This window comes from Streptomyces sp. NPDC054872, assembly GCF_053610705.1.
Map to the genome: position 1 here is coordinate 1 of NZ_JBSGYY010000060.1, position 41,931 is coordinate 41,931.

Annotated in this window: 41 protein-coding genes; 16 read left to right on the forward strand and 25 right to left on the reverse strand. The window is 70.9% G+C overall.

All coding sequences use genetic code 11. From position 1 onward, the window contains the following. Window positions 1–42 precede the first annotated feature (42 nt). The 3 genes from ACWGIH_RS41340 to ACWGIH_RS41350 form a co-directional block, all read right to left on the reverse strand. A complete protein-coding gene (locus ACWGIH_RS41340) occupies window positions 43–282 on the reverse strand; it encodes an HGxxPAAW family protein (RefSeq protein WP_453450374.1) in 240 nt (79 codons plus the stop codon). A 102-nt stretch (window positions 283–384) separates the two neighbouring features. Then, window positions 385–1,080: a TIGR02234 family membrane protein gene (locus ACWGIH_RS41345; RefSeq protein ID WP_453450373.1), complete on the reverse strand. Its 696-nt coding sequence runs from the start codon at window positions 1,078–1,080 to the stop codon at window positions 385–387. Beyond that, a complete protein-coding gene (locus tag ACWGIH_RS41350; RefSeq protein ID WP_453450372.1) occupies window positions 1,064–2,575 on the reverse strand; it encodes an anthranilate synthase component I in 1,512 nt (503 codons plus the stop codon). Before ACWGIH_RS41350 ends, ACWGIH_RS41345 begins: the two co-directional genes overlap by 17 nt. A 79-nt stretch (window positions 2,576–2,654) precedes the next feature. Between ACWGIH_RS41350 and ACWGIH_RS41355 the strand changes: the two genes are divergently transcribed. Beyond that, window positions 2,655–3,122: a hypothetical protein gene (locus ACWGIH_RS41355; protein ID WP_453450371.1), complete on the forward strand. Its 468-nt coding sequence runs from the start codon at window positions 2,655–2,657 to the stop codon at window positions 3,120–3,122. Here the strand turns inward: ACWGIH_RS41355 and hisI are convergent. Beyond that, window positions 3,103–3,483 (reverse strand): phosphoribosyl-AMP cyclohydrolase, encoded by a 381-nt coding sequence (gene hisI / locus ACWGIH_RS41360; RefSeq protein ID WP_453450370.1) that lies wholly within the window; start codon window positions 3,481–3,483, stop codon window positions 3,103–3,105. The two genes, ACWGIH_RS41355 and hisI, sit on opposite strands and share 20 nt — an antisense overlap. 82 nt (window positions 3,484–3,565) lie before the next feature. Here hisI and ACWGIH_RS41365 point away from each other — a divergent pair, with 82 nt between their 5' ends. Both ACWGIH_RS41365 and ACWGIH_RS41370 read left to right on the forward strand, forming a co-directional pair. Beyond that, a complete protein-coding gene (locus tag ACWGIH_RS41365) occupies window positions 3,566–4,201 on the forward strand; it encodes a TIGR03085 family metal-binding protein (protein ID WP_453450369.1) in 636 nt (211 codons plus the stop codon). Then, a complete protein-coding gene (locus ACWGIH_RS41370) occupies window positions 4,201–4,596 on the forward strand; it encodes a VOC family protein (protein WP_453450368.1) in 396 nt (131 codons plus the stop codon). Before ACWGIH_RS41365 ends, ACWGIH_RS41370 begins: the two co-directional genes overlap by 1 nt. A gap of 18 nt (window positions 4,597–4,614) precedes the next feature. Here the strand turns inward: ACWGIH_RS41370 and ACWGIH_RS41375 are convergent, their stop codons facing one another. The 10 genes from ACWGIH_RS41375 to hisD form a co-directional block, all read right to left on the reverse strand. Further along, on the reverse strand, window positions 4,615–5,859 hold the full coding sequence (locus ACWGIH_RS41375) for an MFS transporter (protein WP_453450367.1): 1,245 nt from the start codon (window positions 5,857–5,859) through the stop codon (window positions 4,615–4,617). A gap of 13 nt (window positions 5,860–5,872) precedes the next feature. Continuing rightward, window positions 5,873–6,475, reverse strand: coding sequence for an ArsR/SmtB family transcription factor (locus ACWGIH_RS41380; protein WP_453450366.1), 603 nt, complete (start codon window positions 6,473–6,475; stop codon window positions 5,873–5,875). 127 nt (window positions 6,476–6,602) lie between these two features. Then, window positions 6,603–7,358: an imidazole glycerol phosphate synthase subunit HisF gene (gene hisF / locus ACWGIH_RS41385; protein ID WP_453450365.1), complete on the reverse strand. Its 756-nt coding sequence runs from the start codon at window positions 7,356–7,358 to the stop codon at window positions 6,603–6,605. Next, window positions 7,355–7,762 carry a RidA family protein gene (locus ACWGIH_RS41390; RefSeq protein WP_453450364.1) on the reverse strand — a complete coding sequence of 136 codons (408 nt, stop codon included), beginning with the start codon at window positions 7,760–7,762 and terminating at the stop codon, window positions 7,355–7,357. The genes hisF and ACWGIH_RS41390 overlap by 4 nt, the downstream gene beginning before the upstream one ends. Next, entirely contained in the window at window positions 7,759–8,487 is a 729-nt protein-coding gene (gene priA / locus ACWGIH_RS41395) for a bifunctional 1-(5-phosphoribosyl)-5-((5-phosphoribosylamino)methylideneamino)imidazole-4-carboxamide isomerase/phosphoribosylanthranilate isomerase PriA (RefSeq protein WP_453450377.1), read from the reverse strand. Before priA ends, ACWGIH_RS41390 begins: the two co-directional genes overlap by 4 nt. 17 nt (window positions 8,488–8,504) lie before the next feature. Beyond that, window positions 8,505–9,158 (reverse strand): imidazole glycerol phosphate synthase subunit HisH, encoded by a 654-nt coding sequence (hisH, locus tag ACWGIH_RS41400; protein ID WP_453450363.1) that lies wholly within the window; start codon window positions 9,156–9,158, stop codon window positions 8,505–8,507. Between the two features lie 14 nt (window positions 9,159–9,172). After that, window positions 9,173–9,337, reverse strand: coding sequence for a hypothetical protein (locus ACWGIH_RS41405; RefSeq protein ID WP_453450362.1), 165 nt, complete (start codon window positions 9,335–9,337; stop codon window positions 9,173–9,175). Window positions 9,338–9,341: 4 nt separating this feature from the next. Continuing rightward, on the reverse strand, window positions 9,342–9,935 hold the full coding sequence (gene hisB / locus ACWGIH_RS41410) for an imidazoleglycerol-phosphate dehydratase HisB (RefSeq protein WP_135330188.1): 594 nt from the start codon (window positions 9,933–9,935) through the stop codon (window positions 9,342–9,344). After that, window positions 9,932–11,050, reverse strand: coding sequence for a histidinol-phosphate transaminase (locus tag ACWGIH_RS41415; protein WP_453450361.1), 1,119 nt, complete (start codon window positions 11,048–11,050; stop codon window positions 9,932–9,934). Before ACWGIH_RS41415 ends, hisB begins: the two co-directional genes overlap by 4 nt. After that, window positions 11,047–12,369, reverse strand: coding sequence for a histidinol dehydrogenase (gene hisD, locus ACWGIH_RS41420; protein WP_453450360.1), 1,323 nt, complete (start codon window positions 12,367–12,369; stop codon window positions 11,047–11,049). The genes ACWGIH_RS41415 and hisD overlap by 4 nt, the downstream gene beginning before the upstream one ends. A 307-nt stretch (window positions 12,370–12,676) precedes the next feature. On the opposite strand from hisD, the gene ACWGIH_RS41425 reads away from it, so the two are divergent. From ACWGIH_RS41425 to ybaK, 4 genes are all read left to right on the forward strand, one after another. Beyond that, the gene (locus ACWGIH_RS41425) at window positions 12,677–14,191 is read left to right on the forward strand and encodes an oxidoreductase (RefSeq protein ID WP_453450376.1); all 1,515 of its coding nucleotides are present in this window, start codon (window positions 12,677–12,679) and stop codon (window positions 14,189–14,191) included. A 136-nt stretch (window positions 14,192–14,327) separates the two neighbouring features. Next, window positions 14,328–15,335, forward strand: coding sequence for a hypothetical protein (locus ACWGIH_RS41430; protein ID WP_453450359.1), 1,008 nt, complete (start codon window positions 14,328–14,330; stop codon window positions 15,333–15,335). An 11-nt stretch (window positions 15,336–15,346) separates the two neighbouring features. Continuing rightward, a complete protein-coding gene (locus tag ACWGIH_RS41435) occupies window positions 15,347–16,087 on the forward strand; it encodes an LON peptidase substrate-binding domain-containing protein (protein WP_453450358.1) in 741 nt (246 codons plus the stop codon). 17 nt (window positions 16,088–16,104) lie between these two features. Beyond that, on the forward strand, window positions 16,105–16,611 hold the full coding sequence (gene ybaK, locus ACWGIH_RS41440; RefSeq protein WP_453450357.1) for a Cys-tRNA(Pro) deacylase: 507 nt from the start codon (window positions 16,105–16,107) through the stop codon (window positions 16,609–16,611). Between the two features lie 141 nt (window positions 16,612–16,752). On the opposite strand, the gene ACWGIH_RS41445 is transcribed toward ybaK, so the two are convergent. The 4 genes from ACWGIH_RS41445 to ACWGIH_RS41460 all read right to left on the reverse strand — a co-directional run bounded on the left by ACWGIH_RS41445 (window position 16,753) and on the right by ACWGIH_RS41460 (window position 20,771). Beyond that, complete coding sequence (locus tag ACWGIH_RS41445) at window positions 16,753–17,427, reverse strand: DUF2567 domain-containing protein (protein WP_453450356.1); 675 nt, start codon at window positions 17,425–17,427, stop codon at window positions 16,753–16,755. A 56-nt stretch (window positions 17,428–17,483) separates the two neighbouring features. Next, window positions 17,484–18,302, reverse strand: coding sequence for an ABC transporter permease (locus tag ACWGIH_RS41450; protein ID WP_453450355.1), 819 nt, complete (start codon window positions 18,300–18,302; stop codon window positions 17,484–17,486). A gap of 43 nt (window positions 18,303–18,345) precedes the next feature. Then, window positions 18,346–19,380, reverse strand: coding sequence for an ABC transporter ATP-binding protein (locus ACWGIH_RS41455; RefSeq protein ID WP_453450354.1), 1,035 nt, complete (start codon window positions 19,378–19,380; stop codon window positions 18,346–18,348). Between the two features lie 110 nt (window positions 19,381–19,490). Beyond that, complete coding sequence (locus ACWGIH_RS41460; protein WP_453450353.1) at window positions 19,491–20,771, reverse strand: NYN domain-containing protein; 1,281 nt, start codon at window positions 20,769–20,771, stop codon at window positions 19,491–19,493. A 236-nt stretch (window positions 20,772–21,007) separates the two neighbouring features. On the opposite strand from ACWGIH_RS41460, the gene ACWGIH_RS41465 reads away from it, so the two are divergent. Then, a complete protein-coding gene (locus ACWGIH_RS41465) occupies window positions 21,008–21,193 on the forward strand; it encodes a hypothetical protein (RefSeq protein ID WP_160504509.1) in 186 nt (61 codons plus the stop codon). 74 nt (window positions 21,194–21,267) lie between these two features. Here the strand turns inward: ACWGIH_RS41465 and dnaE are convergent, their stop codons facing one another. Beyond that, window positions 21,268–24,810: a DNA polymerase III subunit alpha gene (dnaE, locus tag ACWGIH_RS41470; protein ID WP_453450352.1), complete on the reverse strand. Its 3,543-nt coding sequence runs from the start codon at window positions 24,808–24,810 to the stop codon at window positions 21,268–21,270. A gap of 190 nt (window positions 24,811–25,000) precedes the next feature. On the opposite strand from dnaE, the gene ACWGIH_RS41475 reads away from it, so the two are divergent. The 5 genes from ACWGIH_RS41475 to ACWGIH_RS41495 all read left to right on the forward strand — a co-directional run bounded on the left by ACWGIH_RS41475 (window position 25,001) and on the right by ACWGIH_RS41495 (window position 31,268). Next, complete coding sequence (locus ACWGIH_RS41475) at window positions 25,001–26,329, forward strand: DUF2252 domain-containing protein (RefSeq protein ID WP_453450351.1); 1,329 nt, start codon at window positions 25,001–25,003, stop codon at window positions 26,327–26,329. Window positions 26,330–26,398: 69 nt separating this feature from the next. After that, on the forward strand, window positions 26,399–27,085 hold the full coding sequence (locus tag ACWGIH_RS41480; RefSeq protein ID WP_453450350.1) for a hypothetical protein: 687 nt from the start codon (window positions 26,399–26,401) through the stop codon (window positions 27,083–27,085). A 44-nt stretch (window positions 27,086–27,129) separates the two neighbouring features. Next, complete coding sequence (locus tag ACWGIH_RS41485) at window positions 27,130–27,948, forward strand: thioredoxin domain-containing protein (protein WP_453450349.1); 819 nt, start codon at window positions 27,130–27,132, stop codon at window positions 27,946–27,948. Between the two features lie 103 nt (window positions 27,949–28,051). Further along, on the forward strand, window positions 28,052–29,773 hold the full coding sequence (locus ACWGIH_RS41490; protein ID WP_453450348.1) for an alkaline phosphatase D family protein: 1,722 nt from the start codon (window positions 28,052–28,054) through the stop codon (window positions 29,771–29,773). A 46-nt stretch (window positions 29,774–29,819) separates the two neighbouring features. Then, window positions 29,820–31,268: a serine/threonine-protein kinase gene (locus tag ACWGIH_RS41495; RefSeq protein WP_453450347.1), complete on the forward strand. Its 1,449-nt coding sequence runs from the start codon at window positions 29,820–29,822 to the stop codon at window positions 31,266–31,268. 37 nt (window positions 31,269–31,305) lie between these two features. Here ACWGIH_RS41495 and ACWGIH_RS41500 read toward each other — a convergent pair whose 3' ends face one another. Next, window positions 31,306–31,875, reverse strand: a complete 570-nt coding sequence (locus ACWGIH_RS41500) for a dienelactone hydrolase family protein (protein ID WP_453450346.1) — start codon at window positions 31,873–31,875, stop codon at window positions 31,306–31,308. Window positions 31,876–31,905: 30 nt separating this feature from the next. On the opposite strand from ACWGIH_RS41500, the gene ACWGIH_RS41505 reads away from it, so the two are divergent. Next, window positions 31,906–32,997 carry a mechanosensitive ion channel family protein gene (locus ACWGIH_RS41505; protein WP_453450345.1) on the forward strand — a complete coding sequence of 364 codons (1,092 nt, stop codon included), beginning with the start codon at window positions 31,906–31,908 and terminating at the stop codon, window positions 32,995–32,997. Window positions 32,998–33,012: 15 nt separating this feature from the next. On the opposite strand, the gene ACWGIH_RS41510 is transcribed toward ACWGIH_RS41505, so the two are convergent. The 5 genes from ACWGIH_RS41510 to ACWGIH_RS41530 all read right to left on the reverse strand — a co-directional run bounded on the left by ACWGIH_RS41510 (window position 33,013) and on the right by ACWGIH_RS41530 (window position 37,795). Next, window positions 33,013–34,602, reverse strand: a complete 1,590-nt coding sequence (locus ACWGIH_RS41510; RefSeq protein WP_453450344.1) for a Na+/H+ antiporter — start codon at window positions 34,600–34,602, stop codon at window positions 33,013–33,015. A gap of 141 nt (window positions 34,603–34,743) precedes the next feature. Next, the gene (locus tag ACWGIH_RS41515; protein ID WP_453450343.1) at window positions 34,744–35,214 is read right to left on the reverse strand and encodes a GNAT family N-acetyltransferase; all 471 of its coding nucleotides are present in this window, start codon (window positions 35,212–35,214) and stop codon (window positions 34,744–34,746) included. After that, window positions 35,211–36,152 (reverse strand): RluA family pseudouridine synthase, encoded by a 942-nt coding sequence (locus ACWGIH_RS41520; RefSeq protein WP_453450342.1) that lies wholly within the window; start codon window positions 36,150–36,152, stop codon window positions 35,211–35,213. The genes ACWGIH_RS41515 and ACWGIH_RS41520 overlap by 4 nt, the downstream gene beginning before the upstream one ends. Before the next feature lie 74 nt (window positions 36,153–36,226). Next, the gene (lspA, locus tag ACWGIH_RS41525; RefSeq protein WP_453450341.1) at window positions 36,227–36,856 is read right to left on the reverse strand and encodes a signal peptidase II; all 630 of its coding nucleotides are present in this window, start codon (window positions 36,854–36,856) and stop codon (window positions 36,227–36,229) included. Window positions 36,857–36,934: 78 nt separating this feature from the next. Further along, window positions 36,935–37,795, reverse strand: a complete 861-nt coding sequence (locus ACWGIH_RS41530; protein ID WP_453450340.1) for a TraR/DksA family transcriptional regulator — start codon at window positions 37,793–37,795, stop codon at window positions 36,935–36,937. A gap of 305 nt (window positions 37,796–38,100) precedes the next feature. Here ACWGIH_RS41530 and ACWGIH_RS41535 point away from each other — a divergent pair, with 305 nt between their 5' ends. Next, window positions 38,101–38,292, forward strand: a complete 192-nt coding sequence (locus ACWGIH_RS41535; protein WP_363208222.1) for a DUF1059 domain-containing protein — start codon at window positions 38,101–38,103, stop codon at window positions 38,290–38,292. Between the two features lie 404 nt (window positions 38,293–38,696). Further along, window positions 38,697–41,846: an isoleucine--tRNA ligase gene (gene ileS / locus ACWGIH_RS41540; RefSeq protein ID WP_453450375.1), complete on the forward strand. Its 3,150-nt coding sequence runs from the start codon at window positions 38,697–38,699 to the stop codon at window positions 41,844–41,846. Window positions 41,847–41,931: the final 85 nt, after the last annotated feature.

Genomic DNA, 41,931 nt, shown 5'->3' on the forward strand with positions numbered 1-41,931 from the left:
CCCGGCGCCTGCCGGGTCCGCCTCCTCGTACGCCGGTGGAACTCAGCCCTCGGAGTGCGCGAGCTGGCCCGTCTGCGGCTGCGGGCTGCGCTTGGCCTGGCCGAGGCCGGCGGCACGCATGGCCATGCCCACGACGCCGCCGACGGCGATGATGACCATGCCGGCCCAGAAGCCCAGCGGGTTGGCCATCACCATGAAGGCACCCGATACGCAGAAACCGATGAAGGCGATGGTGACACCGGTCCAGGCGGCCGGGGTGTGTCCGTGGCTGCTGCCCGCCATGACTTGCTCCTCGTTGCTGTATGCGTGGTGGTGATGCGTGAGGTGAGCCGAACGCTCACCGCTCCATTGTCCCGTACTCGCGCACGTGCCATGAGCGCGGGGTCATGCCTCGCGCGTCGGGTCCTCGCCGCGGTCGAGGGCCTTCCACAGGTCCTCGGGACGGTCCGGGTCCACCTTGGGCGGCGCCTTGCGGGGGCGCGGGGCGCCGTCGCGTTCATAGCGTCCCGACATCGCGGGCCAGTTCCGGCCGTACGTCAGGGCGAGCAGCCCGGCGATCATGATCAGCGCGCCCGCGGCGGCCGCGGCGTACGGCCAGGCCGTGTGGCTGAGATCACCGATCGTGGCGGCGGCGTCTCCGGAGGCCTCGGCGGCCTTCTCGTCCAGCGCACCGCTGTCGTTCGCGGCGAGGAGGGCGGCGGCCACGGTGCCCGCGCCGCTCAGCGTGAGAAGCAGCGAGACGAGCATCCGTCCGGCCCTGCGGACCGCGAAGACGGCGACGAGCGCGGCGAGGCCCACTATCGCGAGGGCCGCGGGCACGCCCGTGACATCGCTGCCCGTGGCGCTCAGCGGCAGTTCGCCGCCCGCCACCGAAGCGGTGCCCTTGGCCCAGGTCTGGCGGGACGCGAGCAACGCGAGGGCCGCGCCGACCGCGCCGAACATCAGGGCTACGGCGATGCTGCGCCGGCCGCTGCGCTGGGCCCGGGTCTCGGGCTCGGCGTCGGCCTCGGCGGCGTCGGCGGCCTGGGTGCGGGGCGGAGGTACGGCAGAAGTCACCCCTCCACTATCCCTCACGTCCATCGGGGCGACGCAGCCGGTTCGCCGTGTGGATGGCCCGCAGGACCGCCGCCGCCTTGTTGCGGCACTCGGTGTCCTCGGCCACCGGGTCGGAGTCGGCGACGACCCCGGCTCCGGCCTGGACGTATGCCGTGCCGTCGCGCAGGAGTGCGGTGCGGATGGCGATGGCGGTGTCGGAGTCGCCCGCGAAGTCGAGATATCCGACACAGCCGCCGTACAGGCCGCGCCGGGAGGGTTCGAGCTCGTCGATGATCTGCATCGCGCGCGGCTTGGGGGCGCCGGAGAGGGTGCCCGCCGGGAAGCAGGCGGTGAGGACGTCGAAGGCGGTGCGGCCGTCGGCGACCTGGCCGGTGACCGTCGACACGATGTGCATGACGTGGGAGTACCGCTCGATCGACATGAAGTCGACGACCTCGACCGATCCGGGCTCGCAGACGCGCCCCAGGTCGTTGCGGCCCAGGTCGACGAGCATCAGGTGCTCGGCCCGCTCCTTGGGGTCGGCGAGCAGTTCCTCGGCGAGGGCCTGGTCCTCCTGCGGCGTCGCGCCGCGCGGCCGGGTGCCGGCGATGGGGTGCACCATGGCGCGTCCGTCCTCGACCTTGACGAGGGCCTCGGGCGAGGAGCCGACGACGTCGAACCCGTCGAAGCGGAAGAGGTACATGTACGGCGACGGGTTGGTGGCCCGCAGCACGCGGTAGACGTCCAACGGGCTTGCTTCACAAGGGGTTTCGAAGCGCTGCGAGGGGACGACCTGGAAGGCCTCGCCCGCGCGGATCCGCTCCTTGATGTCCTCGACGGCTTCCTGGTACTGCTCGCCGCCCCACAGGGCGGTGTACTCGGGGAGCTCGGAGGGCGGCAGGGCCGCCGGGGGCTGGGAGACGGCCCGCGACAGGTCGGACTCCATGGCGTCGAGCCGGGCCACCGCGTCGGCGTACGCCTCGTCGACGCCCGTCTCCAGGTCGTTGTGGTTGATCGCGTTGGCGATCAGGAGCACGGACCCGTCCCAGTGGTCGAGGACGGCGAGGTCGCTGGTGAGCAGCATCGTCAGCTCGGGCAGCTGGAGGTCGTCCCGCTCGCCGGGGCCGATCTTCTCCAGGCGCCGCACGATGTCGTAGCCGAGGTATCCGACCATCCCCCCGGTGAAGGGCGGCATCCCGGACGCCAGGTCGCGCGGGGTGTGCAGGGCCTCGACGGTGGCACGCAGGGCGTCGAGCGGGTCACCGGAGGTGGGGACACCGACGGGAGGGGTGCCCAGCCAGTGGGCCTCGCCGTCACGGCTGGTGAGGGTGGCGGCGCTGCGGACGCCGACGAAGGAGTAGCGGGACCACGAGATGTCGGTCCGGCCGTTCTCCGCGGACTCCAGGAGGAACGTGCCGGTGCGCTCCGCGGCGAGCTTGCGGTAGAGCCCGACGGGAGTGTCGCCGTCCGCGAGGAGCTTGCGGCTGACGGGGATCACTCGGCGGTCGCTCGCGAGCTTGCGGAAGGTCTCGAGATCCATGGGGAGGAGCTTACGGCCGTGCGGGTGGCCGACGGTGTCGCGGGCCGACGGGCAGGGCCTGTGCCACTAGAACGGGACGATGACCAACCGCCGTATGCTGCCCGCCTTCGCCCTCCTCCTCGCCTCGACCGCGTTCGCGGCCGCCGCTCCCGAGCCCGTGGTGTGGCCCGCGCCCGAGAACGTGCCCGAGCGGGTCCGCGCCGCGGGCCTGGAGATGCTCGACTCCGAGGCGATGGACATGCACATCCACACCACCCTGAAGGTGTACTCCGGCACCAGCCCCGTCACGGTCCCCGCGGACATCGGCATCGACCGCTCGGGCCCGAAGCCCCGCTACAGCCCGCTGCACACGCACGACACCAGCGGCACCCTGCACGTGGAGTCGGAGGAGTGGCGCGACTTCACCCTGGGTCAGTTCATGACGGAGTGGGGTGTGCGCGGCGTACGCGAGAAGTGCCGCGCGGACGTCGCCGGGCGCTCCTGGGCCGGCGACCCGTCCCGCATCGTGCTGCGGGACGGCGAGACGATCACCCTTCGGTGCCGGTGAAGGTGACCGGGAGGGAGTCGGCGTCGAAGCACGTGCGGGTGCCCGTGTGACAGGCGGCGCCGATCTGGTCGACCTGGACCAGGACGGTGTCCGCGTCGCAGTCGAGGGCCACGGACTTCACGTACTGGAAGTGGCCGGACGTGTCGCCCTTCACCCAGTACTCCTGGCGGCTGCGCGACCAGTACGTGCAGCGCCCCGTGGTGAGCGTGCGGTGCAGCGCCTCGTCGTCCATCCAGCCCAGCATCAGCACCTCGCCGGTGTCGTACTGCTGGGCGATCGCGGGGACGAGGCCGTCGGCGCCGCGCTTGAGGCGGGCGGCGATCCCGGGGTCGAGGCTGCTGGGCGGGGGCGTGGCGGTCATGAGGACATTGTGCCGCGCTCCGGTGACCCCGCCGGCCCATGTCCACTGGGCGGACCCCGTACCGAGTCGTACGCTGGGGCGTATGTCGACCCATGCCAAGCGTGAACGACTTCTCCTCGCCGATCTGTTGGAGGCGGAGGGCCCCGACGCCCCCACTCTCTGCGACGGCTGGAACACCCGTGACCTCGCGGCCCATGTGGTGGTCCGCGAGCGCCGCGCGGACGCCGCGGGCGGGCTTCTCGTCAAGCAGCTGGCCTCGCGCCTGGAACGTGTGCAGGCCGAGTTCGCCGCGAAGCCGTACGAGGAACTGATCCAGCTGATCAGGACGGGACCGCCGCGCTTCTCCCCCTTCTCCCTCAAGCAGATCGACGAGGCGTCGAACGCCGTCGAGTTCTATGTCCACACCGAGGACGTGCGGCGCGCCCGGCCCGACTGGACGCCGCGCGAGATCGACCCGGTCTTCTCGGACGCCCTGTGGTCACGCCTGGAGCGGATGGCCCGCCTGATGGGCCGCAAGGCGCCGGTGGGCATGGTCCTGCGGCGCCCCGACGGCCAGACGGTGGTGGCGCACCGCGGCACTCCCGTGGTGACGGTGACGGGCGAGCCGTCCGAACTGCTGATGTTCGTGCACGGACGGCAGGACGCGGCGAACGTCGAGCTGGACGGCGAGAAGGACGCGATCGCCAGACTGCACGAGACGAAGCAACTGGGCATCTGATGATCCGGGTCGCGATGACCGGGGTGTACGTGGACGACGTGGCCAGGGCCCACGCGTTCTATACGAACGTCCTGGGCTTCGAGACCCGGAATCACGTGTGGCCGGGCGGTGGCGTGCCCTTCGTCACGGTCGGCGCGGCGGGCGGTCACAACGACGTGGAGCTGCTCCTGGAGCCGGGCGAGGGGCCCATCGCCGAGCCGTACCGCAAGGCGCTGCACGCGGCGGGAATCCCGTGCATCGTCCTCCGGGTCGACGACGTACGGGCCGAGCACGAGCGGCTCGTCGGCCTGGGCGTGCGGTTCGCCCACGGCCCCGAGAAGCAGGGCCCGGTGATCACCGCGGTGCTCGACGACACGGTGGGGAATCTGGTGCAGCTGATGCAGGGAAGGGCGTAGGGACTGGCGGACGCGGGTTCAGCCGGGCAGTTCCGCTTCCCGCAGTCCGCGGGAGCACAGACCGAAGAGGCCGGCGAGCCCGCACGCCGCCGCGCTCACGGTGAACACCGGCGCCGTGCCCCACGCGGCCACGGCCACGCCCGTCAGCGGATACGTGAGCGGTGCGACGCCCAGGCTGACCAGGCCGCCCACCGAGGTCACCCGCCCCACGTAGGCCGGGTCGGCCTCCGTCTGCGCCAGCGCCGCGCTCACCGCCCCCGTGAGGCCGATCAGGAGACCCACCAGCAGCGCCACCCCCGCGGCGGCCCAGACAGCGGGCACGTAAGCCACGGCGCCCACCCCCACCGCTCCGGCGAGGCACGTCGCCGACAGCACGAGACCGGCCCTCGGCACCCTCCCGCGCACCGTCAGGAAGAGCGCGGAGGCCCCGGCGCCCGCGCCGAATCCGGCAAGGACGAGACCGACCCCCGAGGCGCCCCACCCGCGCTCGTCGGCCAGCATGGTGAGCCCGATGTTCAGCGGTCCGACGAACCCCAGGTCGGCAAGGGCGACGAGCACCATCAGGGGTGCGAGGACGCGGTGTCCGCGGATGTACCGCAGGCCGTCGCCCAGTTCGCCCCACGCAGTCCGCCCGTCCGCCCTGTCGTCGTCCGGCAACTCCTTCATCCGCAGGGAGACCAGCAGCGGCAGCGACACCGCGAACAGCGCGCCCGCGATGCCGAAGGCCGCCGCGGAGCCGCCGAGCGCGACCCCGAGGCCGCCGAGCGGAGCGCCCACGACGTTGGCGAGCCGGACCACCAGGCCCCGCATGCCCTGCACCCGGGCCAGCTGGTCCCGCCCCGTGACGCGGGCGGGCAGCGCTCCGACGGCGGGCATGAACAGCGCGTCGACCGTCCCGAAGACCAGCCCGAGCGCGCCGAGCAGCCACACCCCGGGGCTCGCCACGACCAGCAGCCCCGCCACCGCGAGCACCGCCGCGCACCGCACCGCGTCGCTGCCGATGACGACCCTGCGCGGCCCGAAACGGTCGGCGACGACTCCCCCGCCCAGCATCAGGAGGGCACGCGGCACGGCGCTCACGGCCATCACCAGACCTGCCTGCGCGGGGCCCCCGGACCGGACGGCGGCCCAGGACAGGGCCAGGTAGTAGACGTTGTCGCCGACCGCGGAGGCGCTGTACGCACCGAGCCAGCGCAGGACGTTGCCGTCCTTGTGCGCGGGCGTTTCCGTGACGGGGGCCGTGCGTATGCCGGTGGTGGTCATGAGGACAGCCCTCTCAGAGCCGGAAGGGGAAGCTGGCCAGGTGCACGGCGACGTTCTCGCGCCCCTCGGTGTCGCCCGCCGCCTCTGCGGCCTTGCCCTGCTCCTCGTACGTCTTGATCAGGGCGTGGATCTCGGCGTTGAGGCGGGTGAGCTCGGCGGGGTTCAGACGGGCGAGGAAGTCGGACTGGTCGGCCGCCGTGCGCCATTCGGCGCCCCAGGCCCCTTGCTGGTCGAGGTACGTCTCGTACTGCTCGCTGCGCTGCGCGAGCAGGCTGCGGACGACGGCCGTGTGCGTGGCCGCCCCCTCCGGGGTGTCCTTGAAGTCCTCGTGGCGGAAGCTCAGGGTGTCCTGCGCCGCCTGCCACCACCGCTCCCGCGCGTCCCCGCTCTGCACCTCCGCCTCCACGATGAGCCCGTGCTCGGCGAGCTTGCGCAGGTGGTAGCTGACGAGGGAGACGGCCTCGTCGACCTGGGCGGCGATCTGTGAGGCGGTGGCGGGGCCCCCCGCCCGCAGCGTGCCGTAGATCTTCAGCCGCAGGGGATGCCCGAAGGCCTTGAGCGTGCCGACGTCAGTGATGCGGCGGGACTCCGCGGGCTTGGGCTGCTTGTCGTCCATGGCTTCACGCTAGATACAAAAGAAAAGTTGCGCAATATAAGTTGCGCAACTTTTCCTTCCTACTTGGGCGACGTAAAGCCCTGGCCACCCAGTGACCAGGGCTTACGCGCACATCAGGCGGAACCGCTCAGCGGACCGGGTGTCCGGCCCCCCGCAGCGTGTCCTTCACCTCGCCGATCCGCAGATCCCCGAAGTGGAAGACCGAAGCGGCGAGGACCGCGTCCGCGCCCGCCTCGATCGCGGGCGGGAAGTGGTCCAGGCGGCCCGCGCCGCCGGACGCGATGACGGGGACGGTGACGTGCCGCCGTACCGCCGCGATCATCTCGATGTCGTAGCCGTCCTTCGTGCCGTCCGCGTCCATCGAGTTGAGCAGGATCTCCCCCGCGCCGAGCTCGGCGGCCTGGTGCGCCCACTCGACGGCGTCGATCCCGGCGGACTTGCGGCCGCCGTGGGTCGTCACCTCGAAGCTCCCGGAGGCGGTACGCCGCGCGTCCACCGACAGGACGAGGACCTGGCGGCCGAACCGCTCCGCGATCTCGCGGATCAGCTCCGGGCGGGCGATGGCGGCCGTGTTGACGCCCACCTTGTCCGCGCCGGCCCGCAGCAGCTTGTCGACGTCCTCGGCGGTGCGGACACCGCCGCCCACCGTGAGCGGGATGAAGACCTGCTCGGCGGTGCGGCGGACCACGTCGTACGTCGTCTCGCGGTTGCCGGAGGACGCGGTGATGTCCAGGAAGGTGAGCTCGTCGGCGCCCTCGGCGTCGTACACCTTGGCCATCTCGACGGGGTCGCCCGCGTCGCGCAGGTTCTGGAAGTTGACGCCCTTGACGACCCGGCCGTTGTCCACATCGAGGCAGGGGATCACCCGTACGGAGAGCGTCATTCCCTGTCACCCGCCCTCGGGCCGTAGGCCTCCACCTCGACCTCGACGACCAGACTCGGATCGATGAAGCCGGAGACGATGAGCAGCGACGCGGCGGGGCGGACGTCGTCGAACAGCTCCTTGTGGGCCCGGCCGACCTCCTCCACGTCGCGTGCGTGGGTCAGGTACATGCGGGTGCGTACGACGTGCTCCCGGCCGAGGCCCAGCTTCTTCAGGGCGTCGAAGGCGACCTGGAAGGCGTTCTTGGCCTGCTCGTAGGGGGTCCCGGCGTCGATGACGCCATCCACCACCGACGTGCAGCCCGACACCATGACGAGGCCGTTGGGCAGCTCGACGGCGCGGGAGTAGCCGAAGGCCTCCTCCCACGGTCCGCCGGACTTCACCCTGCGCACGAGGTACGTCATGACGAGGCCACCGCGGCCAGGGCCTCTTCGAGGGTGAAGGCCTTCGCGTACAGCGCCTTGCCGACGATGGAGCCCTCGACGCCCTGCGGGACGAGCTCGGCGATCGCGCGCAGGTCGTCGAGCGAGGAGACGCCGCCGGAGGCGACGACCGGGCGGTCGGTGGCCGCGCAGACGTTCTTCAGGAGCTCCAGGTTCGGGCCCTGCAGCGTGCCGTCCTTGGCGATGTCGGTGACGACGTAGCGGGCGCAGCCCTCGGAGTTGAGGCGCTCCAGGGTCTCGTAGAGGTCACCGCCGTCGCGGGTCCAGCCGCGGCCGCGCAGGGTCGTGCCGCGCACGTCGAGACCGACCGCGATCTTGTCGCCGTGCTCGGCGATGACCTTGGCGACCCACTCCGGGGTCTCCAGGGCGGCGGTGCCGAGGTTCACGCGGGTGCAGCCGGTGGCGAGGGCGGCGGCGAGCGTGTCGTCGTCGCGGATGCCGCCGGACAGTTCGACCTTGATGTCCATGGCGCCCGCGACCTCGGCGATCAGCGCGCGGTTGTCGCCGGTGCCGAACGCGGCGTCCAGGTCGACCAGGTGCAGCCACTCGGCGCCCGACCGCTGCCAGGAGAGGGCGGCCTCCAGCGGGGAGCCGTAGGAGGTCTCAGAGCCGGACTCGCCATGGACGAGGCGTACGGCCTGGCCGTCGCGGACGTCGACGGCGGGAAGGAGTTCGAGCTTGCTCACAGAGGTCCCTGACATTCCTAGAGGGTTCCGATCCAGTTGGTGAGGAGCTGGGCGCCGGCGTCGCCGGACTTCTCGGGGTGGAACTGCGTGGCCCACAGCGCGCCGTTCTCGACGGCGGCCACGAAGGGCTCGCCGTGCGTGGTCCAGGCGACCTTGGGCGCGCGGAAGGCGGGGTTGCCGGCCTCGAAGTCCCAGTGGTGCACGGCGTACGAGTGCACGAAGTAGTAGTGGGCGTCGGCGTCGAGGCCCGCGAACAGCTGGGAGTCGTCCGGCGCCTGGACCGTGTTCCAGCCCATGTGCGGGACGATGTCGGCCTTCAGCGGCTCGACGGTGCCGGGCCACTCGTCGAGGCCCTCGGCCTCCACGTCGTGCTCGATGCCGCGCGCGAAGAGGATCTGCATGCCGACGCAGATGCCCATCACAGGGCGGCCGCCCGCGAGCCTGCGGCCCACGATCCAGTCGCCGCGCGCCTCCTTGAGCCCCTGCATGCAGGCGGCGAAGGCGCCGACGCCGGGGACGAGGAGGCCGTCGGCGGCCATGGCCTTGTCGTAGTCGCCGGTGATCTCGACGTCCGCGCCGGCCCGCGCGAGGGCGCGCTCGGCGGAACGGACGTTCCCGAAGCCGTAGTCGAAGACGACGACCTTCTTGCGGGGATTCTGGGGAGTGCTCATGTCGCGTACGCCCCTCAGTTCCAGTAGTCGAGCCGCATGATCCCCGCCGCCAGGCACATGACCGCGGCGATGGAGAGCAGCGCGATCAGGCCCTTGGGCATCCCCTGCTTGACGAAGGAGATGATGCCGCCGATCAGGAAGAGACCGACGACGATCAGGATGGTGTTCAGACCGGTCATGGCTTTACAGCGCGCCCTTCGTGGAGGGAAGGATCCCGGCGGCGCGCGGGTCACGCTCGGACGCGTAACGCAGCGCGCGGGCCAGGGCCTTGAACTGGCACTCCACGATGTGGTGCGCGTTCCGGCCGTACGGCACGTGGACGTGCAGGGCGATCTGGGCCTGCGCGACGAAGGACTCCAGGATGTGCCGGGTCATCGTCGTGTCGTACGTGCCGATCATCGGCGCCATGGTCTCGGGCTCGGTGTGCACGAGGTACGGGCGGCCGCTCAGGTCGACGGTCACCTGGGCGAGCGACTCGTCGAGCGGGACCGTGCAGTTGCCGAAGCGGTAGATGCCCACCTTGTCGCCGAGCGCCTGCTTGAAGGCGGCGCCCAGGGCGAGGGCGGTGTCCTCGATCGTGTGGTGGGTGTCGATGTGCAGGTCGCCCTCGGTCTTGACCGTGAGGTCGAAGAGGCCGTGGCGGCCGAGCTGGTCGAGCATGTGGTCGTAGAAGCCGACACCCGTCGACACCTCGACCTTGCCGGTGCCGTCGAGATCGATCTCGACGAGGACCGACGTCTCCTTGGTGGTTCTTTCGACCCGTCCTACGCGGCTCATGCCCTCTGCTCCTTCTTGAGTTCGCGTACCGCATCGAGGAACGCGTCGTTTTCGGCGGGGGTTCCCGCGGAGACCCGCAGCCACCCCGGTACGCCGTTGTCCCGGACCAGGACGCCCCGGTCGAGGATCTTCTGCCAGACGGCGTGGGCGGCCCCTTCGCCCTCGAACCGCCCGAACTGGACGAAGTTGGCGTCGGAGTCGGTGACTTCGTAGCCGATCGCGCGCAGCTCGCTCACCAGCCGGTCGCGCTCCCGCTTCAGCTGCTCGACGTACTTCAGGAGCGTGTCGGTGTGCTCCAGGGCGGCCAGCGCGGTGGCCTGCGTGACGGCCGACAGGTGGTACGGCAGCCGTACGAGCTGTACGGCGTCGACGACCGCCGGGTCGGCGGCGAGGTAGCCGAGGCGCAGCCCGGCGGCGCCGAAGGCCTTCGACATCGTGCGGGACACGACCAGGTTCGGGCGCCCCGCGAGCAGCGGGAGCAGCGAGCCGCCGTGGCTGAACTCCACGTACGCCTCGTCGATCACCACCATCGAGGGCCCCGCGGCCTGCGCGGCTTCGTAGAGCGCGAGGACCGTGTCGGCCGAGACGGCGTTGCCCGTGGGGTTGTTGGGCGTGGTGATGAAGACGACGTCGGGCTGGTTCTCGGCGATGGCCTTCGTCGCCGCCTCGACGTCGATGGTGAAGTCGTCGCCGCGGGGGCCCGAGATCCAGCCCGTGCCGGTGCCGCGCGCGATGAGGCCGTGCATCGAGTACGAGGGCTCGAAGCCGATGGCGGTGCGGCCGGGCCCGCCGAAGGTCTGCAGGAGCTGCTGGATGACTTCGTTCGAGCCGTTGGCCGCCCAGACGTTGGCGAGGGTGACCTCGTGACCGCCGGTCTTCGTGAGGTAGCGGGCGAGCTCGGTGCGCAGCTCGACCGCGTCACGGTCGGGGTAGCGGTTGAGGTCGCGCGCCGCCTCGCGCACCCGCTCGGCGATGCGCTCGACGAGCGGTTCGGGCAGCGGGTACGGGTTCTCGTTCGTGTTCAGGCGTACGGGTACGTCGAGCTGGGGCGCGCCGTAGGGGGACTTGCCGCGCAGTTCGTCGCGTACGGGGAGATCGTCGATCCGGACGGTCACTGGTTCGGCACCTTCCATCCGAAGCGGGCCTTGATCGCCGCACCGTGCGCGGGCAGGTCCTCGGCCTCGGCGAGCGTCACCACGTGCCGGGCGACATCGGCGAGGGCGTCGCGCGTGTAGTCGACGATGTGGATGCCGCGCAGGAACGACTGGACGCTGAGCCCCGAGGAGTGGCAGGCGCAGCCGCCCGTCGGCAGGACGTGGTTGGAGCCCGCGCAGTAGTCGCCGAGCGAGACGGGGGCCCAGGGGCCCACGAAGATCGCGCCGGCGTTCTTCACGCGTCCGGCGACGGCCGCGGCGTCCGCGGTCTGGATCTCCAGGTGCTCGGCGCCGTACGCGTCGACGACGCGCAGGCCCTCGTCGAGGCCGTCGACCAGGACGATCGCGGACTGCCTGCCCGCCAGGGCGGGGACGATCCGGTCCTCGACGTGCTTGGTCGCCGCGACCTGCGGTTCGAGCTCCTTGGCGACCGCGTCGGCCAGGGCCACGGAGTCGGTGACGAGGACGGCTGCCGCGAGCGGGTCGTGCTCGGCCTGGCTGATCAGGTCGGACGCGACGTGCACGGCGTCCGCCGTGTCGTCGGCGAGGACCGCGATCTCGGTCGGGCCTGCCTCGGTGTCGATGCCGATGCGGCCGGTGAAGTAGCGCTTGGCGGCCGCGACCCAGATGTTGCCGGGCCCGGTGACCATGTTGGCCGGGGCGCACGTCTCGGTGCCGTACGCGAACATCGCGACGGCCTGGGCGCCGCCGACCGCGTACACCTCGTCGATGCCGAGGAGGGCGCAGGCGGCGAGGATCGTCGGGTGCGGAAGGCCGTCGAAGTCGCTCTGCGGCGGGGACGCGAGCGCCATCGACTCGACGCCGGCCTCCTGCGCCGGGACCGCGTTCATGATCACGGAGGACGGGTAGACCGAGCGGCCGCCGGGCGCGTAGAGACCGACGCGCTCGACCGGCACCCACTTCTCGGTGACCGAGCCGCCGGGCACGACCTGGGTGGTGTGCGGGGCGCGGCGCTGCTCGCGGTGGACGATGCGGGCGCGGCGGATCGACTCCTCGAGCGCCTCGCGCACGACCGGGTCGAGTCCGGCCAGGGCGTCGGCGATGGCGGTCGCGGGGACACGGACCTGCGTCAGTGCTACTCCGTCGAACTTCTCCGCGTATTCGATCAGCGCCGCGTCGCCACGATGATGCACGTCCTCGCAGATGGGCCGCACCTTCTCCAGGGCGGCCGCGACGTCGAAGTCGGCACGGGGCAGCAGGGCGCGCAGGGCGGGGCCCTCGGGGAGGGCGTCGCCGCGCAGATCGATTCGGGAGATCACATGGCCAATTCTCTCAGACCCTGATTCCCGCCCGGACGCCGTATCACTGGCTGATATGAACCCACCCGTCGCACGGCACACCGCCCTGCCTGGAACGCTTCGTGCCGCCCCTTGCTTTTCGGAAGACCTCGTTCACCACTAGCGTTCAGCCCGTCACTGAGCGGGCATGAAACAGGTGTACGAGACCAGGGCGCATCGCAGGACCAGAACGCGGCACGGGGATCGCAGTACGGGGAGGACAACAGCAGTGGTCGACGACACCGGCATCGGTGATCCGCCGGACGGACTGACCGCCGCCGAGATCGGCATGTGGCAGGCCTTTCGCAACGGCAGTGTGTACGACCTCCGGTCGGGGGACGCGATGGCGGACGACCCGCACGGCGGCCACCCCTGGGGCCCGGAACGCAGTGTGCGCGCCCGCATCGTGTGCTGGCTGCTCCTCGACGGGCCGCCCGCGCTGTCGGGCCGGGTCTCGTCGCTGAAGCTCTCGGGGCTCCAGATCACGGACGTACTCGATCTGGCGGGCGGCGAGATCCTCCCCTATGCCGAGATGAAACACTGCCGCTTCGAGAAGGAAGTGCTCGTCCCCGAGGCCAAGTTCACCACCCTGCGGCTCGTCAACTGCTCGATCCCGCGCGTGGAGGCGGCCCGCCTGCACACGGAGGGCGACCTGCATCTGCCGCGCTGCCGGATCCACAACGGCATGCGGCTCACGGACGCCCAGATCGGCACCGACCTGCTGATCAACCAGGCCGTGATCTACCGCGACCGGCGCGGCAACTCGATCATGGGCGACGGGCTCTCGGTCGGGCAGGACCTGCAGGCCGAGATGATGGAGTCGCACGGCCAGCTGAGCCTGCGCGGCGCGAAGGTCGGCGTCTCCTTCAGCCTGCGCGGCAGCAAGCTCGCCAATCCGTACGGCCAGCGGGCGCTCAACGCCCCGCAGATGACCGTGGAACGCACCCTCTACATGACGCCGGCCGCCCTCGGCGATCCCCCCATGACCAGCGGCACCACTCCCCCGCGCGGCACCCGCGTCCAGCGCTTCGAGTGCCAGGGCGGCATACGGCTCGACGACGGGCGCTTCGGGGACGCCGTCGACCTGGCCCAGGCCCGCTTCACCCTGGAGAACGACCAGGAGGTGTCGCTGCGCCGCGTCCAGACCCCCGAGCTGCGCTTCCTCGGCGAGGCCCCGCAGCGCGGCAAGATCATTCTGTCCGGCGCCAAGGTCGTCAACCTCATCGACAAGTCGACCAGCTGGCCGGGCCCCGGCGGCCTCCAGATGGGCGGCTTCAGCTACGAGAACCTCGTCCCGCAGGGCAGCTTCCCGCTCACCCGGCGGCTGGCCTGGGTGGCGGCCGCGACCGCCGAGTACAACCCCGAGCCGTACGAGAAGCTGGCCGCCGTCCTGCGCAACGGCGGCGAGGACGCCGACGCCCGCGAGGTCCTGCTCGCCAAGCAGCGCAGACGCCGCGAGACCCTGCCGCTCGCGGCGAAGCTCTGGGGCTTCGCCCAGGACTGGACGGTGGCCTACGGCTACCGGCCCGGCCGTGCCGCCCTGTGGATGGCGGTGCTCTGGGCGGTGAGCGCGGTGGCCTTCACCCGAGCCGACCACCCGGCGATCAAGCCGGGCGAGCACCCGAACTGGAACCCCGCGCTCTTCTCCCTCGACCTGCTGCTCCCGGTCATCAACCTCGGCCAGGACAGCTACTGGCAGCTGCGCGGCGGCTGGCAGTGGTTCGCGGCCATCCTGATCCTGCTCGGCTGGGTGCTCGCGACGACGGTCGCGGCGGGTGCGACCAGGCTGCTGCGGAGGAACTGAGGAGCCTGCCGGGCCGCCCAGGAGCAGAGATTTTGCCAGCCCTTGACCATGTGTCAGGCAACCTCACGACCGATGCCAAAGCTTCACCGGCCACCCTCTGGCACTGCCCCGACCTGCGGATTTCAATACCCACACAATGGCACTTCTGCGCGCCCTGATCCGCACCGCACGCATGGTCAGGAACACACCACTCCTCGCCTCCGGTCTGACCCCCGACGACGAGGTGCTCCTCGACGCGCCCGACGACCGGCTCGGCCCCGCGCTCGTCGCCGCGGGCCGGGGCGACCACGGCCCCGCCGCCAAGCTCCTCGCCATGACGCGCGAGGACAACGAATGGGAGAACCGCGACCGCTACACGACGCGGCTGGCCGCCTTCGCCCGCTCCCGCCCCGAGTGGTTCGACCACTGGCAGGCCTCCTCGCCGCACGACCCGGACGCGCTGCTCGTCAAGGCCGAGCTCGCGGTCGTCCGCGGCTGGGAGTCGCCCGCCCGCGCCGAGCTGCTGCGCGACGTCGCGCCCCTGATCACCGCCGCCGCCGAGGCGGACCCGCGCGACCCCGTGCCGTGGCGGATCGCCCTGGACCACGCGCGCGGCACCCACGCCCCGCAGTCGGTCTTCGACGAGATCCGCGCCGAGGCGGTGCACCGCTCCTCGCACCACTACGGCTGCCACGCCTCGGCGCTCCAGTACCTCTCCGCGTCCTGGTACGGCTCGCACCGCCAGTGCTTCGACTTCGCCGAGCGGGCCGCCCGCGACGCGCTGCCCGGCTCGCTGATCCAGGCGCTGCCCGCGCGGGCCGCCTTCGCGTACCTCACCAGCGCTTCGGGGAGTGTGCCGCGCGAGCGCCTGGACGCCGCGGCCGACCTGGGGATCGCCGTGTCCCGGGAGTACGAGGCCGGGGACCCCTGGCCCGCGGAGGTCCGCAACGTCCTCGCGTTCGTCCTCGTACGCCTTGAGCGGTGGAGCGACGCCCTGGAACAGATGCGGCTCATCGGGCCCTATGCGACGTCCTTCCCCTGGGACCGCGTGTCCGACGATCCCCTCGGCCAGTTCCTGGAACTGCGCGACGGCATACGCATCGAAGTGGCCTCGACGACCCCGCTGCGCACCGGGGGCGGACGTCCGGACTCCGACGACCATTAGGCTTCAGGCTCGTGACCACCGTCCGGCTTCCGCTCTTCCCGCTCAACTCGGTGCTGTTCCCGGGGCTCGTGCTCCCGCTGAACGTGTTCGAGGAGCGTTATCGCGCCATGATGCGCGACCTGCTCAAGACCCCCGAAGAGGAACAGCGCCTCTTCGCGGTCGTCGCCATCCGTGACGGCCTCGAGGTCGCGCCGAGCGCCCCGGGCCTCCCGGACCCCACCTCACAGCCCGAGCAGGGCCCGACCGCCGGCTTCGGCGACGACCCGCTCAAGGCCTTCCACGCGGTGGGCTGCATCGCGGACGCGGCGACGATCAGGGAGCGCGCCGACGGCGGCTTCGAGGTGCTCGCCACCGGCACCACCCGTGTACGCCTGCACTCGGTGGACGCCTCGGGCGCCTTCCTGACCGCGGAGGTCGAGGAGCTGCCCGAGGAGCCCGGCGAGGAGGCCGGTGCGCTCGCCGAGGGCGTCCTGCGGGCGTTCCGCGCCTATCAGAAGCGACTCGCCGGGGCGCGCGAGCGGTCCCTGTCCACGGGCGCCGAACTGCCGGACGACCCGTCCGTGGTGTCGTATCTGGTCGCCGCCGCCGCCGTCCTGGACACCCCCACGAAGCAGCGGCTCCTGGAGGCGCCGGACACGGCGTCACGCCTGCACGACGAGCTGAAAGTCCTTCGCGCCGAGACCGCGATCATCCGTAATCTGCCGTCGTTGCCCGCGACGGACCTCACGCGCGGCACCACAAGCCTCAACTGACGTAAGGCGCGAGCGCTTTGGCGAAGAAGCAGAAGAAACAGCAGTCCGGCACGGGCGGCACCCCGGCGACGGTGGCCCTCACCGCGGCGGGCGCCGACTACACGGTGCACGCCTACGAACACGACCCCGCGCACCCCTCGTACGGCGAAGAGGCGGCCCAGGCCATGGGCGTCTCCCCCGAGCGGGTCTTCAAGACCCTGGTCGCGGAGGTCGACGGCGAACTGACGGTGGCCGTGGTCCCGGTGGCGGGCACCCTGAACCTCAAGGCCCTGGCCACGGCGGTCTCCGGCAAGCGCGCGGTGATGGCGGACCCCGCGGCCGCCGAACGCACCACGGGATACGTACGGGGTGGCATCTCGCCCCTCGGCCAGCGCAAGAAGCTCCGCACGGTCCTCGACGACTCGGCCTCCTCGCACGCCACGATCTGCGTGTCGGCGGGCCGCCGGGGCCTGGAAGTGGAACTGGCCCCCGGTGACCTGGCGCGTCTCACCGGCGCGGTACTGGCCCCGATCGGGCGTGAATAGGCCCTCGACGGGGGCCGCGGACTCGACTAGTACCACCCTCATGTCGAAGAAGACGCGCAAGAGGAAGTGGCGGGTGCGCAAAGGCAAGGCGAACCACGGAAGGCGCCCCGCCTGACGTCCACGGCCGCCCGAGGGGCGGTCTCACGCCCCGGTGGAGTCCGGGCCGCCCGCTGCCCGCCCGGGGTCCCCGTAGGGCAGGGGGTACGGCTCGGGGTCCCGGGGCCCGAAGAGTCCGGTGAGGCCCAGGTGCACGAGCAGCGCGGCCACCGGCCAGGCGAGCAGCGCGCCCTTGGCCTTGAGCTCCATGGGGGCGTCGAACGCCACGCCCTTGCCCACGGACTTCGCGTGGGCGACGACATCCGTCTCGGGCCCGAGGAAGATACCCAGGCGCCAGGCGAGCACGGCCCCGAGCAGGCTCCCGGCCGTCAGCCCGACGACCAGCGGAATGCCGCCGCGCCTGCGCAGCAGGAACACCACGGCGCCGCTCACCGCGCCGAACGCGAGCGCGAGCAGGGTGAACGTTCCGTCGACGCCGATCGCCTGCTCGCCCTCGGTGTCCTTGAGGTACACCGTCTCGCTGTCGGCGATCAACGGCACACGAGGCGCGAGCCACAGCCACAGCAGGCCGAGCGCCACGCCGCAGACCGCCACCACGACCGCGATCACCGCGGCCTGCCGCACTTCGGTCTTCATGCCAGGACCGTCCTCCTCGTTCGCCGGCAGGGGAACGGCTCCGGACGGCTGAGCGGTTTGCTGCCAGGGGTCGTGCGGGGGCCGGTCGTGGGGCGGTTGGGAGGGCGTCAGCGGTGCAGTCACCCACACATGGTGCCAGTACTACCTGAGGACCGCTTCACCGCGAGGCAAGGACCGCGTCATCGCACGGCCGCACGGCGGTACGCCCAGGTGGCGATCGCGAGCGAGGCGACGCCGACCCCCGCGCAGACGGCGAGATCGAGGACGACGGCCGCCCAGTCCGGATGCGGCCCGAAGGTACGGGCGAATGCCTCGACCCCGTAGGTCGAAGGCAGCAGGTCACGCGCGTACTGCAGGAACCCGGGCATCCGCTCGGCCGGGAGCACCCCGAGGAGCAGTGCCGCCGACATGCCCAACTGGCCGAGCAGCGTGGCCAGTTCAGGGCGGGGTGCGAGCAGCCCGAGGGCGGCGCCGAGCCCGGCGAGCGCGGCACCGGCCAGGGGGATCACCGCGGCGAGCACCCAGAGGTTCGCCATCGGGAGCCCGAAGAGACCGCACCCGACGATCGCGGTGACGAGGGTGCCCGGCACGGTGAACGAGGCGTAGGCGCCCGCGGCGCCGAGGACCACCGCGGCGGGCGGCACGGGCAGCGTGGCGTAGTGGTCGAGGCCGCCGTCGGCCCGCAGCTGCCCGAAGTACTGCGCGAGCAGGTTGAGCGCGACGAACGCGACGACGAGCACGGAGGATCCGGCGACGACGGCACGCGCCTCATCGCCCCCGTCCACGACGCCCCGCATCAGGATCATGATCCCGACGGACTGGAAGGTGGCCACGAAGAGCAGCGGGATGCGTGCGACGCGGGCCCGGGACAGCTGCGCCCGGTAGACGGCCGCGAGCGCGGGGAACAGCCGCGCACGGGGCCCCAGGGGCTCGGCGGCCTCGGCCTGCCACGCGCGGTCGTCGGCCCGTACGGCCGCTTCCAGGGGAACGGCACTCACCGAACGGTCCTCCTGCTGTCGCTGTTCATCCGTCCGGCGAAGGTCACGCCTTCACCAGCCCTTCCCCGTTCCCGCCCAGGGCGAGATATACGTCCTCCAGACTCGGTGTGGCCAGGGTGAAGTCGTCGAGCGCGGCGAAGGCGGCCCCGCCGGTGACCGCCGCGACGGCCGCCCGCGCCTCGTCGGGGGCCAGCCGCAGCGACCAGCGGCGGCCGGACTCCACCGCGGACGAGCGCAGCGCGGCGACCTCGGGGACGTCGAGCGGCGCCCGCTCCCGCCAGACGAGCTCGACCCGCACCTCGCCGGCGACCTGCTCCTTCAGCCCCACGGGGCTGTCGCAGGCGATGACCTTGCCGTGGTCGAGGACGGCGACGCGGTCGAGGACCGTCTCGGCCTCGATGACGTTGTGGGTGACGAGCAGCACCGTCGTGCCGTGCTCGGCCCTGCGCCGGTCGACCGCGCCCCAGACGGCGCGCCGCGCGATGGGGTCCATGCCGGTCGTCGGCTCGTCGAGGACGAGCAGCGGCCGCTGCCCCACCAGGGCGGTGGCGAAGCAGGCGAGCCTGCGCTGCCCGCCGGAAAGCTTCTTCAGCGGCCGCGAGGCGAGGCCGCTGAGCGCGAGTTCGTCGAGTACGCCGTCCCGCTCGGCCCGCGCCGCGCGGACGTCGAGGCCGCGCAGCCGCGCGGTCGTCTCGACGGCGAGCGAGACGGTCAGCTCGTCCAGCGCGGTGGACTCCTGCCCCAGGTAGGCGAGGATCCGCGCGGCCCGCTCGGGGTGGCGCAGGATGTCGTGCCCGAGGATCTCGACGCTGCCGCTGTCGGGCCGCATCAGGCCGGTCAGCTGCCGTACGAGGGTGGACTTGCCGGCGCCGTTGGGACCGAGGAGGCCGAAGATCTCGCCGCGCCTGACCTCGAGGCTGATGCGGTCGGTGGCGCGCACCTCGGGCGTCGCGGGCGTGCCGCGCCTGCCGCGGGCGGCGGGATACGTCTTGACGAGGTCGCGCACCGCGCAGACGACATCACTGCCGTGACCCTGTCGGAGCCCCTGTCGGACTGCCTGTGCCGAGCGCGTACTCACGAAGGACGAGGGTACGGGGTCCCGCGCCCGGTACGTCGCCCGGGTCGCCCAGTACGCCCCGTATCAGTCATCTGCGGACGCGTTCCCTCACTCGTTCGCATGCCTGTTCGTCACTCGCCGGAGCGGTCACCCACCGGCGCGTGCTCCACCGCCGTGTGCACGTCGATCTCGCGCCAGAAGCCGGCCCTGATCGCGTACCGGTCGTGCTCGTCGATCTGGTCGTCCTTGTGGGCGAGCAGACCGAAGCGCGCCGCGTACCGCAGGAGCTCGCCGTCGACGCGGTGCGGGATGCGCGGGTACATCGTCGAGAGTTTCTGCAGGTTGTGCTGTTCCGGCAGGCGGGCCATCCAGCGGCGCGCGAACACCTGCCCGACCTCGAAGGGATCACCGCCGACGGTGGTGATGTCCTCCTCGCGGTCCGCCCAGCGCTGCTCGGCCGTCGTCAGCTGGGCGAGCGTCGGCAGGGCGGCGGCCTCCGGGCTCTCCGCGGCGCCGCCGGGGCGCTCGACCCAGCCCTTGTCGGAGGACCAGCGCAGCGTGGCGTTGGTGGGGTGCTGAGCGGCCTGGGTGCCGGGGCCGCGCAGGGCGGCCAGATCCTTGGGGGTGGGCACGCCCTTGCCCGGCGGGATGTGGTGGGCGCCGCCGCTGTCGCCGTTGGCCCCGGCTTCGGCGTGCCGGCCGTCCTGGGCGTGCTGCCCGTCATGGCCGTGCCGGCCGACCCCGGCGGCCTCGTCGGCGGCCCGCTGGGCGCTGGCCGCGAGCGCGGACTCCGGCAGGGGCGCGGAGAGGATGGCGGCGATCTCGGGGCGCGGGACGGGAGAGGGCGCGCAGACGCCGGTGAGCTCCTTGGGGCGTACGGCCTTGGTGATCCAGGCCCGGTCGAGGACGCGCCGCTCGTCGGCCTCGGCCACGAGGTCCTCGGACTGGTTGTAGTCCCCGTCGGCGGCCTGGACGGCCCACAGGTGGACGGCGACGCCGTGCTCCTTGGCGGCCATCATGCCGGGCAGCAGGTCGCCGTCACCGGTGACGAGCACGATGTCCGAGCAGGCGCGGTTGCGGGCCAGTTCCGTCAGCTCGGCGTGCATGGCGGCGTCGACGCCCTTCTGGGCCCACCGTCCGTCGCTGCGGGTCAGGGCGCCGAGCCTGACCGTCACGCGCGGCATGACGCGCAGCCTGCGGTGCTCGGGCTGCGGCACGCGGTCGGGGGCTCCGTCGAACCAGTAGATCCGGAGCAGGGGGCGCTCGGTGTCGGATTCCGCGCGCTCACGGATGCCCTGGATCAGGGCGGTGTGATCGACGGTGATCCGGGACCGGGACGGCTCGCCCGCGAGGAGACTCGCGGCGGCACCCAGCAGATACCCGGCGTCCACCAGGACGATGCAGCGGTCCACGCGATCCACCCTCTTTCCCTGGAGATTCCCTGGAAGTAATGGTTCGGGTTTCCTTCGAGTCTGCCCGACCCGGCGGAGGTTAACGGCCGGAACTCGATCTTCGGCGTGGCGTATCGCGACTTCACTCCCCGACAGGGCTTATTACGCACGGTAATTCTCTGAAATGCGCAGCTTGTCGCCGTATGTGAATCTGGTCGCATCCTGGCCCCCAGATCCCCCTCAGGAGGAAGATCACCATGGCCAAGAACAAGAACCGCAAGCAGGGTGGCGACCAGAACCGCGCTTCGGCCGCGGAGCAGGCGCAGGAGCAGGCGAAGTCGTCGGCGGAGCAGGCCGAGTCGAGGATGAAGGACGCCGTGCAGTCGCAGGGCAGCCCGGCCGAGGTCGCGCGCAAGCACCAGCGGCGCTTCGGCCACAACTGACGCCTACACAGGCGGATAAGCGTGAAGGGGCGCACCCGGAGTTCCGGGTGCGCCCCTTTCTGCGAATCCGACCCCTACCCGGCCAGACAGGACGGGCCGAGCAGCACCTTCAGGTCACCGAAAAGGGCGGGATCCGGCTGTACCCGGTGGCGGTCGAGCCGCAGCACCGTCGTCTTCTGGGCTCCCTGGAGCTTGATCCGCACCTCGCTGTTGCCGCGGTGGTGGCTGAGGATCTCACCGAGGCGGCTGACCATCGGCGGGGTCACCTTCACCGTCGGGATGGTGATCAGGACGGGCGCGTTGGTGCCCGCGTTCGACAGGTCGGGGACCTGGAGTTCCATCGCGACCAGACGCGGCACGTCCTCGCGCTTGTCGAGGCGGCCCTTGACGAACACCACGGCGTCCTCGACGAGTTGGGTCGACACCAGCTGATAGGTCGCCGGGAAGAACATGCACTCGATGGAGCCCGCCAGGTCCTCGACGGTCGCGATCGCCCAGGCGTTGCCCTGCTTGGTCATCTTGCGCTGGAGGCCCGAGATGATGCCGCCGATGGTGACGATCGAGCCGTCCGAGTAGTCACCGCCGGTGAGCTGCCCGATGCCCGCGTCGGCCTTGTCGGAGAGGACGTGCTCCAGGCCGAACAGGGGGTGGTCGGAGACGTACAGACCGAGCATCTCCCGTTCCTGGGCGAGCAGATAGGTCTTCTCCCACTCGTCGGTGGAGAACTCCACGTCGAGCCCGAAGCCCGGCTCGTCCCCGCCGGACTCGTCGCCCATCCCCCCGAAGAGGTCGAACTGCCCTTCCGCCTCCTTGCGCTTGACCTGCACCACGTTGTCGATCATGGGTTCGTACTGCGCGGTCAGGCCCTTGCGGGTGTGCCCCATGGTGTCGAAGGCGCCCGCCTTGATCAGGGACTCCGTGGTCCGCTTGTTGCAGGCGGCGGCCTCGACCTTGTCGAGGTAGTCGGGGAAGGAGGCGAACTTCCCCTTGGCCTTGCGCGAGCGGACGATCGACTCGACCACGTTCGTGCCGACGTTGCGGACGGCCTCGAGGCCGAAGAGGATCACGTCGTCGCCCTGGGCGGCGAAGTTGTGCACGGACTCGTTCACGTTGGGCGGCAGGACCTTGATGCCCATGCGCCGGCACTCGTTCAGGTAGATGGCCGACTTGTCCTTGTCGTCCTTCACCGAGGTGAGCAGCGCGGCCATGTACTCGGCGGGGTAGTTCGCCTTGAGGTAGGCGGTCCAGTACGTGACGAGGCCGTACGCGGAGGAGTGCGCCTTGTTGAACGCGTAGCCGGCGAAGGGGACCAGGACGTCCCACAGGGCCTGGATCGCGGCGTCCGAGTAGCCGTTCTTCTTCGCGCCCTCCTGGAACAGGACGAAGTTCTTGGCCAGCTCGTCGGGCTTCTTCTTGCCCATCACGCGGCGCAGGATGTCGGCTTCGCCGAGGGAGTAGCCGGCGATGATCTGCGCGGCCTTCTGCACCTGCTCCTGGTACACGATGAGGCCGTAGGTCAGACCGAGCGTCTCCTTCAGGGGCTCTTCGAGCTCCGGGTGGATCGGCGTGATCTCCTGGCGGCCGTTCTTGCGCTCCGCGTAGTTGATGTGCGAGTTCATGCCCATCGGGCCCGGGCGGTACAGGGCCGATACGGCGGAAATGTCCTCGAAGTTGTCGGGCTGCATCTGGCGGAGCAGCGAGCGCATCGGGCCGCCGTCGAACTGGAAGACGCCGAGCGTGTCACCGCGGCAGAGCAGTTCGAAGGTCTTCGGGTCGTCCAGCGGGAGCGAGAGCATCTCCAGGTCGATGCCCTTGTCGTTCCGCACCATCTTGACGGCGTCGTCCATGATGGTGAGGTTTCGCAGACCCAGGAAGTCCATCTTGAGCAGGCCGAGCGACTCGCACTGGGGGTAGTCCCACTGCGTGATCGTCACGCCGTCCGTGTGCCGCACCCAGATCGGCGCGTGGTCCACGATCGGCTCGCTGGACATGATCACGCCGGCCGCGTGCACGCCCATCTGCCGGACGAGGCCCTCCACGCCCTTGGCGGTGTCGATGACCTTCTTCACGTCCGGTTCGTTCTCGTACATCCCCCGGATCTCGCCCGCCTCGCTGTAGCGCGGGTGCTTGGGGTCGGTGATGCCGGAGAGGTCGATGCCCTTGCCGAGGACGTCGGCGGGCATCGCCTTGGTGAGGCGGTCGCCCATCGCGTACGGATATCCGAGCACGCGCGCGGAGTCCTTGATGGCGTTCTTCGCCTTGATCTTTCCGTACGTGCCGATCATGGCGACCTTGTCGGCGCCGTACTTCTCCGTCACGTACCGGATCACCTCGACGCGCCTGCGCTCGTCGAAGTCGATGTCGACATCGGGCATGGACACGCGCTCGGGGTTGAGGAACCGCTCGAAGATCAGGCCGTGCGTGATCGGGTCGAGGTCGGTGATGCCCATGGCGTACGCGACGATCGAGCCGGCCGCCGAACCACGGCCGGGGCCGACCGCGATGCCGTTGTTCTTGGCCCACATGATGAAGTCGGCGACCACCAGGAAGTACCCCGGGAACCCCATCTGGATGATGATGTCCATCTCGTACTCGGCCTGCTGCTGCCGGTCCTCGGGGACACCGCCCGGGTAGCGGCGGTTCATGCCGACCCGGACCTCCTCCTGGAACCAGGTGACTTCGGTGAAGCCCTCCGGGATCTCAAACTTCGGCATGAGGTCGCGCTTCTCGAACATGCCGGTGGTGTCGATCTGCTCGGCCACCAGGAGCGTGTTGCGGCAGCCCTCCTGCCAGGCGTCCGAGGAGTCGATGGCGTACATCTCGTCCGTGGACTTCAGGTAGTAACCGGTGCCGTCGAAGCGGAAGCGGTCCGGGTCCGAGAGGTTCTTGCCGGTCTGGATACAGAGCAGGGCGTCGTGCGCGACGGACTCGTGCGCGTACGTGTAGTGCGAGTCGTTCGTCACCAGGGGCGGGATGCCGAGCTTCTTGCCGACCCGGAGCAGGTCGTCGCGGACCCGGCGCTCGATGTCGATGCCGTGGTCCATCAGCTCCAGGAAGTACCGGTCCTTGCCGAAGATGTCCTGGTACTCGGCGGCAGCCTTCACGGCCTCGTCGAACTGGCCGAGGCGCAGCCGGGTCTGGAGCTCTCCGGAGGGGCAGCCGGTGGAGGCGATCAGCCCCTCCGACCACTGGGAGATCGTCTCCTTGTCCATGCGCGGCCACTTCTGCAGCCAGCCCTCGGCGTACGCGTCCGACGACAGCCGGAAGAGGTTGTGCAGGCCGGTGCTGTTCGCCGCCCAGATCGTCTTGTGGGTGTAACCACCCGAACCGGAGACGTCGTCACGCTTCTGGTGCGGCTGGCCCCACTTGATCTTCCGCTTGTTGCGGCGGGACTCGGGCGCCACATACGCCTCGATGCCGATGATCGGCGTCACGCCCGCCTTCTGCGCCGAGTGGAAGAAGTCGTACGCCCCGTGGAGGTTGCCGTGGTCGGACATGGCGACGTGCGTCATGCCCATCTCGTTACAGGCGTTGAACATGTCCTTGAGCCGCGCGGCACCGTCCAGCAGCGAGTACTGGGTGTGGACGTGGAGGTGCGTAAAGGGCGGCTTGGTCACGGCGGGAGGCCTCCGGAGAACGATGGGCGACAGGCTGCGGGCAGTCTGGGGGGACAGCGGGGAAGTCTAATCCGGAGCACTGACAAGCGGCGGGCACTCGGGGGTACCGTCGTGCGTTGGACAGGTCGGGACACCTGTCCAAAATGTCATGCACCGCCTAGCACCACCCGTTACCTGGAGGCACCCCGCGATGTCGGACCCGCAGCCCACCGCTGAGCAGCGCGGCGAGCAGATCCTCGCCGTCTTCGACACGGCGTTCGGCGAGCTCCTTGCCGCGGACCCCGCCGCGTTCCGGGTGAAGTTCCGCAAGATGGCCGGTTCCGCCTTCGCGTTCTACCGCGGCACGGCCTGCCTCTTCTACGGGGACCTGGAGCGCGAGCAGCACGGCGGTCCCTACCTGGACGAGCGCACGGGGCGGGTGTGGATCCACGGCGACCTGCACGCGGAGAACTTCGGCACGTACATGGACGCCCAGGGCCGCCTGATCTTCAACGTGAACGACTTCGACGAGGCCTACGTCGGCCCCTTCACCTGGGACCTGAAGCGCTTCGCCGCTTCCGTGGCCCTCATCGGGTACACGAAGGCGCTCAGCGACGAGCAGATCACCGACCTGGTCCGGATCTTCGCGGCGGCGTACCGCGAGCGGATCCACGACCTGGCGACCGGCGCCAAGAGCGACGAGGTGCCGCCCTTCACCCTGGACACCGCCCAGGGCCCGCTCCTGGACGCGCTGCGCGACGCGCGCTCGCTGACGCGCTTCGGTCTCCTGGACTCCATGACGGAGATCCGCGACTTCGAGCGCCGCTTCGCCCCGGGTGGCGGCTCCATCGAGCTCGACGCGGCCACGCGGTACAAGGTGCTCGCCGCTTTCGACGGCTATCTGGAGACGCTGCCCGAGTCCTCGCTGACCCGCCCCGACTCGTATCGGGTCAAGGACGTCGTGGGCCGGCGCGGCATCGGCATCGGCTCCGCGGGCCTGCCCTCGTACAACATCCTTCTGGAGGGCAACAGCGACGCCCTGGAGAACGACGTCGTGATCTACCTCAAGCAGGCGCAGACCCCGGCCGTCTCGCGGCACATCACCGACGGCGCGGCCCGTGACTACTTCCAGCACGAGGGCCACCGCACGGTCATCTCGCAGCGCGCGCTGCAGGCGCACGCCGACCCGTGGCTGGGCTGGACCGAGCTGGACGGCGCCGGACAGCTCGTCGCCGAGGTCTCTCCGTACGCCGTGGACCTGGACTGGTCGGACATCGACGACTGGGAGGAGATCGCCGCGGTCATCGCCGACCTGGGCCGCGCCACCGCCACGATGCACTCCGCGGCGGACGACGAGAGCGGGCACTCGGACCTGGTGCCGTTCTCGACGGAGCGCGCGATCGACGCCGCCATCGCGGCGGACGAAGAGGGCTTCGGAGACCTGCTCGTGGACTTCGCGCACGAGTACGGCGCGCGGGCCCGCAGGGACCACCAGATCTTCGTCGACCTGTTCCGTAACGGTCGGATTCCGGGTCTGTAGTCCATCGTGTAACTCACAGGCACCCTTTAGGGCTGCCTTATAGGAGCACATGGCACACTCGGCTGCGCGATGGACATATCCGGGACCCAGCTCAGAGCCGTGCGCGCGGCGCTCTTCACGGCGCTCGTCGTGACGCTCTCCGCCGCGTCGCACGTGCTGCTCTCCCGCGCCCCGCTGCCGCCGGCCACCGTCGCCGTGATCTCCGTCGCGGTCTTCGTCATCGCGTACGCCCTGGCGGGGCGCGAGCGTGGCTACGGCCGCATCGCCGCCCTGCTGATCCCCCTGGAACTGGCCGCCGACACGGTGTTCACCGCGGGGCAGCACGTCTGTTACGGCCAGGCGGGCGGGCCCGTCGCGGGTCCGCTGCGCTCCGTCGGCTTCGACGTGCTGTGCGGCGGCGCCGGCGTGGGCGCCCCGCTGGCCCGGATGACCGGCGGCGACGGACACCGTGCCGCCGTACTGCTCGCCGACGCCGAGCCGAGCGCGGCCTGGCTGCTGCTCGGCGCGCACGTCGCGGTCGGCCTGCTCGCGGCGGCCTGGCTGCGGCGCGGGGAACGCGCCCTGGCCCAGGTGCTGCGCGCGGTGGCCGCCTGCACCTTCCGGCCGCTGCTCGTCGCGGTCGCCGCGGTGGGCATCCGCCCGCGGCCGGTCCTGCGGGCCCGGCGTCCCGCGCGCCGGGTGCGTACCGCGCGTTCGCGGCTTCTCGTGCACTTCGTGGGACGGCGTGGACCGCCCTGCTCGGCCGTCTTCGCCTGAGCATCACCGTCCCCACGCACGTCACCCCTACGGAGAACGACATCATGAGCAAGCGCAACAGCCAGGCGGCCAAGTCGGCGGCCCGCGAGCGGATCCGCGCCCAGCAGGAAGCGGAGCGCAAGCGTCAGAAGCGGAAGCGGTCGATGGTCGTCGGCGTCTCCGTCGTCGCGGTCCTGGCGATCGCGGGCGGCGTCGGCTACGCCGTCATGCAGGCCAACAAGCCCGGCCACTGGGACGCCGCCAAGGACGAGAAGCTGGTCAAGCCGGCCAACTCCGCGGGCACGGACGGCACGACCGTCGTCATCGGCAAGGACAGCGCCAAGAAGACCCTCAAGGTCTACGAGGACCCGCGCTGCCCGGTCTGCGCCGGCTTCGAGCAGACCGTGGGCCCGACGGTCGAGAAGGACCTGAAGGACGGCAAGTACAAGATCCAGTTCATCGGCGCCTCGTTCCTCGACCGCAACCTCACGGGTGAGGGCTCCAAGAACGCGCTCAGCGCGCTGGGCGCCGCCCTGAACGTGAGCGACCAGGCCTTCCTCGACTACAAGAAGGCGCTGTTCTCCAAGGAGAACCACCCCTCCGAGACCGAGGACAAGTTCAAGGACGACGCGTACCTGACCAAGATCGCGAACCAGGTCCCGGAGCTGAAGAAGAGCAAGACCTTCGCGAAGGACCTGAAGGACGGCACGTACGACCGCTGGGCCCTGGAGATGTCGAAGAAGTTCGACGACAACAAGGACGGCGTCGACGGCACGCCCTCCTTCGTCATGGACGGCAAGAAGCTGACCGGCTCCGACAAGAAGAACGCGCCCTCGACGGTCGAGGAGTACAAGACGGCCATCGACGCGGCACTCAAGGCCTGAGCGGACACCGCGTCGCTCGCTGAGCGGCGCATGGCAAAAGAGCGGGCGAACGTTTCGTGGTTCGCCCGCTCTTGGCGATTACCGATCAGTAAGGTGATCGCCCGTGACCAGTCGAAACAGCGATCAGAGATCGCTCAACGCCCCGGCCAGATCGCTCCCTTCTCCGGCCGATTCGCTCAACTCCGCGGCCCCCAGCCGCCGTACGGTCGTCAAGGCCGCGGCGGCCACCGCGGCCCTCGCGCCGCTCGCCGCGGCTCCCCTCGCGCACGCCGCCGCGGGGCCCGCGTTCCACCACGGCGTCGCGTCGGGGGACCCGCTGCCCGACGGCGTCCTGCTGTGGACCCGCGTGACCCCGACACCCGAGGCCACGCCGGGCTCGGGCAAGGGCCCCGACACCGAGGTGCGCTGGGAGATAGCCAAGGACAAGGGCTTCACTCAGGTCGTCGGCCACGGCAGCACGACCGCGCGGGCCGCGGCCGACCACACGGTCAAGGCCGACGTAAGGGGCTTGAGCCCTGCCACCACCTATTACTTCCGCTTCTCCGCGGGTGAATCCGGCGGCGACGGCACCCCGGTGCACTCCCCCGTGGGCCGCACCCGCACCACTCCCGCGCACGACGCCTCGGCCCCCGGTGTCCGGTTCGGGGTGGTGTCCTGCGCCAACTGGGAGGCCGGTTACTTCTCCGCGTACCGCCATCTCGCGGCCCGCACCGAGCTCGACGCGGTGCTCCACATCGGCGACTACATCTACGAGTACCAGAGCGGCGAGTACCCGGCCGCCGAGTACGGCGTGCGGCAGCACGAGCCGCGGCACGAGATCGTCACCCTCGCCGACTACCGCGTCCGGCACGGCGCCCACAAGACCGACCCGGACGCGCGGGCCATGCACGCCACGCACCCCCTGATCGCGATCTGGGACGACCACGAGTTCGCCGACAACACCTGGTCGGGCGGCGCGGTGAACCACTCCCCGGAGTCCGAGGGCGGCTGGGCACAGCGCATGGCGGCAGCCAAGCAGGCGTACTTCGAGTGGATGCCCGTACGCCCTTCCACCGAAGGCACCGTCTACCGTCGCCTGCGCTTCGGCAAGCTGGCCGATCTGCACCTGCTCGATCTGCGCTCCTTCCGCTCCGAGCAGGCGGGATTCGGCAGCGGAGACGTGGACGACCCGGACCGTACGATCACGGGCCGCGCCCAGCTCGACTGGCTGAAGGCGGGCCTGGCCTCCTCCGACGCCTCCTGGAAGCTGGTCGGCACCTCGGTGATGATCTCGCCGGTGGCCTTCGGCTCCGTGCCCGCCCATCTCCTGGAGCCCATCGCGGAGTTGCTCGGGCTGCCCAAGGAGGGCCTCGCGATCAACGGCGACCAGTGGGACGGCTACACCGACGACCGCAAGGAGCTCATCTCCCACCTGGTCGACAAGGCGATCCGGAACACGGTCTTCCTCACCGGGGACATCCACATGGCGTGGGCGAACGACGTACCGGTCAGGGCCGCCACGTACCCCGGATCGCCGTCCGCGGCCACGGAGTTCGTGGTCACCTCCGTGACCTCCGACAACGTGGACGACATGCTGCACGTCGCCCCGCACACCCTCTCGCTGGTCGCGGTCGGCGCGGTGAAGGCGGCCAACCGCCATGTGAAGTGGCTGGACATGGACTCGCACGGCTACGGCGTCCTCGACGTCACCGCCGAGCGCTCGCAGATGGACTACTACGTCCTGTCCGACCGCAAGGACCCCGCCGCGACGTCCAAGTGGGCCCGTTCGTACCGCACCCTCAGCGGCACCCAGCGGGTCGAGCGGGCGTACGCGCCGGTGCGCTGACCGGGTCACGCGCACCGCTGCCGAAGCCGCCCTTTACTCTGACGGCATGAGTGACCCGGGGGATGTGGTGGACGGTCGTTTCGAGCTCATCGAGCGGCTCGGCAGCGGAGGCATGGGCACGGTGTGGCGGGCGCGCGACACCGTGCTGCACCGAGAGGTGGCCGTCAAGGAGGTGCGCCCCGCGCTGCACGAGCTGACGGACGAGCAGTCGCGCGTCCTGCGGGAGCGGGTGCTGCGCGAGGCCAGGGCGCTGGCCCGCCTCAACCACCCCCATGTGGTGACCATCCACCACATCGTGGACACGGGCCCGCACCCCTGGCTGGTGATGGAGCTGCTGCCGGGGCGCACCCTCCAGGACCTCCTGGAGCAGGGCCCCTTGCCGCCCCAGGAGGCGGCGCGCATCGGCCGCCAGCTGCTCTCGGCGCTGCGCGTCGCCCACGCGGCGGGCATCCTGCACCGGGACGTGAAGCCCGCGAACATCCTGCTGCGGGAGGAGACCCCCGGCACCGGCGTCTCCGTGGTCCTCACCGACTTCGGCATCGCCTCGCTCCAGGGCTCCACGCAGCTCACCGCGACCGGCGACCTGATCGGCTCGCCGGAGTACATCGCGCCCGAGCGCATCCGCGGCACGGACCGGGGCCCGGCCGGCGACCTCTGGTCACTGGGCGTCGTCCTCTACGTCGCCGCGGAGGGCGTCAGCCCGCTGCGCCGCGCCACGACCCTGGCCACGCTCGCCGCCGTGCTCGACGCCCCGGTGCCGCCGCCGGTGCGCTCGGGGACGCTCACCCCGGTCCTGACCGCCCTTCTGGTGCGGGACCCGGCGCTGCGCCCGGACGCGGAGCACCTCGACGCGATGCTCGCCGACGTGGCGAACGGCGTCACCGTCACCCGGCAGCCGACGCTGGTCTCAAAGCGCCCGGCGGCCCTGGTGGAGCCGCCGGCCGCCGAGCCCCGCGGGCGTACGCCTGTGCTCGTCGCGGCGGTCACGGTGGCGCTCGCCCTGGTCGCCGGTGCCGCACTGGTGCTGGCGCTGCAGGACGGGACGAAGACGGACAGGGCGCAGGGCAAGGGCGGCGCGCACCCCTCCGCGGAGGCTTCGCCCGAAGGGTCGCCGAAGCCCGGCAAGACGCCTGGACCGGAGTCCTCCCCCGCCGTCCCGCCCGCATCGGGCAGCTGGATCGCCCAGCTCTTCTCCGAGCCCGTCGGCTCCGGCACGGACGAGCGCGACCGCCGGCTCGCGGCCGTGCGCGAGGACGTGCCGGAGGCGCGGTATCTGCGCAGCGACGACTACGCGTCGCTGCGGCCGGGCTTCTGGGTGATCTACGCCCCTGGGCCCTTCACGGACGGCCGGGCCGCGCTGCGGTTCTGCGCCGAGCGCGGCAGGACCACCGACAAGGACTGCGCGGGGCGCTATCTGAGCTCCAGCGACGCCGACTTCGGCATCATGTGCAAGCCGCCCGCCGGCGCCCCGGTGGGACGCTGCACGCGCGCGTGAAGGGCGGCCGCGTGACGGCCCCACGGGCCGCGACGGGCTACAGCGTCTCCAGGAAGCCGATCGCCGTCCGCCACGTCGCCTCCGCCGCCTCGGCGTCGTAGTCGTCCAGGTCGGGGTCGGTGAAGATGTGGCCGGCCCCCGCGTAGCGGTAGACCTCGACGTCGGCGCCCGTGCGGCCCATCTGGAGGTACCACGCGCTCAGCCAGTCGTCCGTCTCGAACGGGTCGGGCTCGGCCACGTGCAGCTGCACCGGCAGCTCGTCCACCGTGGTGTTCTCGGCGATGTCGGACGTGCCGTGCAGGAGCAGCAGTCCGCGCGCCTTGTCGTCGCCGAGGGCGAGGGTCTGCGCGGTGGCGGCGCCGAACGAGAACCCGGCGTAGACGAGACCCCGCTCGGAGTAGGGCGCGGCGGCCAGGATCGCCCGCTTCAGGAGCTCGTCCTTGCCGAGCTCGTCCTTGAAGGCCATGCCTTCCTCGACGGTGTCGAAGGTGCGCCCGTCGAACAGATCGGGCGTCCACACCTCGTGGCCTTCCGCGCGCAGCCGGTCGGCCGCCGCATGCACCGCGGGCCGCAGCCCGTACGTCGAGTGGAAAAGCATGATGTTCATGAGGCCATCGTGCCACTTACCCTCGGGGGCATGGAGAACGTACTGCGTCCGTTGATCGTGGTCGGCGGCTCGGTCGTGCTCACGCTGGCCGTGGTTTGGCTGGCCGATGTGCTGCTGCGCCGGGCCGACGACCGTCACCCCGACACGCCCCTGTGGGGTCTGCTGCGCCGCTGCCGACTGCCCTCCCAACTGTCCCTGTGTGCTGCCTTGTTGCGCGGCTTGTTCGAACACGCGGAGATCGGAAAGGATCATTCGGCGGGTATCGCGCAGACCCTGACCCTGGTGCTCATCGGGTCGGTGGCCTGGCTCCTCGTCCGTATCGCGACCGCCATCGTGGAGGCCACCTACGCCCAGTACGCCAACGCGCACCGCGATCCGGCCCGCGTCCGGCGGGTGCGTACGCAGGTCACACTCATCCAGCGGGTGGTCACCGCGATCGTCGGTGTCGTGGCCGTCGGAGCGATGCTGCTCACGTTCCCCGCCATGCAGGCGGCCGGGACATCGCTGCTCGCGTCGGCCGGTGTACTCGGCATCGTCGCGGGCGTCGCCGCCCAGTCCACGCTGTCGAATCTCTTCGCGGGACTGCAGATCGCCTTCGGCGACATGGTGCGGATCGGCGACACGGTCGTCGTGGACGGCGAGTGGGGCACCATCGACGAGATCACCCTGACGTTCCTGGCCGTACGGACCTGGGACGAGCGGCGGATCACGATGCCGGTGTCCTACTTCGTGTCGAAGCCCTTCGAGAACTGGTCGCGCGGCGGCTCCCAGATGACCGGCACGGTCTTCTTCCAGCTGGATCACAGCGCGCCCATCAACGAGATGCGCGAGAAGCTCCAGGACATCCTGCGCGAGTGCGCCGCCTGGGACGGCAGGGACTGGGGCCTGGCGGTCACGGACACGACGCCGAACACGATCCAGGTCCGCGCCCTGGTCACCGCCAAGGACGCGGACGACATCTGGACGGTGCGGGTCACCGTGCGCGAGCACCTGGTCCGCTGGCTGACCGAACACCACGCGTACGCCCTGCCGAAGGTCAGCACGGCCTGGGCCGAACTGCCGCCGGACGACGACGGCCCGCATCCGCCCCCGCCGATAGTGCCCCGCACGGGCCGGGGCTGAGTCCTCGGGCCTGGCTCAGGACCGCAGGCTGCGTACGTCGAGCTGGTGCAGGACCCGGTCGACGATCTCCGGATCGGCGCCGGGTTCACTGCGCGCGGCGAGGATCTCGTGGCGCGCGGCCGACATCATGTCGCGCTGGATGCGCTGGACCGCCTTGAGCCGGTCGGCGCGCTTGGAGTACCGCTCGCGCCGCTCGTCGTCGACGATGTCGGGGCTGATCCTGGCCCCGATGTCGAAGGCGCCGCGCAGCAGCCGCTCCGAGAGGTCCTCCGGCAGCTCCTCGACCTCCTCGATCTCCTTCAGGCGGCGCTTGGCCGCCTTGGCCGCCCGGACGGCGAGATCACGCTCGACGGCCCGCTCGGCGTCCGTGTCCGCGCGCACCCCGAGCTTCTTCACCAGCCAGGGCAGGGTGAGCCCCTGGACGACGAGCGTGGCCATGATCACGCAGAAGGCGATGAAGATGATCTCGTCGCGGGCCGGGAAGGGGTCGCCGTTCTCCGTCTTGAGCGGAATGGCCAGGGCGAGGGCGACGGACGCCACACCGCGCATCCCGGACCACCACATGACGACGGTCTCGCGCCAGGTCGTGGGGATGTCCTCGTCGTAGTCCCGCAGCTTGTGCAGCCGCTTGGCCAGCCAGGTCGCGGGCAGCAGCCACAGCAGCCGTACGCCGATGACGACGGCCACGACCGCCGCGCCCCAGCCGATCATCTGCAGTTCACGGCCGTTCGCGGTGCCGAAGACGTTGTGCAGTTCGAGCCCGATGAGCCCGAAGGCGACGCCGGTGACCAAGGTGTCGACGATCTGCCAGAACGTCTGCCCGGTGATCCGGCCGAGGACGTCGTCCGCGTCGGCGCCGTGCTCCGCCAGATAGAGCGCGGTGGTCAGCACGGCGAGCACGCCGGATCCGAGGAGCTCCTCGGCGAGCACGTAGCTCACGAAGGGCACGAGCAGCGTCAGGCCGGTCTGCAGGGTGGCCTCGCCGAGCACCCCCATGAGCTTGTTGGTCAGCCAGCCGAGGGCGACGCCCACGGCGATGGCGACCACCCCGGACAGCACCAGCTGCCCCACCGCCGACGGCCAGGAGAACGTCCCGCTGATCGCCGCCGCGATCGCCACGTGGTAGAGCACGATCGCCGTGACGTCGTTGAAGAGGCCCTCCCCCTCCAGGATCGACACGAGCCGCCGCGGCAGCCCTAGCGACCCGGCGACGGCGGTCGCGGCGACCGGGTCGGGCGGCGCCACGAGCGCGCCGAGGGCCACGGCCGCGGCGATCGGAAGTCCGGGGACCACCGAGTTGGCGATGGCGGCGACCGCGGCGGTCGTCACGAAGACGAGGGCCACGGCGAGCAGGAAGATGGGGCGTCTGTTGGCCGCGAACTGCCGCCAGGAGGTGCGCTGGACGGCCGCGTACAGCAGGGGCGGAAGGACCAGCGGCAGGATGTAGTCGGGCGGGATCTCGACGTTCGGGACCCAGCTGACGAAGGCGAGCACGATCCCGGCCAGCGTCATGAGGACGGGCGCGGGCAGTCCGAGCCGCTCCCCCAACGGCACCGTCACGACAGCACCGAGCAACAGAATGAGCAGCAGCGCCAGTTGGTCCACGGTGCGCCCTCCGGCGGTTCGAGACGGTTCGAGGCAGCTCGACGGCCCGGGACGTGCCGGGACTCAGACGATCAAGACCTCAACCCTGCCACGCGTTCCCCGAGAACCGGCCGATGCCCCTCCGGGCGTCCGCGCGGCTCGCTAGTCCAGCGCCTTGCGCATCGCCCGGTGCGGGATGCCCGCGTCCGGGAACTCGGGGCCGTAGACCTCGTACCCCAGGCGCTCGTAGAACCCGAGGGCGTGCGTCTGCGCGTGCAGGTCGACGGCGGTGAGGCCACGCGCGCGTGCCGCGTCCTCTATCGCCCGGACCAGGGCCGCGCCCACCCCGAGGCCGCGCGCCGCCTTGGTCACCGCGAGCCGGCCGAGCGCGCCCACCTCGGCGTCACCGCCGTTCTTCGCGGCGGCCGCCGCACCGGTGAGCAGGCGGCCCGTGCCCAGCGGAAGACCGTCGTCGCGGACGGCGACGACGTGCACCGCGTCGGCGTCGTACGCGTCGTACTCAAGGTCCTGGGGGACGCCCTGCTCCACCACGAAGACTTCCTTGCGGACCGCGAAGCAGGCCTCCAGGTCGTCGGTTCCGGCCGCGACCCGGCAGGTGACCCGGACCCTCACGAGCTCTCCGCCCGGACGCGGTCCAGCGCCAGCTGGAGGTCGTCCGGGTAGGTGCTCTCGAACTCCACCCACTGCCCGTCCCCGGGGTGCTCGAAGCCGAGGCGCACGGCGTGCAGCCACTGGCGGGTGAGACCGAGCCGCTTGCCGAGCGTGGGGTCGGCGCCGTACGTCAGGTCGCCCACGCACGGGTGGCGGTGGGCCGCCATGTGCACGCGGATCTGGTGCGTGCGGCCCGTCTCCAGCTTGATGTCGAGCAGCGAGGCCGCGCGGAACGCCTCGATGAGGTCGTAGTGCGTGACGGAGGGCTTGCCCTCGGCGGTGACCGCCCACTTGTAGTCGTGGTTCGGGTGGCGGCCGATGGGGGCGTCGATCGTGCCGCTCATCGGGTCGGGGTGGCCCTGCACGAGCGCGTTGTAACGCTTGTCGACCGTGCGCTCCTTGAACTGACGCTTCAGGGAGGTGTACGCGCGCTCCGACTTGGCGACCACCATCAGGCCGGAGGTGCCCACGTCGAGGCGGTGCACGATGCCCTGGCGCTCGGCGGCGCCGGAGGTCGAGATGCGGTACCCGGCTGCCGCGAGGCCGCCGATCACCGTGGTGCCGGTCCAGCCGGGGCTCGGGTGCGCGGCCACGCCCACCGGCTTGACGATCACGAGGATGTCGTCGTCGTCATGGATGATCTCCATGCCCTCGACGGGTTCCGCGACGATCTGCACCGGAGCGGGCGCCTGCGGCATCTCCACCTCCAGCCAGGCGCCACCGTGCACACGCTCGGACTTGCCGACCACGCTGCCGTCGACCATCACCTTGCCTGCCGCCGCCAGCTCGGCGGCCTTCGTGCGGGAAAAACCGAACATGCGGGAGATGGCGGCGTCGACGCGCTCGCCCTCCAGACCGTCCGGCACGGGCAGGGTACGGATCTCGGGAATCGTGCTCACCCATTGAGTATGCAGGAGGCCGCCGACACTCCCGCACCGCGAGCCCCCGCCGGGGGCTCGCTCCCCGCCCGGCCTCAGTCCTTGTGGACGGTGCCGTCCGGGTCCAGGCCGCGGAAGGACAGGATGACGATCAGGAAGCCGCCGCACACGATCGCCGAGTCCGCGAGGTTGAACACCGCGAAGCCCTTGGGCGCGATGAAGTCGACCACGGCTCCCTCGAACACACCGGGGGAACGGAAGATGCGGTCGGTGAGGTTGCCCAGGGCGCCGCCGAGCAGCATGCCGAGCGCGATCGCCCACGGCAGGCTGTAGAGCTTGCGGGCCAGGCGGGCGATGACCACGATCACCGCCGCGGCGATGAAGGTGAAGATCACGGTGAACGCCTCGCCCATCCCGAAGGCCGCGCCCGCGTTCCGGATGGCGTTGAACTGGAGCCAGTCCCCGATGATCTCGATCGGCTCGTGGTGCTCGAGCTTCGCGACGACGATCATCTTGCTGATGAGATCCAGGGCGTACGCGAACACGGCCACCGCGAACAGGGCCAGGAGCTTGCGCTTTCCCTTGCCCTCGGGGCCCTGCTCGTCCGGCGAAGCCGGCTCGTCCTGCCCCGCCGCCGCGCCGGAGCCCGAGGCGGACTGCTCCGGCTCGGCCCCGTCGGCCTCAGGGATATCCGGCGTACCGATGATGCGCTCCGCCTCTGCCACGTGAGTCCCTCAACCTAGGTACCTGACTGGGGACGAGGGTACGGCACACACGTACGGCACCAGGTGGTCAGGCCGTGTTCAGTAGCGCCGTTCCTGCTTCTGCTTGCAGTCCATGCACAGGGTCGCGCGGGGGAAGGCCTGCATCCGCGCCTTGCCGATGGGGTTACCGCAGTTCTCGCAGATGCCGTACGTCCCCGCGTCGAGACGCTCCAGGGCGCGCTCCGTCTGTTCGAGCATCTCGCGCGCATTGGCGGCCAGCGACATCTCATGTTCCCGCGTGATGTTCTTCGTGCCGGTGTCCGCTTCGTCGTCGCCCGCGCCGTCACCGGAGTCGCGCATCAGACCCGCCAGGGCGTCCTCGGAGGAGGAGATCTCGCTGCCGAGCCGCAGTGCCTCGCTCTGGAGCTCCGCACGGGCCTCCTCGACCTCGTCCGGCGTCCAGGGGTCCTCGCCGGGGCGGACCGCGAGCTCACCGGGCTCCGCGGCGGCGACGCGCGCCTTGGGCACCGCCGTCGGCTTCTTGGCTGCCGTCGCCGTGCCCGGAGTCTTCTTCGTGACCACTGTCGTGGCTCCCGTCGTCTCCGCGGCCTGAGCCGCACCCTCGGCCGCGGTCGCGGCCGTCTTCTTGGCCGTGCTCTTCTTGGCGGCTGTCTTCTTGGCCGCGGGGGCCTTCTTGGCCGTGGCGGCCTTCTTCGGGGCGGGCGCCTTGGCCGTGCCCTCATCGGCGGCTGTCTTCTTGCCGATGTCGGCGACCTTGGCGACCGCCTTCTTGGCGACGGCCTTCTTGACGGCCGCCTTCTTCGCCACGGCTTCCTTGGCGGCTGTCTTCTTGCCGGCTGTTTTCTTGGCGGCGGTCTTCTTGGCGGCGGTCTTCTTCGTGGCCGCGCCCGTGGATCTGCCCGACGCCGGATGCTGTACGGCGGTCTTCTTCGCCACCATGGCCGCGGCCCCTTCACATATTGTGATCTTGCTCGCGATTCGTGCTGGGACGATAAATCGACTCAGAGCCCGCGGCAACGGGGCACGCCGCCTGATACGCCCGCCCCACGGGTGCCGCGCGGCGAGCATGCATGCGTTGTGCCCAGCTCCCAGCCCGGTAATCCGCCCGGCGGGACGGGCCAGGATCCGGGCTTCCCGCATGTCGCCATTCGGGTCAGTCCCGGCAGCCCCGACGCCATCGGCCCCGAGCCCGTTTCGAGCCCGAAAACAGGCATAAACTGGTGCACAACCGAAGAAGGTGCGCCATGCGCAAAACAGCCGACTGCAGAGAGTTCCCGAGCGAGACCAACTGCACCCTCGCCATCTCCGGCGAGGAGGAGGAAGTAGTCCGTGCCGCCAGTGAGCACGCCGTGTCGGTCCACGGCCACACCGACAGCGCGGAGCTGCGCAAGATGGTCCGCGAATCCCTCAGGGACGAAGTCCCCCAGCACGCCTGAGGCCCCCGCCGGCCCGCCCGGACGCCCCCGCCGCCTCTTCCCCGCCCACGCGAAAACCGGTCGGCCGTGTCCGCCCGGGGCCCTTACACTGGGCGGAGCGAGAAGCGTGGATGGGGACGAGTAGCGGCGTAAGCGGCCATGAGCGACCCGGGGACGGTGTGAGCCCGGGGGCAGGCGCGACGTGAAGATCACCCCGGAGCCGCCGGAAGAACCGCCGGCAGTGGACCCCAGGTCCGCCGCAGGCCAGTAGACCCGGCATCGCGACCCCAATGAGGGGGCCTCACCGTGCGCCACCCGCGCAGGGAAGGCCAAGGAGGGTGGTACCGCGGGAGCGCGACAAGGGCTCTCGTCCCTCCGACGGAACGGAATCGTCCGCCGGAGGAAGCGCGTTGAACACGCAGCCGTTGAATACGCAGCCGCAGTACCGCCAGGTGCCCGCCCAGGTCGACCTGCCCGCCCTTGAGCACGCCGTGCTCGACTTCTGGCGCGAGCAGAAGATCTTCGCCAAGAGCCTGGAGCAGTCCGAGGGCCGCCCCGAGTGGGTGTTCTACGAGGGCCCGCCCACCGCCAACGGCATGCCGGGCGCCCACCACATCGAGGCCCGCGTCTTCAAGGACGTCTTCCCGCGCTTCCGCACCATGCGGGGCTACCACGTCGCCCGCAAGGCCGGCTGGGACTGCCACGGCCTCCCGGTCGAGCTCGCGGTCGAGAAGGAGCTCGGGTTCAACGGCAAGAAGGACATCGAGGCGTACGGCATCGCCGAGTTCAACGCCAAGTGCCGCGAGTCCGTGACCCGGCACACCGACGCCTTCGCCGACCTCACGACCCGCATGGGCTACTGGGTCGACCTGGACGACGCGTACCGCACCATGAACCCCGAGTACGTCGACTCGGTCTGGTGGTCCCTGAAGGAGATCTTCAACAAGGACCTCCTGGTCCAGGACCACCGCGTCGCCCCCTGGTGCCCGCGCTGCGGCACCGGCCTCTCCGACCACGAGCTGGCGCAGGGGTACGAGACGGTCGTCGACCCGTCCGTCTTCGTCCGCTTCCCGCTCACCGGCGGCCCGCTGGCGGGCGAGGCGTCCCTCCTGGTGTGGACGACCACTCCGTGGACCCTCGTCTCCAACACGGCGGTCGCCGCGCACCCGGACGTCACGTACGTCGTCGCGACGAACGGCTCGGAAGGTTCCGAGAAGCTCGTCGTCGCCGAGCCGCTCGTCGAGAAGGCGCTCGGCGAGGGCTGGGAGACCACGGGCCAGACCTTCACCGGCGCCGAGATGGAGCGCTGGACCTACCAACGCCCCTTCGAGCTGGTCGAGTTCCCGGCTCCCGCGCACTACGTGGTCAACGCCGACTACGTGACCACCGAGGACGGCACGGGTCTGGTCCACCAGTCCCCCGCCTTCGGTGAGGACGACCTCAAGGTCTGCCGCTCGTACGGCCTCCCGGTCGTGAACCCGGTCCGCCCCGACGGCACCTTCGAGGAGGACGTCCCGCTCGTGGGCGGCGTCTTCTTCAAGAAGGCCGACGAAAAGCTCACCGAGGACCTCCAGGACCGCGGTCTGCTCTTCCAGCACATCCCGTACGAGCACAGCTATCCGCACTGCTGGCGCTGCCACACCGCGCTGCTCTACTACGCGCAGCCGTCCTGGTACATCCGCACCACGGCCATCAAGGACCGTCTCCTCCAGGAGAACGAGAAGACCAACTGGTTCCCCGACTCGGTCAAGCACGGCCGCTTCGGCGACTGGCTGAACAACAACGTCGACTGGGCGCTGTCCCGCAACCGCTACTGGGGCACCCCGCTGCCCATCTGGCGCTGCGAGGAAGGCCACTTGACGTGCGTGGGCTCGCGCGCCGAGCTCTCCGACCTGACGGGCACCGACCAGTCGGAGCTCGACCCGCACCGCCCGTACATCGACGCGGTCACCTTCCCCTGCCCGACCTGCCAGGAGACCGCGACCCGCGTCCCCGAGGTCATCGACGCCTGGTACGACTCCGGTTCGATGCCCTTCGCGCAGTGGGGATACCCGTACAAGAACAAGGAGCTCTTCGAGAGCCGGTACCCGGCGCAGTTCATCTCGGAGGCCATCGACCAGACGCGCGGCTGGTTCTACACGCTGATGGCGGTGGGCACGCTCGTCTTCGACAAGTCGTCGTACGAGAACGTGGTCTGTCTCGGCCACATCCTCGCCGAGGACGGCCGCAAGATGTCCAAGCACCTGGGCAACATCCTCCAGCCGATCCCGCTCATGGACCAGCACGGCGCCGACGCGGTGCGCTGGTTCATGGCGGCCGGCGGCTCCCCGTGGGCCGCACGTCGCGTGGGCCACGGCACCATCCAGGAAGTCGTCCGCAAGACGCTCCTCACGTACTGGAACACGGTCGCGTTCCAGGCCCTGTACGCCCGTACGTCGAAGTGGGCCCCCGGCGACGCCGACCCGGCGCCCGCCGACCGTCCGCTCCTGGACCGCTGGCTGCTCAGCGAGCTGCACGCGCTGACCGACCAGGTCACGCAGGCCCTGGAGGGCTACGACACCCAGCGTGCGGGCAAGCTCCTGTCCACGTTCGTCGACAACCTCTCGAACTGGTACGTACGCCGTTCCCGCCGCCGCTTCTGGCAGGGCGACAAGGCGGCCCTGCGCACCCTGCACGAGGTCCTGGAGACGGTCACCCGCCTCATGGCCCCGCTGACGCCGTTCATCACGGAGCGCGTCTGGCAGGACCTGGTGGTGCCGGTCGACCCGGACGCCCCGGAGTCGGTCCACCTGACGTCCTGGCCCGAGGCCGACCTGTCGGCGATCGACCCGGAGCTCTCGAAGCAGATGGTCCTCGTACGTCGCCTGGTGGAGCTGGGCCGCGCCACGCGCGCGGAGTCGGGCGTCAAGACCCGTCAGCCGCTGTCCCGCGCCCTGGTCGCGGCCACCGGCTTCGAGTCGCTCAACCCGGAGCTGCACGCCCAGATCACCGAGGAGCTCAACGTCTCCTCGCTCGCGTCGCTCTCCGAGGTCGGCGGCTCACTGGTCGACACGACCGCGAAGGCGAACTTCCGCGCCCTGGGCAAGCGGTTCGGCAAGGGCGTCCAGGCGGTCGCCAAGGCCGTCGCCGACGCCGACGCGGCCGCGCTGTCCCTGGCCCTGCGCGAGGGCACGGCGTCGGTCGAGGTGGACGGCGAGACGGTGACGCTGGCCCCGGACGAGGTCATCATCACGGAGACCCCGCGCGAGGACTGGTCGGTGGCGTCCGACTCCGGCGCCACGGTCGCCCTCGACCTGGAGATCACCGAGGAGCTGCGCCGGGCGGGCCTGGCCCGTGACGCGATCCGCCTGATCCAGGAGGCCCGCAAGAACAGCGGCCTGGACGTCGCGGACCGGATCGCCCTGCGCTGGACCTCCACGGACCCGGCCGTGCTCACGGCCCTGTCCGACCATGCCGAGCTCATCGCGGACGAGGTCCTCGCCACGGACTTCGAGCAGGGCGAGGCCGACGAGGCGTACGGCGAGACGTTCACGGACGAGTCGCTGTCGCTCACGTTCCGTCTGCGCAAGGCGTAACCGAACCGGGCAACCACGAAGGCCCGGCCCCGCCAGAGATCTTGGCGGGGCCGGGCCTTCGGCGTTGTGTGCTGACGCACAAAGT

Bases quoted from the DNA above. Each gene is read 5' to 3' on its own strand.
- ACWGIH_RS41340 (WP_453450374.1), bottom strand. From the start codon at position 282: ATGGCGGGCAGCAGCCACGGACACACCCCGGCCGCCTGGACCGGTGTC.
- ACWGIH_RS41345 (WP_453450373.1), bottom strand. From the start codon at position 1,080: ATGGACGTGAGGGATAGTGGAGGGGTGACTTCTGCCGTACCTCCGCCC.
- ACWGIH_RS41350 (WP_453450372.1), bottom strand. From the start codon at position 2,575: ATGGATCTCGAGACCTTCCGCAAGCTCGCGAGCGACCGCCGAGTGATC.
- ACWGIH_RS41355 (WP_453450371.1), top strand. From the start codon at position 2,655: ATGACCAACCGCCGTATGCTGCCCGCCTTCGCCCTCCTCCTCGCCTCG.
- hisI (WP_453450370.1), bottom strand. From the start codon at position 3,483: ATGACCGCCACGCCCCCGCCCAGCAGCCTCGACCCCGGGATCGCCGCC.
- ACWGIH_RS41365 (WP_453450369.1), top strand. From the start codon at position 3,566: ATGTCGACCCATGCCAAGCGTGAACGACTTCTCCTCGCCGATCTGTTG.
- ACWGIH_RS41370 (WP_453450368.1), top strand. From the start codon at position 4,201: ATGATCCGGGTCGCGATGACCGGGGTGTACGTGGACGACGTGGCCAGG.
- ACWGIH_RS41375 (WP_453450367.1), bottom strand. From the start codon at position 5,859: ATGACCACCACCGGCATACGCACGGCCCCCGTCACGGAAACGCCCGCG.
- ACWGIH_RS41380 (WP_453450366.1), bottom strand. From the start codon at position 6,475: ATGGACGACAAGCAGCCCAAGCCCGCGGAGTCCCGCCGCATCACTGAC.
- hisF (WP_453450365.1), bottom strand. From the start codon at position 7,358: ATGACGCTCTCCGTACGGGTGATCCCCTGCCTCGATGTGGACAACGGC.
- ACWGIH_RS41390 (WP_453450364.1), bottom strand. From the start codon at position 7,762: ATGACGTACCTCGTGCGCAGGGTGAAGTCCGGCGGACCGTGGGAGGAG.
- hisH (WP_453450363.1), bottom strand. From the start codon at position 9,158: ATGAGCACTCCCCAGAATCCCCGCAAGAAGGTCGTCGTCTTCGACTAC.
- ACWGIH_RS41405 (WP_453450362.1), bottom strand. From the start codon at position 9,337: ATGACCGGTCTGAACACCATCCTGATCGTCGTCGGTCTCTTCCTGATC.
- hisB (WP_135330188.1), bottom strand. From the start codon at position 9,935: ATGAGCCGCGTAGGACGGGTCGAAAGAACCACCAAGGAGACGTCGGTC.
- ACWGIH_RS41425 (WP_453450376.1), top strand. From the start codon at position 12,677: ATGTGGCAGGCCTTTCGCAACGGCAGTGTGTACGACCTCCGGTCGGGG.
- ACWGIH_RS41430 (WP_453450359.1), top strand. From the start codon at position 14,328: ATGGCACTTCTGCGCGCCCTGATCCGCACCGCACGCATGGTCAGGAAC.
- ACWGIH_RS41465 (WP_160504509.1), top strand. From the start codon at position 21,008: ATGGCCAAGAACAAGAACCGCAAGCAGGGTGGCGACCAGAACCGCGCT.
- ACWGIH_RS41475 (WP_453450351.1), top strand. From the start codon at position 25,001: ATGTCGGACCCGCAGCCCACCGCTGAGCAGCGCGGCGAGCAGATCCTC.
- ACWGIH_RS41480 (WP_453450350.1), top strand. From the start codon at position 26,399: ATGGACATATCCGGGACCCAGCTCAGAGCCGTGCGCGCGGCGCTCTTC.
- ACWGIH_RS41485 (WP_453450349.1), top strand. From the start codon at position 27,130: ATGAGCAAGCGCAACAGCCAGGCGGCCAAGTCGGCGGCCCGCGAGCGG.
- ACWGIH_RS41495 (WP_453450347.1), top strand. From the start codon at position 29,820: ATGAGTGACCCGGGGGATGTGGTGGACGGTCGTTTCGAGCTCATCGAG.
- ACWGIH_RS41500 (WP_453450346.1), bottom strand. From the start codon at position 31,875: ATGAACATCATGCTTTTCCACTCGACGTACGGGCTGCGGCCCGCGGTG.
- ACWGIH_RS41505 (WP_453450345.1), top strand. From the start codon at position 31,906: ATGGAGAACGTACTGCGTCCGTTGATCGTGGTCGGCGGCTCGGTCGTG.
- ACWGIH_RS41530 (WP_453450340.1), bottom strand. From the start codon at position 37,795: ATGGTGGCGAAGAAGACCGCCGTACAGCATCCGGCGTCGGGCAGATCC.
- ACWGIH_RS41535 (WP_363208222.1), top strand. From the start codon at position 38,101: ATGCGCAAAACAGCCGACTGCAGAGAGTTCCCGAGCGAGACCAACTGC.